At 63.9% G+C, this 57,371-nt stretch carries 51 protein-coding genes (2 of these 51 running past the window's edge); 17 read left to right on the plus strand and 34 right to left on the minus strand.

Annotation, left to right across the window (positions count from 1 at the left end; genetic code table 11):
- The 5 genes from EWM63_RS05345 to EWM63_RS05365 all read left to right on the plus strand — a co-directional run.
- Nucleotides 1-1,210: the 3' portion of a sulfate adenylyltransferase subunit 1 gene (locus tag EWM63_RS05345; RefSeq protein ID WP_130185608.1), read on the plus strand. It extends 110 nt beyond the left edge of the window; 1,210 of the gene's 1,320 nt are visible here — the last part of the coding sequence; its start codon lies off the left edge, out of view; it ends in the stop codon at nt 1,208-1,210.
- A 117-nt stretch (nt 1,211-1,327) separates the two neighbouring features.
- On the plus strand, nt 1,328-2,047 hold the full coding sequence (cobA, locus tag EWM63_RS05350) for a uroporphyrinogen-III C-methyltransferase (RefSeq protein ID WP_130185609.1): 720 nt from the start codon (nt 1,328-1,330) through the stop codon (nt 2,045-2,047).
- A gap of 113 nt (nt 2,048-2,160) precedes the next feature.
- On the plus strand, nt 2,161-2,652 hold the full coding sequence (locus EWM63_RS05355) for a DUF6328 family protein (protein ID WP_130185610.1): 492 nt from the start codon (nt 2,161-2,163) through the stop codon (nt 2,650-2,652).
- Between the two features lie 96 nt (nt 2,653-2,748).
- Nucleotides 2,749-3,495 (plus strand): hypothetical protein, encoded by a 747-nt coding sequence (locus EWM63_RS05360; protein WP_130185611.1) that lies wholly within the window; start codon nt 2,749-2,751, stop codon nt 3,493-3,495.
- Nucleotides 3,495-4,247, plus strand: coding sequence for a hypothetical protein (locus EWM63_RS05365; protein WP_130185612.1), 753 nt, complete (start codon nt 3,495-3,497; stop codon nt 4,245-4,247). Before EWM63_RS05360 ends, EWM63_RS05365 begins: the two co-directional genes overlap by 1 nt.
- Before the next feature lie 3 nt (nt 4,248-4,250).
- Here the strand turns inward: EWM63_RS05365 and EWM63_RS05370 are convergent, their stop codons facing one another.
- The 4 genes from EWM63_RS05370 to lptF are packed head-to-tail and all read right to left on the minus strand — an operon-like array spanning nt 4,251 to nt 7,657.
- Nucleotides 4,251-5,006 carry a carbon-nitrogen hydrolase family protein gene (locus EWM63_RS05370; RefSeq protein ID WP_130185613.1) on the minus strand — a complete coding sequence of 252 codons (756 nt, stop codon included), beginning with the start codon at nt 5,004-5,006 and terminating at the stop codon, nt 4,251-4,253.
- Nucleotides 4,996-5,376, minus strand: a complete 381-nt coding sequence (locus tag EWM63_RS05375; RefSeq protein WP_130185614.1) for a sirohydrochlorin chelatase — start codon at nt 5,374-5,376, stop codon at nt 4,996-4,998. Before EWM63_RS05375 ends, EWM63_RS05370 begins: the two co-directional genes overlap by 11 nt.
- Nucleotides 5,377-5,378: 2 nt before the next feature.
- A complete protein-coding gene (lptG, locus tag EWM63_RS05380; protein ID WP_130185615.1) occupies nt 5,379-6,542 on the minus strand; it encodes an LPS export ABC transporter permease LptG in 1,164 nt (387 codons plus the stop codon).
- Complete coding sequence (gene lptF, locus EWM63_RS05385; RefSeq protein ID WP_130185616.1) at nt 6,539-7,657, minus strand: LPS export ABC transporter permease LptF; 1,119 nt, start codon at nt 7,655-7,657, stop codon at nt 6,539-6,541. Before lptF ends, lptG begins: the two co-directional genes overlap by 4 nt.
- Before the next feature lie 189 nt (nt 7,658-7,846).
- On the opposite strand from lptF, the gene EWM63_RS05390 reads away from it, so the two are divergent.
- The gene (locus EWM63_RS05390) at nt 7,847-9,340 is read left to right on the plus strand and encodes a leucyl aminopeptidase (RefSeq protein WP_130185617.1); all 1,494 of its coding nucleotides are present in this window, start codon (nt 7,847-7,849) and stop codon (nt 9,338-9,340) included.
- Between the two features lie 274 nt (nt 9,341-9,614).
- Here EWM63_RS05390 and EWM63_RS32005 read toward each other — a convergent pair whose 3' ends face one another.
- On the minus strand, nt 9,615-10,280 hold the full coding sequence (locus EWM63_RS32005) for a hypothetical protein (RefSeq protein WP_207221247.1): 666 nt from the start codon (nt 10,278-10,280) through the stop codon (nt 9,615-9,617).
- A 7-nt stretch (nt 10,281-10,287) separates the two neighbouring features.
- Nucleotides 10,288-10,677 carry a phiTE_015 family protein gene (locus EWM63_RS05400; RefSeq protein ID WP_130185618.1) on the minus strand — a complete coding sequence of 130 codons (390 nt, stop codon included), beginning with the start codon at nt 10,675-10,677 and terminating at the stop codon, nt 10,288-10,290.
- Between the two features lie 411 nt (nt 10,678-11,088).
- On the opposite strand from EWM63_RS05400, the gene EWM63_RS05405 reads away from it, so the two are divergent.
- Complete coding sequence (locus tag EWM63_RS05405) at nt 11,089-11,853, plus strand: exodeoxyribonuclease III (RefSeq protein WP_130185619.1); 765 nt, start codon at nt 11,089-11,091, stop codon at nt 11,851-11,853.
- Here the strand turns inward: EWM63_RS05405 and EWM63_RS05410 are convergent.
- The 5 genes from EWM63_RS05410 to prpB all read right to left on the minus strand — a co-directional run bounded on the left by EWM63_RS05410 (nt 11,823) and on the right by prpB (nt 20,793).
- Complete coding sequence (locus tag EWM63_RS05410; protein WP_130185620.1) at nt 11,823-14,768, minus strand: bifunctional diguanylate cyclase/phosphodiesterase; 2,946 nt, start codon at nt 14,766-14,768, stop codon at nt 11,823-11,825. The two genes, EWM63_RS05405 and EWM63_RS05410, sit on opposite strands and share 31 nt — an antisense overlap.
- Nucleotides 14,769-14,925: 157 nt before the next feature.
- Nucleotides 14,926-16,113 (minus strand): 2-methylaconitate cis-trans isomerase PrpF, encoded by a 1,188-nt coding sequence (gene prpF, locus EWM63_RS05415; RefSeq protein WP_130190199.1) that lies wholly within the window; start codon nt 16,111-16,113, stop codon nt 14,926-14,928.
- A complete protein-coding gene (gene acnD, locus EWM63_RS05420; RefSeq protein WP_130190200.1) occupies nt 16,113-18,725 on the minus strand; it encodes a Fe/S-dependent 2-methylisocitrate dehydratase AcnD in 2,613 nt (870 codons plus the stop codon). Before acnD ends, prpF begins: the two co-directional genes overlap by 1 nt.
- Before the next feature lie 21 nt (nt 18,726-18,746).
- The gene (gene prpC, locus EWM63_RS05425; protein ID WP_130185621.1) at nt 18,747-19,892 is read right to left on the minus strand and encodes a bifunctional 2-methylcitrate synthase/citrate synthase; all 1,146 of its coding nucleotides are present in this window, start codon (nt 19,890-19,892) and stop codon (nt 18,747-18,749) included.
- A 13-nt stretch (nt 19,893-19,905) separates the two neighbouring features.
- Nucleotides 19,906-20,793, minus strand: coding sequence for a methylisocitrate lyase (gene prpB, locus EWM63_RS05430; RefSeq protein WP_130185622.1), 888 nt, complete (start codon nt 20,791-20,793; stop codon nt 19,906-19,908).
- 166 nt (nt 20,794-20,959) lie between these two features.
- Between prpB and prpR the strand changes: the two genes are divergently transcribed.
- From prpR to EWM63_RS05450, 4 genes are all read left to right on the plus strand, one after another.
- Nucleotides 20,960-22,573, plus strand: coding sequence for a propionate catabolism operon regulatory protein PrpR (gene prpR / locus EWM63_RS05435; protein ID WP_130185623.1), 1,614 nt, complete (start codon nt 20,960-20,962; stop codon nt 22,571-22,573).
- Nucleotides 22,574-22,651: 78 nt separating this feature from the next.
- A complete protein-coding gene (locus EWM63_RS05440; RefSeq protein WP_229487739.1) occupies nt 22,652-23,542 on the plus strand; it encodes an alpha/beta fold hydrolase in 891 nt (296 codons plus the stop codon).
- Complete coding sequence (locus EWM63_RS05445; protein WP_229487740.1) at nt 23,539-24,630, plus strand: sensor histidine kinase; 1,092 nt, start codon at nt 23,539-23,541, stop codon at nt 24,628-24,630. Before EWM63_RS05440 ends, EWM63_RS05445 begins: the two co-directional genes overlap by 4 nt.
- Entirely contained in the window at nt 24,627-25,355 is a 729-nt protein-coding gene (locus EWM63_RS05450; protein WP_229487741.1) for a LytR/AlgR family response regulator transcription factor, read from the plus strand. The genes EWM63_RS05445 and EWM63_RS05450 overlap by 4 nt, the downstream gene beginning before the upstream one ends.
- Nucleotides 25,356-25,362: 7 nt before the next feature.
- Here EWM63_RS05450 and EWM63_RS05455 read toward each other — a convergent pair whose 3' ends face one another.
- Entirely contained in the window at nt 25,363-28,722 is a 3,360-nt protein-coding gene (locus tag EWM63_RS05455) for a S41 family peptidase (protein ID WP_130185624.1), read from the minus strand.
- A 273-nt stretch (nt 28,723-28,995) separates the two neighbouring features.
- Here EWM63_RS05455 and EWM63_RS32275 point away from each other — a divergent pair, with 273 nt between their 5' ends.
- Nucleotides 28,996-29,700, plus strand: coding sequence for a PEP-CTERM sorting domain-containing protein (locus EWM63_RS32275; RefSeq protein ID WP_229487742.1), 705 nt, complete (start codon nt 28,996-28,998; stop codon nt 29,698-29,700).
- Between the two features lie 69 nt (nt 29,701-29,769).
- Here the strand turns inward: EWM63_RS32275 and clpA are convergent, their stop codons facing one another.
- Together clpA and clpS are read right to left on the minus strand one after the other, a co-directional pair.
- Nucleotides 29,770-32,070 carry an ATP-dependent Clp protease ATP-binding subunit ClpA gene (gene clpA, locus EWM63_RS05465; protein ID WP_130185625.1) on the minus strand — a complete coding sequence of 767 codons (2,301 nt, stop codon included), beginning with the start codon at nt 32,068-32,070 and terminating at the stop codon, nt 29,770-29,772.
- Entirely contained in the window at nt 32,067-32,369 is a 303-nt protein-coding gene (gene clpS, locus EWM63_RS05470) for an ATP-dependent Clp protease adapter ClpS (RefSeq protein ID WP_130185626.1), read from the minus strand. Before clpS ends, clpA begins: the two co-directional genes overlap by 4 nt.
- A 328-nt stretch (nt 32,370-32,697) precedes the next feature.
- Here clpS and cspE point away from each other — a divergent pair, with 328 nt between their 5' ends.
- Both cspE and EWM63_RS05480 read left to right on the plus strand, forming a co-directional pair.
- Nucleotides 32,698-32,901 (plus strand): transcription antiterminator/RNA stability regulator CspE, encoded by a 204-nt coding sequence (cspE, locus tag EWM63_RS05475; RefSeq protein ID WP_107141363.1) that lies wholly within the window; start codon nt 32,698-32,700, stop codon nt 32,899-32,901.
- A 140-nt stretch (nt 32,902-33,041) separates the two neighbouring features.
- A complete protein-coding gene (locus EWM63_RS05480) occupies nt 33,042-33,716 on the plus strand; it encodes a PEP-CTERM sorting domain-containing protein (RefSeq protein WP_165390754.1) in 675 nt (224 codons plus the stop codon).
- A gap of 66 nt (nt 33,717-33,782) precedes the next feature.
- Here the strand turns inward: EWM63_RS05480 and icd are convergent, their stop codons facing one another.
- Complete coding sequence (gene icd / locus EWM63_RS05485) at nt 33,783-35,036, minus strand: NADP-dependent isocitrate dehydrogenase (RefSeq protein WP_130185628.1); 1,254 nt, start codon at nt 35,034-35,036, stop codon at nt 33,783-33,785.
- A gap of 138 nt (nt 35,037-35,174) precedes the next feature.
- Here icd and EWM63_RS05490 point away from each other — a divergent pair, with 138 nt between their 5' ends.
- Together EWM63_RS05490 and EWM63_RS05495 are read left to right on the plus strand one after the other, a co-directional pair.
- The gene (locus EWM63_RS05490) at nt 35,175-35,732 is read left to right on the plus strand and encodes a pseudouridine synthase (RefSeq protein ID WP_130185629.1); all 558 of its coding nucleotides are present in this window, start codon (nt 35,175-35,177) and stop codon (nt 35,730-35,732) included.
- A 93-nt stretch (nt 35,733-35,825) separates the two neighbouring features.
- On the plus strand, nt 35,826-36,275 hold the full coding sequence (locus tag EWM63_RS05495; RefSeq protein WP_371861192.1) for a DUF192 domain-containing protein: 450 nt from the start codon (nt 35,826-35,828) through the stop codon (nt 36,273-36,275).
- Between the two features lie 116 nt (nt 36,276-36,391).
- Here the strand turns inward: EWM63_RS05495 and rpsT are convergent, their stop codons facing one another.
- On the minus strand, nt 36,392-36,658 hold the full coding sequence (gene rpsT / locus EWM63_RS05500; protein WP_130185630.1) for a 30S ribosomal protein S20: 267 nt from the start codon (nt 36,656-36,658) through the stop codon (nt 36,392-36,394).
- Between the two features lie 271 nt (nt 36,659-36,929).
- On the opposite strand from rpsT, the gene murJ reads away from it, so the two are divergent.
- On the plus strand, nt 36,930-38,480 hold the full coding sequence (gene murJ / locus EWM63_RS05505; protein ID WP_130185631.1) for a murein biosynthesis integral membrane protein MurJ: 1,551 nt from the start codon (nt 36,930-36,932) through the stop codon (nt 38,478-38,480).
- Nucleotides 38,481-38,840: 360 nt separating this feature from the next.
- Here the strand turns inward: murJ and EWM63_RS05510 are convergent, their stop codons facing one another.
- The 18 genes from EWM63_RS05510 to EWM63_RS05595 all read right to left on the minus strand — a co-directional run.
- Nucleotides 38,841-39,314 carry an FxDxF family PEP-CTERM protein gene (locus EWM63_RS05510; protein WP_130185632.1) on the minus strand — a complete coding sequence of 158 codons (474 nt, stop codon included), beginning with the start codon at nt 39,312-39,314 and terminating at the stop codon, nt 38,841-38,843.
- Between the two features lie 265 nt (nt 39,315-39,579).
- On the minus strand, nt 39,580-40,440 hold the full coding sequence (locus EWM63_RS05515) for a type II secretion system protein (RefSeq protein ID WP_130185633.1): 861 nt from the start codon (nt 40,438-40,440) through the stop codon (nt 39,580-39,582).
- Nucleotides 40,406-40,786: a type II secretion system protein gene (locus EWM63_RS05520; protein ID WP_130185634.1), complete on the minus strand. Its 381-nt coding sequence runs from the start codon at nt 40,784-40,786 to the stop codon at nt 40,406-40,408. Before EWM63_RS05520 ends, EWM63_RS05515 begins: the two co-directional genes overlap by 35 nt.
- Nucleotides 40,787-40,801: 15 nt before the next feature.
- A complete protein-coding gene (locus EWM63_RS05525) occupies nt 40,802-41,278 on the minus strand; it encodes a type II secretion system protein (protein WP_130190205.1) in 477 nt (158 codons plus the stop codon).
- An 8-nt stretch (nt 41,279-41,286) separates the two neighbouring features.
- Nucleotides 41,287-43,341, minus strand: coding sequence for a secretin GspD/PilQ domain-containing protein (locus EWM63_RS05530; protein WP_307720827.1), 2,055 nt, complete (start codon nt 43,339-43,341; stop codon nt 41,287-41,289).
- Nucleotides 43,338-43,895, minus strand: coding sequence for a hypothetical protein (locus EWM63_RS05535; protein WP_130185635.1), 558 nt, complete (start codon nt 43,893-43,895; stop codon nt 43,338-43,340). Before EWM63_RS05535 ends, EWM63_RS05530 begins: the two co-directional genes overlap by 4 nt.
- Nucleotides 43,892-44,455 carry a hypothetical protein gene (locus tag EWM63_RS05540; RefSeq protein WP_229487743.1) on the minus strand — a complete coding sequence of 188 codons (564 nt, stop codon included), beginning with the start codon at nt 44,453-44,455 and terminating at the stop codon, nt 43,892-43,894. Before EWM63_RS05540 ends, EWM63_RS05535 begins: the two co-directional genes overlap by 4 nt.
- Entirely contained in the window at nt 44,452-44,988 is a 537-nt protein-coding gene (locus tag EWM63_RS05545) for a hypothetical protein (RefSeq protein ID WP_307720866.1), read from the minus strand. The genes EWM63_RS05540 and EWM63_RS05545 overlap by 4 nt, the downstream gene beginning before the upstream one ends.
- Nucleotides 44,989-44,993: 5 nt before the next feature.
- Complete coding sequence (locus EWM63_RS05550; protein WP_130185637.1) at nt 44,994-45,803, minus strand: hypothetical protein; 810 nt, start codon at nt 45,801-45,803, stop codon at nt 44,994-44,996.
- Nucleotides 45,796-47,502 carry a GspE/PulE family protein gene (locus EWM63_RS05555; RefSeq protein WP_207221248.1) on the minus strand — a complete coding sequence of 569 codons (1,707 nt, stop codon included), beginning with the start codon at nt 47,500-47,502 and terminating at the stop codon, nt 45,796-45,798. The genes EWM63_RS05550 and EWM63_RS05555 overlap by 8 nt, the downstream gene beginning before the upstream one ends.
- The gene (locus EWM63_RS05560) at nt 47,499-48,683 is read right to left on the minus strand and encodes a type II secretion system F family protein (RefSeq protein ID WP_130185638.1); all 1,185 of its coding nucleotides are present in this window, start codon (nt 48,681-48,683) and stop codon (nt 47,499-47,501) included. Before EWM63_RS05560 ends, EWM63_RS05555 begins: the two co-directional genes overlap by 4 nt.
- Nucleotides 48,684-48,704: 21 nt before the next feature.
- Nucleotides 48,705-49,160, minus strand: a complete 456-nt coding sequence (gspG, locus tag EWM63_RS05565) for a type II secretion system major pseudopilin GspG (protein WP_130185639.1) — start codon at nt 49,158-49,160, stop codon at nt 48,705-48,707.
- A 251-nt stretch (nt 49,161-49,411) separates the two neighbouring features.
- A complete protein-coding gene (locus EWM63_RS05570) occupies nt 49,412-50,425 on the minus strand; it encodes an acyltransferase (protein WP_130185640.1) in 1,014 nt (337 codons plus the stop codon).
- Between the two features lie 387 nt (nt 50,426-50,812).
- Nucleotides 50,813-51,907: a non-hydrolyzing UDP-N-acetylglucosamine 2-epimerase gene (gene wecB, locus EWM63_RS05575; RefSeq protein ID WP_130185641.1), complete on the minus strand. Its 1,095-nt coding sequence runs from the start codon at nt 51,905-51,907 to the stop codon at nt 50,813-50,815.
- A 180-nt stretch (nt 51,908-52,087) separates the two neighbouring features.
- The gene (locus EWM63_RS05580) at nt 52,088-52,738 is read right to left on the minus strand and encodes an NF038129 family PEP-CTERM protein (RefSeq protein ID WP_130185642.1); all 651 of its coding nucleotides are present in this window, start codon (nt 52,736-52,738) and stop codon (nt 52,088-52,090) included.
- A gap of 8 nt (nt 52,739-52,746) precedes the next feature.
- The gene (locus tag EWM63_RS05585) at nt 52,747-55,728 is read right to left on the minus strand and encodes an ExeM/NucH family extracellular endonuclease (protein ID WP_130185643.1); all 2,982 of its coding nucleotides are present in this window, start codon (nt 55,726-55,728) and stop codon (nt 52,747-52,749) included.
- Nucleotides 55,729-55,886: 158 nt separating this feature from the next.
- Nucleotides 55,887-56,885 carry a TIGR03790 family protein gene (locus tag EWM63_RS05590; RefSeq protein ID WP_130185644.1) on the minus strand — a complete coding sequence of 333 codons (999 nt, stop codon included), beginning with the start codon at nt 56,883-56,885 and terminating at the stop codon, nt 55,887-55,889.
- Between the two features lie 232 nt (nt 56,886-57,117).
- Nucleotides 57,118-57,371 carry the 3' portion of a serine O-acetyltransferase gene (locus EWM63_RS05595; protein ID WP_130185645.1) on the minus strand. It continues 172 nt past the right edge of the window, so the window shows 254 of its 426 coding nt (coding positions 173-426); the start codon falls outside the window, past its right edge — the gene reads right to left on this strand; it ends in the stop codon at nt 57,118-57,120.

A 57,371-nucleotide genomic window follows, 5' to 3' on the forward strand; every position in this document is an offset into this window, starting at 1 on the left:
CCGCCTGCTGTTCGACAGCAAGGGCATCTTCGCCGACCAGCTGGCGGCCGTCTCGCGCGCCAAGCACAAGCGCACCGTGGGCGATACGATCGACCTGTCGCTGCTGACCGATGGCCTGGAAGCGGAGCGTGAACAGGGCATCACGATCGACGTGGCCTACCGCTATTTCGCCACGCCGAAGCGCAAGTTCATCATCGCCGACACCCCGGGCCACGAGCAGTACACCCGCAACATGGTGACCGGCGCGTCGACCGCCGATGCGGTGATCATCCTGATCGACGTGTCGAAGGTGAAGTTGCGCGAAGATGGCGGCGTGGACCTGCTGATCCAGACCAAGCGCCACTCGACGATCGCGCACCTGCTGCAGATCGAGCACGTGGTGGTGGCCGTCAACAAGATGGACCTGGTGAACTATGACCAGGAAGTGTACGACCGCATCGTCAAGGCCTACGCCGAGTTCGCGCAGACGCTGGGCCTGAAGGACATCACGCCGATCCCGCTGTCGGCGCTGACCGGCGACAACGTGGTCGACAAGAGCGCCAACATGGCCTGGTACGAAGGGCCGACGCTCATCGAGCTGCTCGAATCGCTGTCCGTATACGACGAATCGCACGCATCGCCATTCCGCTTCCCGGTGCAGCTGGTGGCGCGCCACAATGGCCATGAAGCCAACGACTTCCGCGGCTACATGGGCCGCATCGAAGCCGGCAAGGTCAGCGTGGGCGACAAGCTGGTGGTGCAGCCTTCGGGCCATAGCGCCACGGTGAAGGAGATCGTCACGTTCGACGGCGTGCTGGAGTCGGCGACCGCCGGCCAGTCGGTGACGATCGTGCTGAACGAGTACGTGGACGTGTCGCGCGGCGACGTGCTGGCATCCGCCGAACAACCGGCCACGCTGCTCAAGCAGGTCAACGCGGACGTGTGCTGGCTGTCCGAAGAGCCGCTGGACCTGCGCCGCAAGTACTGGCTGAAGCACGGTACCAAGCAGACCGCCGCGAAGATCACAAAGATCGACTCGATCCTTGACATCAACACGCAGCAGCGTCACGATGCCGAGGCGCTGAAGCTGAACGACGTGGCCCGCATCGGCCTGACCGTACAGCAGCCGCTGGCCGCCGATGCCTATGCCGACATCCGCGCGACGGGCGCCTTCATACTGATCGATGAAGTCACGCACCAGACCGTGGCAGCCGGCATGATCAGGCTGTAATTCGCGGCCTTGATCCGCGGCGTCGATCCGCAACATGATCTGCGCCGCGGTGAACAAGCATCACCTGGGCAGTACATAGCAGCTTCGATCCTTCACCAGCCAGCACGGGAGTCAGGTTTGCCAGCAGTCGGAAAAGTTTATTTGGTGGGTGCCGGTCCCGGTGCCGCGGACCTGATCACGGTGCGCGGCGCCCGCCTGCTGGCCGAAGCGGAAGTGGTGCTGTACGACGCGCTGGTTACGCCGGAAATGCTGGCACTCTGCCCGCAGGCCGACCTGGTGTCGGTCGGCAAGCGCGCCGGCCAGCGTTCGGCGGCGCAGGAATTCATCAACCAGCAGCTGATCGAAAGCGCCCGCAAATATGCGCGCGTGGTGCGCCTGAAAGGTGGCGACCCGATGCTGTTCGGCCGCGCCGACGAGGAATTGACGGCGCTCGAAGCGGAAGGCATCGAAGTCGAAGTGGTGCCGGGCATTACCACGGCCGTTGCCGCGGCGGCGGCGGCCAAGCAGCCGCTGACGAAACGGGGCGTGGCCCGCAGCGTGGCCTTCTTCACGTCGAGCACGGCGCCGGACCAGGACGACCTGTCCGGCATCCCGTCGACCGACACGCTGGTGCAGTACATGGGTGGCCGCGAAGCCATCGCCACCGCCCAGCGCCTGCTGCAGCAGGGCCGCCGTCCCGATACGCCGGTGCTGGTGCTGGAAAACGTGAGCCGCCCCGATCAGCGCATCGAGCGCATCACGCTGGACAAGCTGGCGCACGGCCTCGGTTCGCCGCACGGCCCCGTGCTGGTCATGGTTGGCGACGCGATGGAAGCCCGACCGCTGCAGTCACGCTGATACCGCTACCGCACTGCGCTATCGCGCTGTGCTATCGCGCCGTCACATTACTGCTGGGTAGCGGGCGCCCTGCCCGCGGGGTTCTCCCTATAATGGGAAAAAAGCCCCACGATATGAAAGTCGACCCCCAACAGCCCAACAAGGGCAACGTCCCCGACGACGCCGACCTGCCCGAAGACGGCGACTTCTCCGACATGCTGAGCGAGATGCGCATCGTGCTGCCCGGTGCGCAAACGCTGGCCGCCTTCCTGATCATCCTGCCGTTCAACGGCGGGTTCCGGAATATCGTTCAGTCGGAAAAATACGTGTTCCTCGCCACGCTGTTCTTTGCGCTTTCGAGCCTGATCCTGCTGTCGGGCCCTGCGGTGCAGCATCGCGTGATGCGGCCATTGATGAATCGCGAACGCTTCAAGCGGTATGCGACGCGGCAGATCGTGGCCGGCTCGGTGGCCCTTGGCATCGCGCTCGTGCTGGGCACCAATCTCGTGGTGTCCGAAGTGTTCGGCCACCGGATTGGCCTGGCCGTGGCTGTCGCAATCGGCATCATTGTCAGCTCGGTCTGGTGGCTGCTGCCGCTCTGGCTCAAGAATAAAAAGCGTCTCTAGCGCAGGTTCTGCTTGCCAGGCGGCTCGCATGCGGTTCATGCTGCGCTATGCACCACACTGCTAAAATACCGCCTTTTGCACAGATCGGGAGGCAGCATGGGACAAGCACACGACGTACTGGAACGGGCGCGCGCAGCGCGGCTGGAAGGCCGGTACGAGGATGCGCTGCGCGACCACCTGTGGTTCCATGAAAACGCGCTGGCCGTCGAGCCGGGTCTGGCGGGCGTGCGCCTGTCGTTCGCGCTGCGCGACTGGATCTACCTTGCCGAGCAGTTTCCCCTGGCACGCCGCGCGCTGCAGGGCCTGCGCGACCGCGATACGGCCCGCATGCTGACCGGTGGTGAATCGCGCGACCTGTTCCGCGACATCGTCGCCATCAACAGCGCACTGGGCGAAGAGCGGGCCACGCAAGACCTGTTCGTGCGCCTCGATATCCAGTCGCCCGAACTGGCGGTGCAGTGTGCCGACTTCGCGCTGCCGGCCCTCGTGGCCGCCGAGGATTTCATGCTGGCGCGGCGTTACCTGGGCGACCCGGCCGCGCGCGTGCAGGCGCTGGCCGCCAACCTTAACGCCTACACGGGAGAACTGGTGAAGACAGGCGGCACGTCGTCCGCGCCCGCCCTGCTCTCGTTCGTGCTGAACTACGCGAAGGAAGTGCGCCTCGTGGTCGAGGTGCTGCGGCGCCAGGATGAAGAGGAACTCGCGGAACAGGTATCGCGGATGGCGCTGGATGAGTTGAAATCCGATGCGCTGCGCGATGCCGTCGAGCGGGAGTTCGAAACGCCGGGCGTCACGATCAAGGCCATGGTGGCGCATGCCCGCGCCAACGTGACGGAGCATTGATGGACGCCGTGCGGCTGGCGATCGCACGACGCGAAGCAGGTGATTTCGATGGCGCGCTGGCCATCCTGCGCGGCATTGCCGATGACCTGCGCCGCAACGATCCCGCACTGCCGCCACTGCCGTTCATCGTGATGTTCGAGTGGAGCGTGCTGATGGAGCTCCATCCTCCGGCACGCGATGCGCTGGTGGCGCTGCGCGACGAGCATGTGCAGCGTCTGTTGCACGGCGACGTCGACAGTGCCCACCAGGAATTCGACGGCAGCCCGCATTCCCGGTTCTGGGACATCGCGTGGTTCAACGACACGCTGAAGGATTGGCGTTCGAACCATGAACTGTTCGTTCACCTCGAACAGACCGCCCCCGAAGTGGCGCGGCGCTATGCATGGCGCGCGTTGCCCGCCATCGTGGCCCAGGGCGACTTTGCCCTTGGCGCACGCTACATGCCCGATCCGCTGGAAGAATTGGTCGGCCTGAATGGCGCCGCCACGTTCCGGCCACTCTTCCCGCCTGGCAGGCAGGCGCCCCTGCTGTCGGCGCTGCTGTCCGGCTATTGCCGTGATGTCGGGTTACGCTGCGCCATACTCACGGGCCTGGGCCGGGAAGCCGAGGCACTGGCCTTCAGGGCGCAGGCACTGGCCGGCATCACGTCCGCCAGCCTGCGTGACATGGCCGAGCGGGAACTCGCGCATCCGGGTTCGATGGGCCAGCTGATGGGCGAACACGAGGCAAGGAAACCGCCACCGTTCGACTGAACATCAGGCGGGCGTATCGATCATGCGCGCGTGCCACCCGGCGCCATCCCGTCGAGCCAGCAGCAGGCACTCACCGCTGCCCGGCGCGGCGATGACGGCAGTGCCATTCTCATCCCACAGTGCACTGCGCCCTGCACTGGCCCAGCCGCCTGTCGGCCCGCCGTGGTTTGCCATTGCTACCGGCATCCGGTATTCGCGCGCGTAAGCACGCAGCAGCGCGGCATCGTTCTCATAACCATGTTCCGACACCAGCATGCTGGCGGCATACAGGTGCGCGCCCCAGCGCGATGCCGCAGCGGGGTGCTCCGCGTGCGCGACATCGGCGCAGACCGCCAGCGCGACACTCGCACCGTCCAGTTGCAAAGCCGGGCCGCCATCCCCCGCCGCAAACGCGGCGTCCTCACCCGGGTGCAGGTGCTGCTTCGTGTACACCTTCACGGTGCCATCCGGCAGGAACGACAGCGCGGCGATACGCGGCGGGCCGGCCGACTTCAGCGGTGCGCCCGTCACGAGCACGATGCCGTACCGCATCGCGGCTTCGCGCAGCGGCGTCAATCGCGCATCGTCGACGTTCAGCGCAAGCCCGGCCGCCAGCGCCGGTTCGTAGCCCGTCAACGCCAGTTCGGGAAACAGCACGAGGCGCGCGCCCTCGTCCGCCGCGGCTTGTGCCAGTGCGACGTGCCGGGCGACGTTGACATCAATATCGCCCTTGGCGACGACCGTCTGGGCAATCGCAAAGGGGCCGATATCAACGGCCATCGGCCAGCGCACCGATGCAGTAATCGGCAATCGCCTGCAGCACGGCGGCATTCTCGCCTGCCGCCTCGGCGACGCGTACTGCCAGTTGCGGATGCTCGGCGCGCAACTCGTCGATCATCAGCGGCAGGTCGCGCAGGACATGGCCGCCCTGGCCCAGGAATACCGGCACCACGGTCAGGTCGGTGATGCCTTGCGCCACCAGTTCAGTGGCCCGTTCCGGCAAGCGCGGCGACATCAGCTCCAGGAAGGCCAGCGACACATCGGCATCGGGCTGGCGCGCGGCCACCAGGTCGCGCAGCCGCTCGAATGGCGCGGCCCAGCTGGCGGCACGGGCGCCATGGGCAAACAGGATCAGTGCTCGTTTTGTCATATCTAGTGTCGCTCCACCCAGTAAAGTGCCCCCACCGCGAGGGCCAGGAAAATCAGGCTCGGCATCACCGCGATCACGTACGCCGGCAGCGTGGACAAGGCGCCCACATGCGAGAACAGCGTGTTCACGAGCAGGAAGCTTACGCCGATCATGATGCCGATGAAGATCTTCAGGCTCACGCCGCCGCTGCGTGTATGCAGGTAGCCGAACGGCAGCGCCAGCGCCATCAGCACGAAGATCGCCAGCGGATCGATCAGCTTTTTCCAGAACGCGATCTTGAAGCGCTCCGTCTGCTGGCGGTTTTCCTGCAGGTGACGCGTGTAGACGGCCAGTTCGTTGGCAGACATGCGTTCCGGATCCGAGGCGGCCACGGAAAGAATCTTCGGCGTGATCTCGGAAACGAGGTCCTTGGTCGCATGCTTGCGCGTTTCGATCGCGCTGGTCTCCTGCGCGAAGTTGTTTTGCGCCGTGGCCTCGCCCTTCAGCAATGCCGGATTCGTGAAGTGGTTTTCCGTCACGTCCTGCAGGCGCCACACGTTATTGCCCTGGTAGGTGCCGCTTTTCGCCACCGTCAGCGTGCGCAGGCGGTAGCTGTTGTCGAATTCATAGAGCTTCACGTCGACCAGGCTGCTGTCCGGGCGCACCTGGCGCACGTTGAAGAACCGCGAGCCTTGCACGGTCCCGGTCAGGCCTTCGCTCTTGACGATGTCCTTCGTCCACAGGCCGGAGCGGAATTCGGAAGATACCGTGGTGCCGCGGCCCGTCAGGTGCAGGCGCTCGGCCATCAGCGCCGTGCGCGGGGCGATCAGCTCGCCGAAGATGAACGTGAGGACGACAAAGAGGATGCCGGTCTTGAACAGCATCCAGCCGGCCATCCGCGTCGACATGCCGGCGGCGCGCATGATCGTGAACTCGGATGACGATGCGAACTGCGCCATCGTGTAGATCGTGCCGATCAGTGCGGCGACCGGCATCACTTCGTACACGTGCTGCGGGATCATCACCAGTACATACAGCAGCGCATCCTTGAGCGAGTAGCCATTGCGGCCCACGGACGACAGCTCATTGGTCAGGTCCATGAACGCGGTCAGGCCCAGGAATGCCAGCAGCACCATCACGACGGCCTTCGTGATGGAAACGGTGAAGTAGCGTTGCAGGACACTCATGCCGCCCCCTTGCCGCGCTTGCGCGCCGCGAGCAGGGCCTGCGGATGCCAGCGGCTGTTCACGTTCAGGCGCCACAGGAACAGCAGCACCACCGTCAGCAGCGCCGCCACGTGCAGCGGCCACCATCCCATCGTGAAGCTGAACCTGCCTTGCTCGACGCCTTTCCTGAACAGTTCTGTCATGTTGTAGTAGGTGAAGAAGATCAGGATCGCGATGATGAGGTTCGTCGAACTGCCGGCACGGGGATTGACGAAGCCGAGCGGAATCGCCAGCAGCATCAGCACCAGGCAGGTGATCGGCGCGGAAATGCGCCACAACAGTTCCGCACGGGCCTGGTTGGTGGGGATCTTGACCAGCGTCGTCGTCGGGACGGCATTCATCTTCTGGATCGTCTCGAGCTTCGTGGCCTGCTGCGCCACGCGCATCTTGTAGCTGTCGAATTCCATTGTCTGGAAGTCCGCCTGGCCAGGCTCGCCCTGGTAACGGCGGCCATTCTTCAGCACCAGGTAGCGCTGGCCGTTATCGCCCGTTTCGATCACGCCTTCCTTGGCGACGATGACCGAGGTGCCGCGCGCATCGATCTGGTTGACGAAGACGTTCTGCACCGACGACGTTTCGCCGGACGTGCCTTCGACGAAGAAGATGCGGTTGGTGGAACCGGATTCCTTGAACTGGCCGGGCGACACCTTCTGCAGGTCTTCGCGCTTGGCGAAGCGTTCCACGTATTCCGCATACTGCTGCTTGGCCCAGGGGCCCGCATAGAACGCGAGTACCGCGGTGACCACGATGATCGGCGCGCCGAACGTGAGCACGGGCCGGATCCATGCGGTCAGGCTCTGGCCGGACGCGAACCACACCACCATTTCGGAATCGCGATAGGTTCGGGTGACCACCAGCAGGACGGCGATGAAACTGGTCAGCGCCAGGATCAGCGGCAGGTAGTTCAGCGACGTGAACGCGATCAGGGCGATGACGTCGGACGATGCGACCTTGCCGCCGGCGGCCTGGCCAAGGATCCTGATCAGGGTCCACGTGAGGATGATGGTGAACAGCACCATGAAGGTAGCCCCGGCGGAGCTGAGCAGCTCACGCCTGAGGGCGCGTTGAAAAATCATTCGAAGCTTATAATTCGATAAGTGAGGTTATGTGACCGGCGCATTTGTGCGGCTCGTTCGGGCCGTCAAGTGCGCGGCTCATGCAGCCGGCTCCTGCCGCCGAATCACGTAACTGGGTTAAGCTACCGCGCCTTGGCGTTCGTCCACGAGACGAACGGACAAACTAACGCGCACCTACGGAGAACAAAAATGGACTTTAGCATAAAAGCATTCGACACCAAGAACACCATCGCGTCGGCCAAGACCGGCTGTGTCGCAGTGGGCGTATACGAAAACAGGAAGCTTTCGCAGGACGCCCAGGCGCTCGACACCGCCGGGCACATCACGCAAGCGCTGAAGTCCGGCGACATCACCGGCAAACCCGGCTCCACCCTGCTGCTGCGCGGACTGGCTGGCGTGGCGGCCGAGCGCGTGCTGCTGGTTGGACTGGGCAATGCGGACGGCGTGACCGAGAAAGCGTTCACGAGCGGCGTACAAGCCGCGCTGAAGGTGTTTGCCACGCTGGGCGCGGCGGATGCCATTATCGCACTGCCGCTGGCCGAACTGAAAGAGCGCGACGTGAACTGGGCGATCCGCGCCGTGGTCGTGGCCGCGCGCGAAAGCATCTATCGCACCGACGCGCAAAAGTCGAAGAAGGACCCGGCCCCCGCCGGCGTGAAGAAGATCGCGCTGGCAGTGGTGAACAACGCAGGCACCAAGCTGGCACTGGCGCAGGCGATCGCCGTGGCCAACGGCATGCAGTTGACGAAAGACCTGGCCAACCTGTCGGCCAACATCTGCACGCCAACCTACCTGGCCGAGACGGCCAAGAGCCTGGGCAAGGAATTCAAGTTCAACGTCGAGGTCCTCGAGCGCAAGCAGCTCGAGGCGCTGAAGATGGGCAGCTTCCTGTCCGTGACGAACGGCAGCGAGCAGCCGCCAAAGTTCATCGTCATGAAGCACATGGGCGGCAAGCCGAAGGATGCGCCGGTGGTACTGGTCGGCAAGGGCATCACGTTCGACACGGGCGGCATCTCGATCAAGCCGGGCCCCGGCATGGATGAAATGAAGTACGACATGGGCGGCGCCGCTTCGGTGCTGGGCACGTTCCGGGCGATCGGCGAGATGAACCTGAAGCTGAATGTGATCGGCATCGTGCCGGCGTGCGAGAACATGCCTTCCGGCCGCGCCACGAAGCCGGGCGACATTGTCACGTCGATGAACGGCCTGACGATCGAAGTGCTGAACACGGACGCCGAAGGCCGCCTGATCCTGTGCGACGCGCTGACCTATGCCGAGCGCTTCAACCCGGCCGCCGTGATTGACGTGGCCACGCTGACCGGCGCGTGCATCGTGGCGCTGGGCCACCACCACAGCGGCCTGTTCACGCGCGACGACGACGAGCACAACGCGCTGGCCGAGGAAATCGCCGCGGCCGGCCGTGCGACCGGCGATACCGTGTGGCGCCTGCCGATCGGCGAGCAGTACAACGATCAGCTCAAGTCGAATTTTGCCGACCTGGCCAATATCGGCTCGCCGGGCGGCGCCTCGTGCACCGCCGCCGCCTTCCTGGAAAACTTCACGCGCAAGTATCCGTGGGCGCACGTGGACATTGCCGGTACCGCCTGGAAATCCGGCGCCGCCAAGGGCGCGACGGGCCGGCCGGTACCGCTGCTGACGAATTTCCTGATTAACAGGGTTTGAAGCGACAATAAGGTTTGAAGCAACAACAGCGCTTGAGGCAAGAACACGGTTTGAGGCAACGATAGGGCCCGAAGCAATGATAGGGCTCGAAGCATCGATACGGTTCAAAGCAATCAGGGCCTGAAGCAGAGCGCCTTACAGATGAACGCCGCCAGGGGTAACCCGGGCGGCGTTTTAATTCATCTGGCAAATGCGTGTCAGGCCTTCGCCGCTCATCATCCAGCTGACGTCGCCCCGGCGATGCCGCGCCACGGTGAATGCGCCGTGCGGACAGTCAGTAAATGGTGGAGCCGCCGGGCGGCTGTGGTGGCTGCGGCGGTGGTGCGGGTGGCTTGGGATCCGGTTTCGGCTCGGGTTTCGGCTTGGGCGGGGGCGCGGCCGGCGGTGCAGGCGGCGGCGGGGCAACGCGCTTGAGCAGCACGGTCAAGGTGCTGGGATAGTCGAAGCCGGCGCCGGTCTGGCGGTCGACGAACTGGCCGGTGCCGGCCGTGAGCAGGATATTGCCCCAGCGCGAGCTGTTCTGCTTTGGACTGATCTGGTCGTAGACGTACACGTCATTGAGCCGGCAATCGACGGTCAGCGGCTGCGTGCTTTTCCGCACGCGAACGCGGCCGGGCGACGTGACGAACCATCGCCCGATGTCGTTGCTTAACACGCAGCCGATCCCGGCCACCTGCTGGTGGTCGAGCACGGTTTGCACCATCACATACTGTTCGGTCGATTCGGTCAGCGTGGCACAACCCGCCAGTGCCGCGACGAGCGCGGAACCGGGCAGTAAGCTGCCAGCGGCTGCTGACACGGACACGAGCAGCAGGCGCAAGCGCGCGTGCCACGGCAACCGTGGGGGTTGCCGTGCAAACGGCTCGCGCGGCCCGGCCGAGACCACCCCGGCACCGTGCTTGCGCACCATGCCGGTCAACGTGGTCTGCCGAGTTGGCATCGAGCGGTCAGTCGCCGTTCTTGCCGGCCTGCTGCTTCTGCTTCAGCCCCTGGATGACATGCATGATGTCGTCCATTGCCGTGTTGTCCTTGCTTTTCAGTGCCGAGAAAGCATCCAGCACTTCGTTCAGCACCTGGTTGCGCACCTCCGCTTCATCCGAGGCAATCACTTGCGGCCGGGTTGCAGTTGCAGTGGCGGTTGCGGTGCGGGCGCTGCCCTTGTCGACAGAATCCTTGGCGGCCTTGCGACCGCCGGGAGTCTTGCCGTGTTCCAGCGCTGCTTGCCAGATCAGCCAGCGGCGCTGCGTTTCATACACCAGATATTCTTCTGGCTTGTCTTCGCGGCGACGGACGATGTGCCCGTCCTTCTGAGCCCATGTTTCGAATGCAGATCGCATTTTCTTCCTTTACAAATGCTTTGCACGTTTAACCAAAGTTTCTCAATAGTACCACCCATTGACGCAAGACAACACTCAAGATGTAGCAATTTGCAGTGTCAAAGCGCCAAAAAGCTTGTCGAACCAAGCCGGGCGGAAGCCGTTCGATGACGAACAAACTCCAGTATATTGCCCTTTTACGGCTTCGCTAAGCGAATTTTAGTACTATTTTGATAACTGTGAGGCAAAAACAGCAATAATTTTTCAAAGTGGTCGCATTTTGCAACGAAGTTGCGTCTGAGAGTAGTCTTATTGTCTTCAATTGCTGACGCAGCGCAATTGAACTTCCGTACATTGTATTAGGTTTTTGCAACTCGTGGAGTACTCATTGCGGTAATATGCCGCCCAAAATGAATCACCGCAAGGAATACTATGCAACTCGTCACATGGAACGTCAATTCCCTGAATGTCCGTCTGCCTCATCTTTTGCAATGGCTGGCAGAAAATCCGGTCGACATAATCTGCATACAGGAAACGAAGCTTACTGATGAAAAATTCCCGGTCGCGGCAATTGAAGCGGCCGGATATGCGGTCGAATTTTCAGGGCAAAAGACTTATAACGGCGTCGCCATCCTGTCGCGCCTGCCAATGACCGATATCGTCCGCAACAATCCGCTGTATCCGGACGAACAGCAGCGTATCCTCGCCGCGACGATCGGCGGCGTGCGGGTCGTTTGCGCTTATGTACCGAACGGCCAGGCCGTCGATTCCGACAAATACGTGTACAAGCTGGGCTGGATGGCGGCATTGCGCGACTGGCTGGCGAGTGAACTGGCGCGCAACCCGAACCTTGCCGTGCTGGGCGACTACAACGTGGCGCCGGAAGACCGCGACGTGCACGATCCCGCTGCCTGGGAAGGGGAAGTGCATGTATCGCCGCGGGAGCGTGCGGCGTTCCAGGCATTGCTCGATGTGGGCCTGACCGATGCCTACCGGCTTTTCGCGCAACCGGAAAAGGCATACAGCTGGTGGGATTACCGGATGCTGCGCTTCCAGAAGAACCAGGGCTTGCGGATCGACCACATCCTGCTGTCGGCACCGCTGGCGGCGCGCTGCACCGGCTGCACGATCGACCGCGCGCCACGCAAATGGCAACAGCCCTCCGATCACACGCCCGTGATCGCCACCCTGGACTGAACGCAGTCCAGGCGTTCCAGCAGGTTGCCCGCGTTCGCGCGCGGCACCGGCTGCGAGAACAGGTAGCCCTGGGCAAACTGGCAACCCTGCTGCTGCAGCAGGGCGTAATGCCCTTCCGTTTCGACGCCTTCCGCCACCACCGACAGTTGCAGGCTGTCCGACAAGGCGATGATCGCCGCCACGATCGCCCTGTCCTCGGCGCTCTTTTCAAGGTCCTTGATGAATGCGCGGTCGATCTTGATCTTCTTGACCGGGAAGCGTTTCAGGTAAGCGAGGCTCGAGTAGCCGGTACCGAAATCGTCGATCGACAGGCGAATGCCCATCGCGTTGATCTGGCCGAGAATATCGAGCGTCTGCTCGCCGTGCTGCATCAGCGCGGTTTCCGTGATCTCGAATTCCAGCAATGCCGGATCGATGCCCGTTTCATCGAGGATGCGGCGGATCGCCGGCATCAGGCCCCTGTGCATGAACTGGCGCGGCGACAGGTTCACGGCCAGCGGCACCGGCTGCAGGCCCTGCCGCTTCCATTCCATGCTTTGCTCGCACGCGCGCCGGATGACCCATTCGCCGACCGGCACGATCAGGCCATTTTCTTCGAGGATGGGAATGAACTTGTCGGGACCTACCAGGCCACTGCCCGGCCGGCGCCAGCGCAGCAGCACTTCCAGCGAATGCAGGCGGCGCGAGCCGATGTCGATGATCGGCTGGAAATGCAGCTCGAACTGGTCCTGCGCCAGCGCGCTGCGCAGGCTGCTTTCCAGCTCGAAGAACGTCGCCGCCGAATTCATCTTTTGCGTGAAGAACTGGTAATTGTTGCGGCCGGCCGCCTTGGCGTGGTACATCGCCGCGTCGGCATGGCGCATCAGGGTTTCCACGTCCTGCCCGTCGTCCGGGCAGATGCAGATGCCGATCGACGGCGTGATATGCAGTGTATGCCCGTCAAGCGGGAATGGCGGCGCCAGCGCGTCGATGATCTTTTCGGCCACCTGGGCCGCTTCCTCGCTGTCGCGGATATGCGGCGCGAGCACCACGAATTCGTCGCCGCCCAGCCGCGCCACCGTATCGCTGGCACGCACCGCCCGGCACAGCCGGCCCGCCACTTCCTTCAGCAGCGCGTCACCGGTCAGGTGGCCCAGTGAATCGTTGATGGTCTTGAACCGGTCCAGGTCGAGGAACATCACGGCCAGCGAGCGCCCGGTGCGCTGCGCATTGAGCACGGCGCGCTCGACACGGTCTGTCAGCAGCGCGCGGTTCGGCAGGCCGGTCAGGCTGTCGTGGTACGCCATATGGTGCACCCTTGCCTCGGCCTGCCGGCGCTCGACGATCTCGCCCTGCAGCATCGTGTTCGCGCCGGCCAGTTCGGCGGTACGCTCCAGCACGCGGATCTCCAGCTCGTCGCGCGCGCGGCGCACCGAGTCCGCCGCCTGGCGCAACGATTCCTCCGCGGCCTTGTGCTCCGTGCGGTCCTCGGCGATCCAGATCGTGCCCTGCTCCGGCGCATCGGGATTGACCACATAGGCGATCAGCTGGGCCCAGAACGTGCTGCCATCCTTGCGCCGCAGTTCGATCTCGGTCTGGAACGGCCGGGCAGCGGCCAGCAGCGGGCCGGCCTGCGCGCTGAGCGCCTCGTAGGCGGCCACCGAAGGATAGAGCGCCTCGCATGACATGCCGTTCGCCTCTTCGCTGCCGTAGCGGAACATCTCGGCAAAGCCGCGATTGTGGCGCGTGATCGTGCGCTCGCGCGTGAACAGTATGCTGATCGACGCATTGTTCATCAACGCTTCGGATTCCATCTGGTTCTGCCGCGACAGCGTCACGTCTTCCAGGATCCAGATCGTGCCGCCGTCGTTTTGCTCCTGGTCCACCGCCTTGGCCCGCACGCGGCACCAGAACAGCGAACCATCCTTGCGCTGGAAGCGGAATTCCTTCTTTTCAAATGGCCGGCCGTGGGCCAGCAGGGGGCCGGCCTCGGCGCCGAACTCGCGATACACCTGCTCCGACGGGAACACGGCGCCCGCATGCATGCCGATCATCTCGTCCGGCGCATACCCGAACATCGCGGCAATGCGTGGATTGCAGCTCAACATGTGCTGGTTCTTCGTGAACAGGATACCCACCGATGCGTTATCGAGGATCGCCTTCTGTTCCAGCAGTATCTTGCGGGTGGCTTCGCTGGCGGCGCGCTGCTCGCTGATGTCTTCGACGATCCACACCATGCCCGCCTGCCGGTCGGAAGGGTCGACCGCGCGGCCATGCGCGCGGCACCAGAACAGCGCGCCGTCGCCCCGCTTCATCGGCGTTTCCAGCGTGACCGATTGGCCCTCGTGCAACACCGGCATCCAGCGTTCGCGCATCGTGTCGAATTGCTCGACATCCGGGTACAGCATCAGGCTCGGCTTGCCTTCCATCTCGTGGCGGGCATAGCCGAACATTTCCGCCGCGCGCATATTGCATTCCTGGACATGGTCGTGCTTGCTGAAGATGATGCCGACCGCGGCGTTCTCCAGGATCGCGCGCTGTTCCAGCAAGGCCTTGCGCAGCGCCTGCTGGTCGCGCTGGACGGCGCCGATGTCGTGCAACAGGATCGTGGCACCGCGCCGCCCCAGCGCGGCGGGAAACGGCTTGACCGTGACTTGCACGGCCACGTACCGCCCCGCGGCGGCGATCACGCAGCTGTCCCACGCGGCCGTATCGCCACCGGCCAGCGCCGCTTCGAGTGCCGCGCAGCCGTCGCCGCGCATGTGCCGCGCAAACAGGTCCACCATGGCCATCCCGCGCGGATCGCGCGCCAGCAGTGCATCGAACTCCGCGTTCGATGCCACCACGATGCCGCCGCCATCGCAGGCGCAGGCCGGCATGCCGATCAGCTGTAGTGCGTCGGTGACGGGGTCGGCAATGGCGGGAGCATCGTTCATGGCATATTGTCACGCAAGAATAGCTGCCATACGGCAACTCGGCTTCAAATCATAAACCAGCCGCTCCGCAATAGCCATGCGCAATGCAAGAAGCCCTGCAATGCCGGGCTTCGATACAACAGTTGGTTACCCCATTGCCTTCGATGCAAGCGCGGCGTTATGGTTGAAGTGGCACGCGCACATGGCCTTCCATCAACACGCGCGCACTGCGGCTCATGACCGCTTTCGTCACGAGCCACTGGCCATCCGCTTCGAGCGCTTCGGCGCCCACGCGCAGCGTGCCGGACGGGTGACCGAACGTCACCGCCGTGCGCACGCCGCCACCAGCGGCAAGGTTGACCAGCGTGCCCGGAATCGCCGCAGCCGTACCGATCGCCACGGCGGCGGTGCCCATCATCGCGTGGTGCAGCTTGCCCATCGACAGTGCGCGCACCAGCAGGTCGACCTCCCCGGCGTGCACGGTCTTGCCCGACGAAGCGCCATAGGTGGCCGGCGGCGCCACGAACGCCACCTTCGGCGTGTGCTGCCGCCTTGCCGCCTCGTCCACGTGCGCGATCAACCCCATGCGCACCGCACCGTGGGCCCGGATCGTTTCAAACATCGCCAGCGCTTTCGCATCGCCATTGATGGCTTCCTGCAGCTCGCTGCCGGTATAGCCGATGCTGGCCGCGTCGACAAAGATCGTGGGGATGCCGGCGTTGATCATCGTCGCGCGCAGCGTGCCCACGCCGGGCACGTCGAGATCGTCGACCACGCGGCCGGTCGGGAACATCGCGCCGCCGGCACCCTCCTCGTCGGCCGCCGGGTCCATGAATTCGAGCTGCACCTCGGCGGCGAGGAACGTCACCCCGTCGAGCTCGAAGTCGCCCGTCTCCTGCACTTCGCCGTTCGTTACCGGCACGTGGGCGATGATCGTCTTGCCGATATTGGCTTGCCAGATGCGCACCACGGCCAGGCCGTTGCGCGGCACGCGGGCCGGGTCGACCATGCCGTTGGCGATGGCGAACGGTCCCACGGCGGCCGACAGGTTGCCGCAATTGCCGCTCCAGTCGACGAACGGCTTGTCGATCGACACCTGGCCGAACAGGTAATCGACATCGTGGTCCGGCCGCGTGCTCCGCGACAGCAGCACCGTCTTGCTGGTGCTCGACGTGGCGCCGCCCATGCCGTCGATCTGTTTGCCATACGGATCGGGGCTGCCGATCACGCGCAGGAGCAGCGCGTCGCGCGCCGGCCCCGGCACGCGCGCCGCCTCGGGCAAGTCTTCGACCTTGAAGAATACGCCCTTGCTGGTGCCGCCGCGCATATAGGTTGCGGCGATCCTCGTTTGTGGTGGCGGCGTCATCATGCCGCCTCGCTATTGGCAGGCACGCTGGTGGCAGCGAGGAAATCCTGGGCAAAGCGCTGCAGCACGCCGCCCGCTTCGTAGATCGCCACTTCTTCCGCCGTGTCGAGGCGGCACTGCACCGGCACCGTGACGTTCTCCCCATTGCTTCGATGGATGACCAGCGTCAGCGTGGCGCGTGGCTTGCGCTCGCCCACCACGTCGAACGTTTCCGTACCGTCGATGCCGAGCGTGAGCCGGTTGATGCCGCCGGTGAACTCGAGCGGCAGCACGCCCATGCCGACGAGATTCGTGCGGTGGATGCGCTCGAAGCCTTCGGCCACGATCGCTTCCACGCCCGCCAGCCGCACGCCTTTCGCGGCCCAGTCGCGCGACGAACCCTGGCCATAGTCGGCGCCGGCGATCACGACCAGCGGCTGCCGGCGCGCCATGTAAGTTTCGATCGCTTCCCACATGCGCGTGACCGTGCCTTCCGGTTCGATGCGCGCCAGCGAGCCCGCCCTGACCTGGCCGTCGGCCACGACCATCTCGTTCTTCAAGGTGGGATTTGCGAACGTGGCGCGTTGCGCGGTCAGGTGGTCGCCGCGGTGCGTCGCGTACGAGTTGAAGTCCTCTTCCGGCAGGCCCATCTTCGCCAGGTATTCGCCGGCCGCGCTGTCGGCCAGGATCGCATTCGACGGCGACAGGTGATCCGTCGTGATGTTGTCGCCGAGGACTGCCAGCGGCCGCATGCCGGTCAGCGTGCGTTCGCCGGCCAGCGCGCCCTCCCAGTAAGGCGGGCGGCGAATATACGTGCTTTGCGGCCGCCACTCATACAGCGGACTGACGCTGCCGACCGCCGCTTCCTGCCGTGCGAACATGGGAATGTAGACCTTGCGGAAGTGCTCCGGCTTCACGCTGGCCGCCACGATGGCATCGATCTCCTCGTCGCTCGGCCACAGGTCCTGCAAGGTGACGGGATTGCCCTGGTCGTCATGACCCAGTGCATCCTTCTCGATGTCGAAGCGGATCGTACCGGCGATCGCATACGCCACCACCAGCGGTGGCGAAGCCAGGAAGGCCTGCTGCGCGTAGGGGTGGATACGGCCGTCGAAGTTGCGGTTGCCGGACAAAACCGCCGTCGCATACAGGTTGCGTTCGACGATCTCCTGCTGGATGACCGGGTCGAGCGCGCCGGACATGCCATTGCACGACGTGCAGGCATAGGCGACGACGCCGAAGCCCAGCTGCTCGAGCTCCGGCAGGAGCCCGGCCTCTTCCAGGTACAGGGTGACGGCTTTCGATCCCGGCGCCAGCGAGCTCTTGACCCACGGTTTGCGCAACAGGCCGTACCGGTTGGCATTGCGAGCCAGCAGGCCGGCGGCGATCATGTTGCGCGGGTTGTTCGTGTTGGTGCAGCTGGTGATCGCGGCGATGATCACGGCGCCGTCGGGCATGCGGCCCGGCTCGTTCTCGACGACGCCGGCGATGCCGCGGGCGGCCAGTTCGGACGTCGGCACGCGTTTGTGGGGGTTCGACGGGCCGGCGATGTTGCGCACCACCGTGCCCAGGTCGAAGCGCAGCACGCGTTCGTATTCGGCATTCACGAGGCTGTCGGCCCACAGGCCCGCATGCCGCGCATACAGTTCGACCAGCGCCACCTGGTCATCCTCGCGACCGGTCAGGCGCAAATATTTGATGGTTTGCTCGTCGATGGAGAACATCGCGGCGGTGGCGCCGAATTCCGGCGCCATGTTGGCGATGGTGGCGCGGTCGCCCAGCGTCAGCGCGGCCGTGCCCTCGCCATGGAACTCGAGCCAGGCCGACACCACTTTTTCCTTGCGCAGGAATTCGGTCAGCGCCAGCACGATGTCGGTGGCGGTGATGCCCTCCCGTGGCCGCCCCGTCAGCTCGACGCCGACGATGTCCGGCAGGCGCATCCATGAAGCACGGCCCAGCATCACGGTTTCCGCTTCCAGCCCGCCGACGCCGACCGCGATTACGCCTAGCGCATCGACCATCGGCGTGTGCGAATCCGTGCCGACCAGCGTATCCGGATAGGCGACGCCATCGCTCACCTGCACGACCGGCGACATGCGCTCCAGGTTGATCTGGTGCAGGATGCCGTTCCCCGGCGGGATCACGTCGACGTTGCGGAATGCCCGCTTGGTCCATTCGATGAAATGAAAACGGTCTTCATTGCGGCGATCCTCGATGGCGCGATTCTTTGCAAACGCATCGGGGTCGAAGCCGCCGCATTCGACCGCCAGCGAATGGTCGACCACGAGCTGCGTGGGCACCACGGGATTGACGAGCGCCGGGTCGCCGCCCTGCTCCGCGATGGCATCGCGCAGCCCGGCCAGGTCGACCAGCGCGGTCTGGCCGAGGATGTCGTGGCACACGACCCGTGCCGGGAACCACGGAAAGTCCAGGTCGCTCTTGCGGTAGACGAGCTGCTGCAGCGACGCGGTCAGCTGCGTGGCGTCGCAGCGGCGGCACAGGTTCTCGGCCAGCACGCGCGACGTGTACGGCAGCTTGTCATAGGCGCCCGCTTCGATCGCTTCAACGGCGGCGCGCGCATCGAAGTAATCCAGGCTCGTACCGGGAAGATTCTTCCGGTACGCGGTGTTCATTGGCGTAGTCACGTTGTTTCCTTACTTGCGATCCGAAATGGGCACGAACGCCAGGTCTTCAGGCCCCACGTAGTTCGCGCTTGGGCGGATGATCTTGTTGTCGATGCGCTGCTCGATGATATGCGCGGCCCAGCCGGAAGTGCGGGAAATGACGAACAGCGGCGTGAACATCGCCGTCGGCACGCCCATCATGTGGTACGACACCGCGGAGAACCAGTCCAGGTTCGGGAACATCTTCTTCACTTCCCACATCACCGACTCGAGGCGCTCGGCGATGTCGAACATCTTCATGGAACCGGCTTCCTGCGACAGCTCGCGCGCCACCTCCTTGATCACCTTGTTGCGCGGGTCGGACACCGTGTAGACGGGGTGGCCGAAGCCGATCACCACTTCCCTGTTGGCCACGCGCGCGCGGATGTCGCTTTCCGCTTCGTCGGCGTTCTCGTAGCGCTTCTGGATATCGAGCGCCACTTCGTTGGCGCCGCCATGCTTCGGCCCGCGTAGCGCGCCGATCGCGCCCGTGATGGCCGAGTAGATGTCGGAACCCGTCCCGGCGACCACGCGCGCCGTAAACGTGGAGGCATTGAATTCATGCTCGGCATACAGGATCAGCGAGGTGTGCATCGCCTTGACCCAGGCATCGGATGGCTTTTCGCCATGCAGCAGGTGCAGGAAATGGCCGCCGATCGAATCGTCGTCCGTTTCCACGTCGATGCGCCGGCCGGCGTGGCTGTAGTGGTACCAGTACAGCAGGATCGAACCGAACGAGGCCATCAGGCGGTCGGCGATGTCGCGCGCGCCGGCCAGGTTGTGGTCTTCCTTCTCGGGCAGCACGCAGCCGAGCACGGAGGCGCCGGTGCGCATCACGTCCATCGGATGGGCGCCGGCCGGCAGCGCTTCCAGTGCCAGCTTCACCGCCTGCGGCAAGCCGCGCAGCGACTTCAGCTTGGCCTTGTAGCCCTTCAGTTCACCGGCGGTCGGCAACTTGCCGTGCACCAGCAGGTAGGCGATTTCCTCGAACTCGCAGGTATCGGCAACGTCGAGAATATCGTAGCCGCGGTAATGCAGGTCATTGCCGGTCTTGCCGACGGAGCACAGTGCCGTGTTGCCGGCCGTGACGCCGGAAAGTGCGACGGATTTCTTGGGCTTGAAGGTTGTTTCGGTCATTTGCTGGTCTCCTTTATTTTTTCTGTGCGGCAAACAGTGCATCGAGCTTCTGTTCGAAAACATGGTAGCCGATGCTGTCGTAGAGTTCCTCACGGGTCTGCATCGTGTCGAGCACGTTCTGTTGCGTGCCGTCGCGGCGGATGGCGCCATACACGTTCTCCGCGGCGCGGTTCGCGGCGCGGAACGCGGAGAGCGGGTACAGCACGATGTCCACGTCGACACTCTTCAGCTGCTCCAGCGTGAACAGCGGCGTGGAACCATACTCGGTGATATTGGCCAGCACCGGCACCTTGACAGCGTCCGCGAAACGCTTGTACATCGACAGTTCCGTCAGTGCTTCGGCAAAGATCATGTCGGCGCCGGCTTCCACGCACGCCACCGCGCGCTCGATGGCGGCGTCGAAGCCCTCGACGGCCAGCGCGTCGGTGCGCGCCATGATGACGAATTCCGCGTCGGTGCGGGCATCGACCGCGGCTTTTACACGGTCGACCATTTCACCCTGGCTGACGATTTCCTTGCCCGGCCGGTGGCCGCAGCGCTTGGCGCCCACCTGGTCCTCGATGTGCACGGCGGCGGCGCCGGACTTGATCATCGACTTCACGGTGCGGGCCACGTTGAAGGCCGAGGCGCCGAAACCCGTGTCGATATCGACCAGCAGCGGCAGGTCGCAGACGTCGGTGATGCGGCGCACGTCGGTCAGCACGTCGTCCAGGCTGGAAATGCCCAGGTCGGGCAAGCCCAGCGAACCGGCCGCGACGCCGCCGCCGGAAAGATAAATGGCGCGGAACCCGGCCCGTTTCGCCAGCAAGGCATGGTTGGCGTTGATCGCGCCCACGACCTGCAGGGGCGACTCTTCCCGGACGGCCTGGCGGAATGCTGCTCCAGCGGACTGAACACTCATGATGACCTTTCAAATGGCGTGATGGATACCAAACCAACCGCAAGGTATGTGCCAGACCGCTGCAGATAGATGAAAGTGCATTGAATCAATGACTTGGAACAAGGGCCTACTCCATAACGACGTTTCATCTGAAACGTATGAAACATCATTGAACTATAATTGAAACATGACTTACCTTACCGCCAGCGACCAGGACAAGCCCATCATCTGGACAGTGTCGATGTCCCGCCTTTCCGATCTCTTCCGCGACATCACGCCGGAATACGATGCACTCGCCACCATCGAGCCGATCCATCTCGGGTTCGACGACGCGGTGCGCCATATCCGCGAACGGCTGGCCACCGAGCGCTGTGACGCGGTGATTTCGGCCGGCTCGAATGCCGCTTACCTGAAGGGCCGCTTGCCGGTGCCGCTGGTGGTGGCCAAAGCCAGCGGCAGCGACATGATGCGAGCGCTGGCACGGGCGCGCCGCGTGTCGGCGCGGATCGCCGTCATCACCCACCAGCACCCGATGCCGGAGCTTGCCGAGTTCGCCGCCACGTTCGGCTTCGACGTGGCACAGCGCACATATGTGACCAGGGAAGATGCGCTGGGCCACGTGCGGGAACTGAAGGCGGCCGGTATCGAGGCGATCGTCGGCGCCGGCCTGATCACCGACCTGGCCGAGGATGCAGGGCTGACCGGGGTGTTCGTCTACTCGTCGGCGTCCATCCGGCAGGCGTTCGACGATGCGCTCGAGATCGCCCGGCTGGCGCAACTGGAAACGGGCGGTGCGCGCCGCCGCGGCCGCGGCGGCGCCGTGCAGGACACGCTGCGTGCCCGGCACGGCCTGGCCGACCTGCGCGGCGAATCGCCGGCGATGGAACAGGTACGCCAGGCGGTGGTGCTGTATGCGCGCTCCAACGCCACGGTGCTGATCGAGGGCGAGACGGGCAGCGGCAAGGAACTGGCCGCGCAGGCGATCCACCGCGCCGCGCCGCACGGCAGGGTCGATGAACTGCGCCGGCCTTTCCTGGCCGTCAACTGCGGGGCGATCGCCGAATCGCTGCTGGAAGCGGAACTGTTCGGGCACGAGGAAGGCGCCTTCACGGGCGCGCGGCGTGGCGGCCGGGCCGGCCTGTTCGAAGCGGCCAGCGGCGGCACGCTGTTCCTCGACGAGATCGGCGAAATGCCGCTGGCGCTGCAAACGCGCCTGCTGCGGGTGCTGGAAGAGCGCGAGGTGGTGCGCGTGGGCGGCACGCGGCCGGTGCCGGTCGATGTGCGAATCGTCAGCGCCACGCATTGCGACCTGGCGCAGCGCGTGCGCGACGGCCGCTTCCGCGCCGACCTGTATTACCGGCTGGCCGTACTGCGTCTGTCCCTGCCCCCGCTGCGCGAACGCACGGCCGACATCGTGCCGCTGGCCGAGTGGTTGCTGCGCAATGCGCTGGCTGCCCTGGGTGCGCGCGCGCATCCGAACCTGCAAGCCGAGCTGCAGGCATGCGCGCCGCTGCTGGCGCGGCATGCGTGGCCCGGCAACGTGCGCGAACTGCGCAACCTGTGCGAACGGCTCGCGCTGTTCCTGGCCGCGGAACCGCTGCAGGCGCTGACGCCGGCATTCGTGCTTGCCGTCGGCCCCGAGCTGGCGGCTGGCGCGGATGGCGCGGCGTCTCCGCCCAACGTGGAACGCGTGACCGATGTGCTGCGCCGCTTCGATGGCCGCCGCGACGCGGCCGCAGCCTACCTCGGCATCAGCCGCACCACGCTGTGGCGGCGCCTGCGCGAGGAAGCGCAAGGCTGATTCCGCGCCACCGCCACTCGTCCCTGGTTTGCGCCGTTCGTCACACCACCATGCCCGCCGCGCGGGCGCGGTGCGACGATGCGTTTCAAGGAGGAACACCATGAAACGTCAACTGATCGCCGCGGCCGCCGCCGCATCCCTTTCCGCTTTCCTGCTGGCCGCACTGCCCGCCCAGGCGGCCACCGCTTCAAGGCCGAAGTGTCCGGCGCGGGTCCCGCGGTCATCCTGATTCCTGGCCTCGCTTCATCCGGCGAGGTATGGCAAGGCACGGCGAAACACCTGTGCGGTCCGCGCCAGTGCCACGTGCTGACACTGGCGGGTTTCGCCGGACAGCCAGCCATCGAGGGCGTGCTGCTGCCGCAGGTCGAACGCCAGCTGGCCGACTACATCGCCGCCCACAAGCTCGGCAAGCCGGTCGTGATCGGCCATAGCCTGGGCGGCTTCGTGGCCATGCGTTTTGCCGCCACGCACCCGGATCTCGTGGACAAGCTCGTCATCGTGGACTCGTTGCCGGCGATGGGTGCGATCCAGGTACCGGGTGTTACGGCGGAACAGCTGAAGCAGATGGCCGACATGACGCGTGAACAGATGCTGGCCGCCGACGATGCAAGCTTTTCGGCCAACCAGCGCCGCACGGTGATGACGATGGCGAGCAAACCGGAAGACGTGGACCGCATCGTTGGCTGGGGCCGGCGCTCCGACCGCAAGGCCGTAGCCGGCGCCATGGCCGAACTGATCGCCGACGACCTGCGCGACGACGTGGCCCGCATCAAGGCGCCGACGCTGGTGCTCGGCACGTGGATCGCCTACAAGGACTATGCGCCCCGCGCGGCAACGGAACAGGTGTACCGCGCACAGTACGCGAAGCTGCCTGGCGTGCAAGTGGAGATCGCCGACACTGCGCGCCACTTCATCATGTACGACGACCCGGCCTGGATGTATGATCGCATCGACCGATTCCTGAAGTGAGCCCGATCGCCGTGACTTCGCCGTCCACCGCCCCGCACTCGCCGCGTCACCTGGCGTCGCATCGTCCGCCGGCTCGTCTTCCATTCATTGCGCGCCTGAACTGGTACTGGATCTGTCAGGCGGGGGGCTGGCTGCTGGTGGCGCTGTTCCAGGCCATTACTTACGCCGGCAGCAGGAACCTGGCACCGGTCGTGGCATGGACGCTGCTGTCCGCATTGTGCATCTCGGACCTGTGGCACCGGTTCATCAAGGCGCGCGGATGGGCCGCGCGTGGTCTCGACTGGCGCCTGCTGGCAGGTGCCGTGTTCCTGCTGGCGCCGGCGATGACCCTCAGCGTGGCCATTGCCATCCACCTGATGATGCGCCCGGTGGACAATGTCGCCTGGCTGCCCATGGCCCTGCTGTGGTGGGCCATCACCTTCGTGGCATGGAACCTGTGCTACGTGATGGCGCTGTCGCTGCGCCGGGCCAACCGGCTCGAGGCGGAAACGCTGCGCCTTGAATTGCATGCCAAGGACATCGAACTGCGCGCGCTGCAGGCGCAGGTGAACCCGCACTTCTTCTTCAACAGCCTCAATAGCGTGCGGGCGCTGATCTACGAAGAGCCTGGAGCGGCGGCCCGGATGATCGACCAGCTGGCCGGGCTGATGCGCTATGCGCTGCAATCGGGCCAGGCGGAAACGGTGCCGCTGGCGGCGGAGATGGAAGCGGTGGAGGCCTACCTGGCGATCGAAAAGATCCGCTTCGAGGAAAGGCTGCGCGTGCACATCGACATCGAAGCAGGCGTGGAGTGCGTGATGGTACCGCCGATGTCACTGCAAACGCTGGTCGAGAATGCCGTGAAGTACGGCGTGGAACTGAGCACGACCGGCAGCGACATCCGCATCCGCGCGTGGCGCGGCGAAGCGTGCACGGTGATCGAGATCGCCAATGCCGGCGCGATCCGCGGCATCGGCACTTCCACACAGGTGGGCCTTGCCAACGCGCGCAAACGGCTGGCGCTGGCGGTGGGAAGTGCCGCCAGCCTGGAGCTGGCCGAACGCGATGGCTGGGTATGCGCCACGCTGCGGTTACCGGCGGCCGCATGACGCCGCCACCCATGCGCGTGCTGATCGTCGACGACGAGCGCCTTGCCCGCGCCGAATTGCGCCGGCTGCTGGCCGCGCATGCCGACATCGAGATCGTCGGTGAAGCGGCCGATGCGGCGCAGGCGATCATGCAGGTGAAGGCCTTGCAGCCGGACCTGTTGCTGCTCGACGTGCAGATGCCGGGCGGCAGCGGCTTCGACCTGCTGCTGGCGCTCGACACGGCACCCGAAGTGATCTTCACGACCGCGTTCGACCAGTATGCGCTGCAGGCATTCGAAGTGAATGCGCTGGATTACCTGCAAAAGCCCATCCAGGCGGCGCGGCTGGCAAACGCCCTGCGGCGGGCTGCGCTGCGGCGCGGCATGGGGAACTTGCCAGCGCCGGCCGGCGTGCCGGCCGCGCCGCGCAAGCTGTTCATCCGCGATGGCGAACGCTGCTGGTTCGTGGCGCTGGACAACGTGCGCCTGTTCGAATCCGAAGGCAACTACACGCGCGTGTATTTCGACGACGCGCAGCCCCTGATGCTGCGCTCCCTCGCACAGCTGGAAGAGCAGCTGGACCGGGAGCGCTTCCTGCGCGCCAGCCGCCGGCACATCGTCAACCTGGCGTTCGTCGAGCGGATGACCGCCAACGACGCCGGCGGGCTGGACCTGCTGCTGCCAGGCGGGATGACCGTCGTGGTGTCGCGGCGGCGAGCCACGCAGTTGCGCAGCCTCGGCCTGTAAGCGAGCGTCAGTAGTTCAGCGCCGGAATCGCCTGCGGGCTGTAAGGCTTCACGGGCGATTCCTTGACTTTCTTCTGCAGCATCTCGATCGCCACTTCCAGCTGGCGGTCGCGGCCCGCAAACGTGGCGTGCGGCAGGTTGTCCACTTCCACATCGGGCATCACGCCCACGCCTTCGATTAGCCACTGGCCCTTGTCGCTGTCGAACTGCCCGAGCTCGGCCACGCGCACCATGCCATTGTCGGCCAGCCGGTTGCGGTCGCTGAGCCACACGCCCGCGCCCGCGGTGCGCTTGCCCACCAGCGGGCCGAGCCCCAGCGCCTTGACGCCGGCGGCGAAGGTTTCGCCATCCGAATACGTCAGTTCGTCGACCAGCACCACGATGTGGCCGCGGAACGTGTTCTGCATGTTCGGCGACGCCTGCCCGCTCGGGTTGGTCCAGAACGCCCAGGCCTTGCGCAGCAGCTTTTCGATGATCCAGCTGTCGATATTGCCGCCGCGGTTGCGCCGCACGTCGATGACCAGGCCATCGCGGTCCACGTTCGCATAGAAGTCGCGTGCGAAGGCGGCGATGTCGTCCGGCCCCATCGCCCGCAGGTGCAGGTAACCGATGCGGCCCGCCGACGCCTCGGCCACCTGGCGGGCACGGCCCTGCTCCCAGTCGCTGTATTGCAGCGCGTCTTCCTTCGCGGCCGGCACCGGCACGGCGATGACGGCGCGCGCCTTGCCTGCTCCTGCGTCGCCCTTGGGCTGCACGTTCAGCAGCACCTGGCGGCCAGCCTGGTTCAGCAGGAGGTCGGCAATATTGCGCGCCTCCAGCACGCTCTTGCCGTTGACGGCCGTGATGACATCGCCCTCCTTCACGTCGACGTCCGGCTGCGCCAGCGGTGCGCGCCCGGCCGGCAGCTCTTCTTCGGTGCGGTACACGCGGTCGACGCGGTAGCCATTCTGCACGCGCGTAAACACGGCGCCCAGGCCGGACGGCGTGCCCTCGGGCGCGGCCTTGCGGATATCGCCGGGCTGTACCTGCGAGTGCAATGCGCCCACCTCGGCCACCATCATGCCGAGGATGTCGTTCAGCTCCGCGCGGTCGGTCACGCGCTCGACCAGCGGCGCGTACTTGTCGCGCACGGCCATCCAGTTCACGCCGCGCATCTTCACGTCGTACAGGAAATCGCGGTGCATGCGCCACGCGTCATTGAACATCTGCTTCCATTCCTGCACGGGGTTCGAGACGATGCTCCAGTCCTCCACCCTGACACGCGCCTTGCTGATATCGGCCGGCTGCCTGGCGCCGGCGTCGACGATGATCATCTCGCCCGCGCCAGCCGGCGACAGCGTGCGGTAGTACACGTGCTTGCGGTCCGGTGCCAGGTCGAATTCGCGCACGTTCGGGGCAAAGGTATCGGGTTTCGGTTCGGTGCGCGCGATCGCCAGCGTCTTGAGCGCCGGCTTGTTGTCCGCGCCATCGGCATCGATGTAGTACAGGCGCTTGTCGTCCACCGCCAGGCGACGGTAATTGCCGGCGGCAAGCGGCACTTCGAACAGGCGCTGCGCCAGCCCCTTGAAGACGATTGCCGGCGATGCTGGCTTGGCGGGTTTCACGGGTTCCTTCGCCCCCTTGCCGTCCTTCGCCTGCACCAGCTTGTCGACCGCCTTTTCGACGGCCTTCTCGGCCGCTGTTTCCTCCACGGTTTCGGCCGGTGGCGGCGCGGTCTTCGACAGCTCGTCGTCCGGCTTGAACGGGAAGCGGTTGCCGGGCTGCAGTGCCAGCGCGTAGATGCCCACGCGCTTGTCGAACACGGGGCCCATGTTGCGGTCGCCCCATGGCGAACCGTTGGACAGCTTGAAGTTGCGGGCCGACAGGAAGTACAGCCACTGGCCATCCGGCGAGAATGCCGGGTCGGCGGACGTGTAGCGGTCGCTGGTCACGAAGGCCAGCTCGGTCGAGGCCAGGTTGTACAGGCCGATCTGGTCGCGCAGCTGGGTGCTGGCACTGCGCACGAAGGCGATGTTGCGGCTGTCGGGCGACCACACCACGTCGTCGTGCTGGTCGATGCCGGCCTTGCCGGCGTCATCGACCAGCGTCTGCTTGCGCGTGACCAGCTCCAGCAGCCAGCAACGGCCCTTCTTGTCGGTATGCGCGATCCATTTGCCATCGGGCGACGGATACAGCGCCCAGCGGTGGTTGTTGCCGTCGCGGGTCAATGGCTCGCCATGCCCGGAGCCATCCGCGGCAAAGCGCCAGATTTCGTTTTCGCCGGTGGTGTCGACGATCGCATAGACCCACTTCTCGTCGGCCGAGAACACCGCGTCGCGGGCCCTGGCGCCTTGCGGGATTGCGATTTCCACGCGGCGCTGGCTGCCCGTGCCGGCAATCGTCACGCGGCCGCGCGCCGTCAGCACCACCCGCTCTTCCTTCGCGGCCAGTTGCACGTTCGTCAGCGCTTCGAGCGGCGAACGGATCAGGCGCGTGCGCTGCTGGTCGAAGTCCGACACGAGGCTGACCGGCAGTTGCCGCGTGTCGCCACGTGTCAGATCGAGCAGGTGCAGGTCCGCGCCCAGCTGGTAGACGATGCGCCCACTGCCCAGCGCGGCGTTGCGCACATCCCAGTCCTTGTGCGACGTGAGCTGGCGGACATCGGCGCCGTCCGGTTCCGCGGACCACAGGTTGTCGGTGCCGCCGCGATCGCTGGTGAAATACAGCCTGCCCCGCCACCACATGGGCCGCTTGTCGTTGCCGGCACTGCCGGGGAAGACACGCCGAGCTTCCGCGCCACCCTCGAGATCGAAACGCCACAGCTGGGCGTGGGCGCCGCCGCGGTAGTGGCGCACGTTATCGCCCGTCATCACCAGGCCGTGCCGGGTGAAGTACAGCGTCTTGCCGGCGTCGTCGAGCACGGCGTCGTTTGCATCGGCCACGGGGAACACGCGGCGTTCCAGCGTGGCCGGCTGCACGGCCGCCACGATGCGGTGCGCGCCCGGGCCGACCGAGCGGAACGTGCTGACCAGGACTTCGCCCCGCGCCGTCCAGCCCAGCACGAGGACGCCGCCATTCTCGAACGTCAGCCGTTTCGGCAGGCCGCCGGCAAGCGGCATCACGTAGGCATCCTGCGCGCCTTCATAGCTGCCGGCAAACGCCACCCATTTGCCATCCGGAGAAATGGCCGCATGCGTTTCGGCGGCCGCATGCGTGGTCAGGCGCTGTGCCGGCCCGCCTTGCGCGGCAGTGCGCCACAGGTCGCCTTCCGCCGTGAACACGACAACATCGGCACCAATGGCGGGATAGCGCAGGTAGGGAGCAGCGGCAAGCGCCGCAATGGAAGTGCCAAGCAGGCCGGCGGCAAGGACAGAACGGAGCAGGAGCATTGCAGGGAGGCGGTAAAGGTGAAGCACCGATTCTGGCACAAATGCCGGCACGTAAATAGTCGTGCCGCCGTGGGCACCCGATGCCAGGAAAGCGCTGATTTATTGCTGGTGGAGATTACCGGGATCGCCGCCATGAATGCATCAGCCTCCCTAGCATAACGCGCTCCCGTTGGCAGAGACCGACGCACGGCACGCGCAATTGTAAATGTCATTGATGGGCTGGCCGGCCGGCTTTTACGATGGTCTTCATACCCACCACCAGGAGAAACGCCCATGAAGCGCCAGTCCCCCGTATCGTCCGCCCGCCTTGCCACCACCCGCCTGGCCACCGCTTGCGTGCTTGCCCTTGCCGCCGCCCTGCCCGCCCAAGCCGATTCCGTGACGGAAATCGCCCAGCTGCAGGGCTGGGTCAACAGCAATGGCGGCAGCAACGAAGCCACGCCGCTCGGCAACACCTACACGGGCAACGACACCGGCCTGCGCTTCAACAGCTGGGCGGCCTTCTTCATCCCGGCCGGCACCACATGGGCGTCGGCCACCTTGTCGCTGTCGCCCTCCGTGTATGGCGACGCGCCGCCCAGTGTCATCGGCCTGTTCGACGTCGACGGCGGCCTGCAACCGTTCCTGAACACCTTCCATCCCGGCACGGACGTGTTTGCCGACCTGGGCGGCGGCACGCAGTATGCCGCCGCCACGCTGCACGACAGCGCCGTCGATGTCACCCTGAACGGCGCGGCGCTGGCCGACATCAATGCAGCCGGCGGCTCGTATTTCGTGATCGGCTTCACGAACCAGACGCTCAACGCGGTGCCGGTCGAAATGGGTGACCAGGGCATCTACCTGGGCGGCATCCGCGCCGAGCCCTACCTGGAGCTGACGCTGTCTACCGTACCGGCCGTGCCGGAACCGGGAACGTATGCGATGCTGCTGGCGGGCCTGGCGGTGGCGGGCGTGGCCGCGCGGCGGCGGCGCATGTAATCCCCGGATCAATACGCCGGGCGTAAAAAAACCCGCTCTCGCGAGCGGGTTTTTTCGTTGCAAAGAGGATTACTCCACTTCGACCGTTTCCGGCGGCGGCAACGGGGCCGCATCCGGTTCCGGGAAGTCCAGCTTGATCTGGTCTTTCTCGTCCAGGTCCACCGTCACCCTGCCGCCGGTAACGAGGCGGCCGAACAGCAGCTCGTCGGCCAGCGCCTTGCGGATCATGTCCTGGATCAGGCGGGACATCGGACGGGCGCCCATCAGCGGATCGAAGCCCTTCTTCGCCAGGAACTTGCGCAAGTGCTCCGTGAAGATCGCTTCCACTTTCTTCTCGTGCAGCTGCTCTTCCAGCTGCATCAGGAACTTGTCCACCACGCGCAGGATGATTTCCTCGTCCAGCGCGCGGAAGCTGATGATCGCATCGATCCGGTTGCGGAATTCCGGCGTGAACATCCGCTTCAGGTCGGCCATTTCGTCGCCGGTTTCCTTGGTGTTCGTGAAACCGATCGGCGCACGCTGCAGCGCTTCCGCGCCCGCGTTGGTCGTCATGATGATGATCACGTTGCGGAAGTCCGCCTTGCGACCGTTGTTGTCCGTCAGCGTGCCATGGTCCATCACCTGCAGCAGGATGTTGAAGATATCCGGATGCGCCTTCTCGATCTCGTCGAGCAGCAGCACCGCATGCGGTTTCTTCGTGATCGCCTCGGTCAGCAGGCCGCCCTGGTCGAAACCAACGTAGCCCGGCGGCGCGCCGATCAGGCGCGATACCGCGTGACGCTCCATGTACTCGGACATGTCGAAGCGGATCAGCTCGATGCCGAGGATGAATGCCAGCTGCTTCGCCACTTCGGTCTTGCCGACTCCGGTCGGGCCGGAGAACAGGAACGAACCGATCGGTTTATCCTGCTTGCCCAGGCCGGCACGCGACATCTTGATGGCCGAGGCCAGCGCTTCGATGGCCGGGTCTTGCCCGAACACCGTGTTGCGCAGGTCGCGGTCGATCGTCTGCAGCTTGCTGCGGTCGTCCTGGTTGACGGTTTGCGGCGGGATCCGCGCGATCTTCGAGATGATCTCTTCGATCTCCGTCTTGCCGATGGTTTTCTTCTGCTTCGACTTCGGCAGGATGCGCTGGGCGGCACCGGCTTCGTCGATCACGTCGATGGCCTTGTCCGGCAGGTGGCGGTCATTGATGAAGCGGGCCGCCAGTTCGGCCGCCGTCGACAGCGCCGACGCCGAATATTTCACGCCGTGGTGCTCCTCGAAGCGCGACTTCAGGCCACGCAGGATCTGCACGGTTTGCTCGACGGTCGGCTCGTTCACGTCCACTTTCTGGAAGCGACGCGACAGTGCATGGTCTTTCTCGAACACGCCGCGGAATTCCGTGAACGTGGTCGCGCCCACGCATTTCAGCTGGCCATTGGCCAATGCCGGCTTGAGCAGGTTCGATGCGTCCAGCGTGCCGCCCGAGGCCGAACCCGCGCCGATGATCGTGTGGATCTCGTCGATGAACAGGATGCCGTTCGGGTTGTCCTTCAGTTGCTTCAGCACGGCCTTCAGGCGCTGCTCGAAGTCGCCACGGTACTTGGTACCGGCCAGCAGCGCGCCCATGTCCAGCGAATACACGACGGCATTCGACAGGATCTCGGGAACCTCGCCCTGCGTGATGCGGTACGCGAGCCCTTCGGCGATCGCGGTCTTGCCCACGCCGGCCTCGCCCACCAGCAGCGGGTTGTTCTTGCGGCGGCGGCACAGGATCTGGATCACGCGGTCCACTTCCTCTTCACGGCCGATCAGCGGATCGATCTTGCCTTCCGCGGCGGACTTGTTGAGGTTCTGCGTAAACTGGTCCAGCGGGCTTTCCTTGGCCTGGCCTTCGGTCTGCGCGCCTTCCTCGACACCCTCGGATGCCTTGGCCGCTTCGCCGGACTGGTCCTTTCGCACGCCGTGCGAAATGAAGTTGACGACGTCCAGTCGCGTTACGCCCTGCTGGTGCAGGTAGTAGACGGCATGCGAGTCCTTCTCGCCGAAGATGGCCACCAGCACGTTCGCGCCCGTGACTTCCTTCTTGCCGTTCGACGCCGACTGCACGTGCATGATGGCGCGCTGGATCACGCGCTGGAAGCCGAGGGTGGGTTGCGTGTCGACCTCGCCCGTGCCGGGTACGGTCGGGGTGTTGTCGCCGATGAAGTTGGTCAGTGTCTTGCGCAGGTCTTCGATATTGACCGCGCAGGCACGCAACACTTCGGCTGCCGAAGGATTGTCCAGCAGCGCCAGCAACAAATGCTCAACCGTGATGAATTCATGCCGTGCCTGCCGAGCCTCGACAAACGCCATGTGCAAACTTACTTCCAATTCCTGCGCAATCATACTTCCTCCATCACGCACTGCAGGGGATGCCCTGCCTTGCGCGCATGCGTTAAAACGAACTCCACCTTGGTTGATGCAATATCTTTTGAGAACACACCGCACACGCCTTTACCGTAGCGGTGCACACTCAGCATAATTTGCGTAGCCGTTTCCCGATCCTTGTTGAAATATTCCTGAATGATCGCGACCACGAATTCCATCGGGGTGTAGTCGTCGTTCAACAACGCCACCTGGTACATGGGAGGCGGCTTCAGCGTTTGCCGCTCCAGGACGGTCTCGGTGTCATGCTTGGTTGCCATACGCTTATATTCTAATGCTTTCGTGGTCGGTGCAACGCCCGTTTAGCTGGGCGTTTCCATTTGTCCTCAATCTTACGCGCTTTCCCAACTGTGCGCAGATGGCGACCCCCGGCGCAAAATCAAGTGCTTTCATCATTTCTCCTGTTGCAAAAATCGTACTATTGCCGCGACAAAGCGCTTGACACAAAAAATTGTTCCGCCAACAATGCCATATCGACTGGTGCAGAAATGTACATGTTGGTAAGAAGTGAGTTGTCGAGGAGGGGGCAGGAAGCTTCTTGCTTTTATGGCTCGTGTGATTCGTTATTATTTGAAAGTTCTTTTTATTATGGCAACTGGTACCGTTAAGTGGTTCAATGACTCCAAAGGTTTCGGCTTCATCACCCCTGATGATGGTGGCGAAGATTTGTTCGCGCACTTCTCCGCAATCAACATGAACGGCTTCAAGACCCTGAAAGAAGGTCAAAAGGTGCAGTTCGAAGTCACGCAAGGCCCTAAAGGCAAGCAAGCTTCCAACATCCAGGCTAGCTGATCAGCTTCCTCGACTGTAAAAGAACCCCGCAACCGCGGGGTTTTTTTTCGGCCGTTGCACCGCTAGCTTGCAAGTAACACAAGGCCTTGCATTAAGCATATTTGACCACTGTCATGTTTTTCAATCAACAGAGAGGAATCATGAAATTCGGACATATCATACTTGCGGCCACTGTGCTGGCTGCCACCGCCCAGGCCGGCGCAACCAACTATGGCGACCTTCGCCTCGAGCATCTTACCTTATCCAATATCAGATCTTCAGGGGATACGCCAGCGCAGCCAGTGGTCGTATCGACCGCGGGATTGACCACGCGCCTGTCGTTTGACGGGTGGGGAGACTACGTCCACGTCGACAGCAGCGCCGGCCCGACTTATCTGGACTCCTCCCTGGCAATGCTTGCCACGCCGGATCAGGGCTTCGCCGTGAAATCGCTCACCTTCAGTGCTCGCCTGGACGTCGACTTGCAAGGCCCGCCCCTGCTGGACTGGCAATATCCGAAGTACACGTTCTATTTCGAATCGCCCGGGCTGCTCGGCACGTCCCTGGGAATGGCCGAGACAGACTTTACTGAAAGCCACAAGTTTGGGCCGGAAATCGGCGTGGAACCGATGATCGACCCGTTCACGATTCGCGTGTACTCAGGTGCGGAAACGTTCGGCGGGCTGAGCGCGAGCCAGTACCAGTCGCTGAGCTTCCGCGACATTACGCTGGACATCGAACTGGTCCAGCTGCCCGTGCCAGAACCGTCGTCCTGGCTGATGATCACGACCGGCATGCTGGCCGTCGGCGTAGCCGCGCGCCGGCGCAAGACTTGAGATACTCGGCGCCTGAATGAAAAAACCCGCACGTCGTGCGGGTTTTGCTGATCGCGCCACTGACTCCTACATATTCTCGATCATCACTTCGCCGAAGCCCGAGCACGACACCTGCGTGGCGCCTTCCATCAGGCGGGCAAAATCATACGTGACCCGTTTCGACGTGATGGCTTTCTCCATCGATGCAATGATCAGGTTGGCCGCCTCGACCCAGCCCATGTGGCGTAGCATCATTTCGGCGGACAGGATCAGCGAACCCGGGTTGACGTAATCCTTGCCGGCATACTTGGGTGCGGTACCGTGCGTGGCTTCGAACATCGCCACCGAATCGGACATGTTCGCGCCCGGCGCGATGCCGATGCCGCCCACCTGGGCCGCCAGCGCGTCGGAAATATAGTCGCCGTTCAGGTTCAGCGTGGCGATCACGCTGTACTCGGCCGGGCGCAGCAGGATCTGCTGCAGGAAAGCGTCGGCGATCGAATCCTTGACGATGATGTCCTTGCCGGTTTTCGGGTTCTTCACCTTGCACCATGGCCCGCCATCGATCAGCTCGCCACCGAACTCCTTTTGCGCCAGCGCGTAGGCCCAGTCGCGGAAGCCACCCTCGGTGTACTTCATGATGTTGCCCTTGTGGACGATCGTGACAGATGGCTTGTCATTGTCGATCGCATACTGGATCGCCTTGCGCATCAGGCGCTCCGTGCCTTCGCGCGACACCGGCTTGATGCCGAGGCCGGAGGTTTCCGGGAAGCGGATCTTGCGCACGCCCAGCTCTTCCTGCAGGAAGCGGATCAGCTTTTTCGCCCCTTCCGAGCCTGCGGCATATTCGATGCCGGCATAGATGTCTTCCGAGTTTTCGCGGAAGATGACCATGTCCGTCTTGTGCGGTTCCTTGACCGGCGACGGCACGCCGGCAAACCAGCGCACGGGGCGCAGGCAGACATACAGGTCCAGCTCCTGGCGCAACGCCACGTTCAGCGAACGGATGCCGCCACCAACCGGGGTCGTCAACGGCCCCTTGATCGACACCACATAGTCCCTCACCACCTGCAGCGTTTCCTCGGGCAACCAGACATCGGGCCCGTAGACCTTGGTGGATTTCTCGCCGGCATAGATTTCCATCCAGCTGATGCGTCGCTCGCCGCCATAGGCTTTTGCCACGGCGGCATCGACCACCTTCAGCATCACGGGTGTGATGTCGACGCCGGTGCCGTCGCCCTCGATGAACGGAATAATCGGCTGGCTCGGCACGTTCAGCGAATAATCGGCGTTGACGGTAATCTTCTCGCCGTCGACCGGCACTTTGATATGTTGGTACATCGAGTTCTCCGAAGTGAAGCGACGCTGGCGGCGCCAATGACCTGTAGTTCACGCGTGTCTTCTATAAGATAAAAGACAACGGACGATTATGCATCAGTATTTTACTGGCTGCCATCCTTTAGTCGGTACAATCCCGCAATGCTGATCTTACTTAACAAGCCATTCGGCGTATTGTGCCAGTTTTCGCCGCAGCCCGAACGCCGGACGCTGGCTGACTGCGTGCCCGTACCGGGCGTTTACCCGGCCGGACGCCTCGATGCCGACAGCGAAGGCTTGCTGCTGCTGACGGACGACGGCAAGCTGCAGCATGCGATCGCCCACCCGGACCGCAAGGAAGCAAAAACCTACCTGGTGCAGGTGGACGGGATCGCCGATGCCGACGCGCTCGCGCGGCTGCAGGCACCGCTCGACCTGGGGGATTTCGTGACGAAACCCTGCCGCGCGGTACGTATCGCCGAGCCGGAGTGGCTGTGGCCGCGTGACCCGCCGATTCGCGCGCGGGTCGACAAGCCGACCTCGTGGCTGGCGATCACCCTGCAGGAAGGCAAGAACCGGCAAGTGCGGCGCATGACGGCCGCCGTCGGCCTGCCCACGCTGCGCCTGGTGCGCAGCGCGATCGGGGCGGTATCCCTTGCCAGCCATCCCCTGATGCCGGGCGAATGGATCGAGATCGACGCGGCGCAACTGAAGGCTTAAGGCTACCTTAGGAACAGCAGCGCATCGCGCCCGCACGGCTATCATTGCGCCTGCCAGCCATGAACTATTTGTTCGACCAACGTTACCCACGTCATGATGAAGACAATCTCCGCCCTCATAGCCCTCGTCGCCTTCGGCGCAGCGACGGGCAGTGCCGCCCAGGACGGGCGCTTCGGCACCACCACGCTGACCGCCGGCATGCACCTCATCAAGGCCGAGGTCGCGGCGACCGAAGCACAACGTGCGCAGGGCCTGATGCACCGCGAGTCGATGCCGGCCAACGCCGGGATGGTATTTGTTTTCGATGCGCCGGCCACCCAGTGCATGTGGATGAAGAACACGCTGTTGCCGTTATCGGTCGCTTTCATCGATGCCGGAGGCACGATCGTCAACATTCGCGACATGCAGCCGCAAACCCTTGACAGCCACTGCTCGACGAAAGGCGTGCCGGTGAAGTATGCGCTCGAGATGAACCGTGGCTGGTTCCAGCAAAAGCATATCAAGCCGGGCATGAAGATCGGCAATCTGCCGCCGCAACGCTAGGCTCGCCATCTCCAGCGCGAACGGGATCGCCGCGCAAAGCGAAAAACCCGCGATGGCAATGCCATGCGGGTTTTAAGTGTGCACCTGTCTGGCGGCCATTGCCGCCGCACGCGAACTTAGGCGGCCAGTGCCTTCAGGGCAGCTGCCAGGCGGCTCTTGTGGCGAGCGGCCTTGTTCTTGTGGATGATTTTCTTGTCAGCGATCGAGTCGATGGTCGACACGGAGGACTGGAAGATCTGCGTTGCGGCAGCCTTGTCGCCGGCCTGGATGGCCTTGCGGACAGCCTTGATCGCGGTACGCAGGGTCGAACGCTGTGCCGAGTTGTGCGCGTTTTGCTTGACTGCTTGACGAGCGCGTTTGCGCGCTTGTGCGGTATTTGCCATGGAATTTCCTAAATCGTTGTCAAAGTTCGTTTGCAAACAACAGCGTTTGCCAAACCGGTGCGTTCAGTCTGACCACGCAGGCCAACGCAGAGCTGGTCAACATCGATGTCTGCGTCACTGAATTCTGTACAGCCTTAAATTATAACGACCTTTTGATGCCGGAGCAATTCAAAAAGCGGGAAACTTGCCGGAATCTTGCCAAAACCATACACGCCGGGCTTCAGAAGATTGTAAGACTGGCATCGTGGAGGCACGGCTATAATCTCGGCCCATGAACCTGCTCAGAACCCTAGCCGCCGTCTCCAGCATGACCATGCTGTCGCGCGTTACAGGGCTGCTGCGCGAAAGCCTGTTCGCCCGGGCTTTCGGTGCCGGCGCCTATACCGACGCCTTCAATGTGGCCTTCCGTATCCCGAACCTGCTGCGCCGCCTGTTTGCCGAGGGCGCGTTTTCCCAAGCCTTCGTGCCCATCCTTGCCGAATACAAGAATCGCGAAGGACTCGAGGCAAGCAAGACCCTGTCCGACCATGTCGCCAATTGCCTGGTATGGGCCACGCTGCTCGTCAGCGCCGCCGGTATCCTCGGCGCCCCGCTCCTGCTGGCGGTGATCGCCGGGGGACTGAAGCAGGATAGCGGCGCATTCGATGCCGCTGTCTGGATGACAAGGCTGATGTTCCCGTACATTGCCTGCATGTCGTTCGTGGCCATGGCCGGCGGCATCCTGAACACGTGGCGCCAGTTCAAGATCCCCGCGTTCACGCCAGTGCTGCTGAACCTGTCGATGATCTCGGGCTCGCTGTTCCTGGCACCTTATCTCGAACAGCCGGTCTATGCGCAGGCCATCGCCGTGTTCGTGGGCGGCCTGCTCCAGGTGGCGATCCAGGTGCCGGCACTGGTGAATATCGGCATGCTGCCGCGCCTGTCGATCAATCCGCTCGCAGGACTGCGCGACGCCGGCGTGCGCCGCGTGCTGAAAAAGATGGGGCCGGCCGTGTTCGCCGTGGCCGCCGCCCAGATCAGCCTGATGATCAACACGGCCATCGCCTCGCACTTGCGCGAAGGCAGCATTTCCTGGCTCACCTATGCCGACCGCCTGATGGAGTTTCCGACCGCCCTGCTGGGCGTGGCGCTGGGCACGATCCTGCTGCCCAGCCTTTCCAAGGCCAACGTGGATGGCGATCCGCGGGAATATTCCGCACTGCTGGACTGGGGGCTGCGCCTGACGCTCCTGCTGGCGATCCCGGCCGCCGTCGGCCTGGCCGTGCTGGCCCTGCCGTTGATCGCCACGTTGTTCCACTACGGCCACTTCAGCGATGAAGCGGCTCGCATGTCGGCCCGGCCATTGGTCGCCTATGCAGTCGGGCTGATCGGCATCATCCTCGTCAAGACGCTGGCGCCGGCGTTCTATGCCAAGCAGGATATCCGCACGCCGGTGAAGATCGCGGTGGGCGTGCTGATTACCACCCAGTTGATGAACCTGGTGTTCGTGCCCTTCCTCGAGGTGGCCGGCCTGGCGCTGTCGATCGGCGTGGGCGCCTGCGTCAACGCGACCCTCCTGTTCACGGGGCTGCGCAAGCGCGACATTTACCGGCCACTGCCCGGCTGGGGCAAGTTTTTCATGAAGCTCGTTGTCGCCGTTATGCTGATGGGTGGCGTAGCATGGTTCGGTAGCCAGCAGTTCGACTGGCTGGGCCTGCGCGAAACGCCGTTCCTGCGTGCCGGTGCCCTGTTCCTCATCATTGGCGCCTGCGGCACCGTGTACTTCGGCGCCTTGCTTGCGCTGGGATTCCGCCTGCGCGATTTCAAACGCACGGGCAAGTAGCTGAACTTGATGCGCTGTTAACGTAAAGTGGTCATTGCTTAGCAACATGAAACTATGCGCGCCGTTGTCGCGGGTGCCACGATCACGCGAAGGCACTGGCCTGGTTGCACGACGTTGGCAGGAAAGGCTTGCAGAAGAGCGAGCTCATCGTAGGAAAGCTGGCGCTGCGCCAGCGCCTTGAACACCACTTGGAACTCCGCTGCGTCCATTGTGCCCTTCGTGTCAACACGAAGTACCTCAACAGAAGATCACACCGTGATTGCGCAGGAAAGCTTCCCAAGCTTACGCGCACGGCGCCAAAAGTAACCAGGCAAAAAAAAACCCGCTGCCACGGCAGCGGGTTTTTCGCATGAAACTGAATTACGCTTGCTTGGACTTGCGACGGGCCAGGAAGCCCATGATGCCCAGGCCGCCCAGCAGCATGCCGTAGGTGGTTGGTTCCGGTACAGCGGAAGTCACGGTAACTTCGCCACTGTACTTCGCGCCGGCCAGCGCGGTGCCGTACAGGTTCAGCACGAACGGGCCTTGGTCGGTCACTTCCACTTCGAAGAATTTTGCCTTGTTACCGAAGATTTCGCCGGTGGTACCGTTCAGGTTGCTATTGGCGCCGAAGGTCAGGTTCTGGCCGCTGATCGATACCAGGATGTTGTAGAAGCCAGCTTCCAGGCCGTTGAACGTAATCACATCGTGACCGCCGTACAGTGCGCCATTGACAGCGTTCGAGGTGTTGAAGAAGTTGTCGGCCCCGACGTTCAACGTGACGGTCTGGTTGTCTGCGAACGCGCTCATCGAAGCGACGGCCAGTACGGAAGCTACGGCGAATTTGAGTTTCATGAAATTATCCTTGTGAGAGTAGTAGTAGTAGTACGTCGCTGGTCAGTACATTGCTGAACTGCTGAGATAGATCATAACATAATGGCACTAAAAAATAACACAATGAAATTGTAAATTTTTTAGTGCAAGTATTTTTTACGCAACATTCATTGCAGCGGCGTCTACTCTACAGGAAATTCCTTCTCGTGTGTTTCTTTTAGTAACTAAGTGTTGCTTTATGAAATTGAAATATGTGTACCTCCAACAACACCGCGGTCGCGTATGGTCAGGAATCGGTGTTCGCTGGTATCGGCGCTGGAGATTCGACCGGAGCGTCTGTTGCGGGCTCGACCGGCGTCACCGGTTCGGCTTGCTCAGGCTCGGTCGGTTCGACAGGCTCGGCCGGAGCATCAGCGGCATTGTCTGCCGGCTCTTCTGCCTCCGTTGGCTTCGGTGGCTCTTCCACAACAGTCACGGGATTGCCTGTGCTCGTGCCTGTGCCTGGAGCAGGAATAAACGTCGGTGCGCTGCCAGTCTGGGAACCGGACTGGCCTGGCTGGCCTGGTTGACCTGGCGCGCCCGGCTGGCCGGGCTTGGTTTGTCCAGGCTGGCCCGGCTCTCCTGGCTTGACCTGGCCCGGCGGCAGCGGTTCCTGACCATCGAAGGTAAATACCCATTCGGAGATCTTCTGCTTGCCGTTGAACGCCTGGAAGCGCGAGGGGAAATTGGCGACCTTGATCGGCGTGGCGGCCGAGAGGCTGTAGATACCCAGGATCCCACGGTTGTCGGCCAGATAGCGGATGCCCCACTCCGCCTTGCCCGTCATGGGATCGATGAAGATCTTGCGCAGGTGGCGGCGCGTCCCCGGGAAGCGTGGATCCTTCAGCAGTTCCTTCAGCGTGGGCGGCTGGGGTGGCTGGCCGGCCGGCGTGGCGGCGGCATAGCTCTTCAGCGCGTTGCTGAACTGCTCGCCGATGTGCAGGAGATCGCGTTCGGCCTGCGCGCGCTGCAGCGTAACGCCAACGCGCACGGTGGTGGCGGCAACGAGCCCGATGATGGCAACCAGGATGATAAGCCCCACATACGTGAAGCCACCGGCCGCGCGCGGCCGCTTACCACTCCGAATATGGCTTGCCGCTGCGGTCATTGCCCGGTGCTCCGCTCTTGATGTCGGCGATGCCGCCCTGCGCCGGGTCTTCCGGCGGCAGCAGTTGCCAGCTGTCGGCCGTTTCCGTGATGGGGTCGATGGGCAGCGCGCGCAGGTATTTTTTCTCGACCAGCTGTTCCAGCGATTCGGGATAACGGCCGGTATCGCCATAGAACTGGTCGATGACCAAGCGCGTGCTGCGCAGGTTATCGGCGAGGATGGTTTCCTTGGCCTTGTCGACGCTGGGGAAATAACGGGGCACGGCCAGCGTCAATAGCAGCGCCACGATGCCCAGCACCACCAGCAACTCGATCAGCGTGAATCCCTTGGACAGCTTGTTTACCATGTGCCTGCCATTTGCTTACCATTTTCGATAGGGGATGCCGTTCAGCCCTATCTTGTCGGAATTCGAATACACGTCATAGACATCCTCGCCTTCGCGCGGTTCCTCGGCCTCGCTGGCGTAACTGCGCTTGCCCCAGGTCTGCGCGGCCGAAAGCTCGCTGTCGGTCGAGAACGGGTCGCGCGGCACGCGGCGCAGGAAAAAGATCTTGCCCCGCTTCGGGTCGCGCAAGTCCGTCACGCCCTCGGCCAGCGTCTCCAGGTTTTTTGGATAACCGGTGCCGCCGATGGTCTTTTCGATCCGCCCGTCATCATAGGCCTGCTTGTAGTCGTCGAGTCCCTTGCGAATCTGGTACAGCGCCGTGCGCAACTCGCCCTCGTTGCGGCGCTGCACAGTTACTTGCGCCGTCGGGATCACGAGCGCCGCCAGCAGGCCGAGGATGGCCACGGTGACGAGCAGCTCGATCAGCGTGAAGCCGCGCCGCCGGTGGAGCATGCCATTCATCACTGGTTCTGCGCGGGCGGCGGCGCGGTGGTCGCCGGCGGCGGCACGGTGGTCTGGGGCGGCGGCGCGACCGGCAATACCTGCACCGGCTGCTGCGTCACGCTCGATGCCGGACCTGGTTGCGACGTCGACAGCGGCACACCTGCCGGCGTGCCGGACTCCTGGGGTGTTGCCTGCACGGCTGGCGCACCACTCGCTGGCGCCCCATCGGCCGGCGTGCCCGGTACTGGTGCGCCACGCTGCGGCAACAGCACCGGGGTGCGTGCCGACAGTTCGGGCTTGCGGCGGAAGTTCGCTTCCGTGCCGGCCGAGAACTCGGTGGCATCGGCGGGCGGGCGCTGCAGGTTGCGCACCAGGCGTGGCGTAATCGACAGCACGATCTCTGTTTTCTGGGAGTCGTCTGAATGCGTGCCGAACAGCCGGCCGACGATCGGCAGGTCACCCAGGCCCGGCACCCGGTTGCCGCCCTTGCGTTCCTCGTTGTTGATCAGGCCGGCCAGCACCTGGTTCTCGCCATCCTTCAGTTGCAACATCGTGGAGGCCTGGCGGGTACCGATCTGGTAAGCCGTGGTGCCGGAATTGGTCTTGATCGTGCTGACCAGGTTCGACACCTCGAGCGAAATGCGGATGGCCACCTCGTTGTTCAGGTAGATGGTCGGCTCCGCATTCAATGTCAGGCCCACGTCGACGTAGCTGACGCTTTCCTGCGCAAAACCGGCGGTGCCGGGCGAAACCGTGGTGGTGATGACCGGGACCTTGTCGCCAATCAGGATCTTGGCTTTTTCCTTGTTGCGCACGCGGATGCGCGGATTGGCCAGCAAGTTCGAATCCGACGCATTGCGGTTCGCCGTCGCCGTGGCACTGATCCCGGTGATGCTGAGGGTGCGCCGGTTCAGGTTGTCGAGATCGTTCAGCGTGATTTTCGAGCCTTCGCCGGTGACCAGCGGCGCCAGCGTCACGCTGGTGGGCCAGGCCACGCCCAGCTGCATCAGGCTGCTGCGCTTGACTTCGAGGATCTCCACTTCCAGCATCACTTCCGGCTCGGCCATGTCCTGCACCGCCACGATCTTCTCGGCCAGCCGTACGGCATCGGCATTGTCGCGCATGATGACGAGGTTCAGCTTTTCGTCGGCCACCACGTCGCGCGACTTCAGGATCGTCTTCAGCGTGTTGGCGACCAGCTTGGCTTCGGCGTTGGCGAGATAGAAGGTCTTGACGACGGTTTCCTGGTATTCCTTCAGCTTGGCGGCGATGTTCGGGTAGATCAGGATCGTGTTCGCATCCATCACCTGCTGTTCCAGCTGGTTCGTCATCAGCAGGTAGTACACGGCCGATTCGACGGTGCTGTTCCTCAGCATGATGGTGGTGCGGGTATCGGCCTTCACGTCCTTGTCGAAGACGAAATTGAGGCCGGAGCGCCGCGAGATGACATCGAACACCTGTTTCAGCGGCGCCTCGCGGAACTCGATCGTGATGGGCTGCTTGTAGGCCTTCGCCAGCGCGTTCTCGCCGCCGTTCGGCGGATTCTTCTCGGCGATCTCGCGCTGCAGCGCCCTCGCGCGCGGCTGGTCGGGCTTCTCGGACAGCACTGCCTCGAGCTTGGCCCTGGCGCCATCGAATTCCTTCTTGTCGGCCAGCGCGGCGGCATCGGCGAGCAGCCTGTCATGGCGTTCGCCCATATCGAGTGCGCGCAGCGCCATGCGCGCGCGTTCGTTCTGCGGATTGAGCGCCAGCACGCGCTGGATATTCTGCAATGCGAGTTCGCGCTGGCCTTCCGCCGTCAGCCGCTCGGCCTGGTCCAGGTAGCGCATGATGGCGCGGTCGCGCGCCTGCAGGTACGTGGCGCGGTATTGCGCGTTGCCGGGATCCTGCGCGATCGCTTCCTGCAGCTTCAGCAGGCCTGCCTCGACCTGATCCTTTTCCACCAGCGCGGTACCGTCGCGATAGGCCATCTGCCCGGCGCAACCCGCCAATGCCAGGGCCAGCGCGGACAGCGTCAGCACCCGGCACACCCGGCCACCACGTACCCAGCCTCGATTCGCGTGCTTGTTCAATCCATGACTCCAATATTTAGCTGTTGCACCTGGTTCAGGGGCAGGTAAGTCACCGTCAGTGTCGGCGGCGCGATGGTATCGATGCGGTACATGCCGTCGATCACGGTGCCGACCCGCGCGATATAGGTGCGGTCGGGGCGGGCCAGGTAGACTTCCCAGGCACCATCCGCCACCCCCTTGCCCAATACCGTGAATGGCAGCGGCGGCGCGGTCGGTGCGGGCGGCGGTGGCGGCGGCCCCCTTGGCGCCTCGGGAGGCGGTGGTGGCGGATTCAGGTTCTGGCCGGCGAACACGCCATCGCCGCCCTTGAATGCGCCCTCCCCCGTTGCGCCGATCAGTTCCGCGCGCGGTATCAGGCGGAGGATTGCACCACTTGCCGGCGGCGTGGCACCCTCCCGCGCGGCGGTGCGCGGCGCGCGAACCTGCTGCGCCGCCGGCACCTGCGCCCGCTCGACCGGTTCGGCCACATCATTCTCGGGTGCGTTATCGCCGAACACCGCGAGGCCGACGGCAACCACCAGGGCCGCTCCCATCAGGACGTGCCGGGACTTCACGGCGCCTCCTTCAGGAACAGCGTGATGCGCAACCGCGCTTCCACGGCGGGGTCCGCGATCGTATCGCGCCGGAAGCTTACTTCGTCGAGCGATGCGAATGGCACGGCGGCCAGCGCCTCCAGCGCGAACTGCCAGATGTTGCGGTAAGTGCCCTTCACGGGCAGTGCGACCTGGTACGTGGTCACACCGCTGGCCTTGTCGAACGCGAACTTGTATTCGCCCTGATTGAGCGCAAGGTTGGACTTGCCGGCCAGGTCGAACAGCGTCTTGACCTGCTGCTCGGCATGGCGCTTTTCGCCCAGCGTGGCGTAGAACAGCGACAGGTTTTCATTCGCGGTTGGCGGCAGCGGCGCTTCCGCCAGCGCGGATGCCGTGGGCAGCGGCCGCGCCAGCTCTTCGCGCAACGCAGCCTGCTGCGGCAACAGCCACGCCCAGGTGGCCACGCCGGCCACCAGCAGCGCCACCGCCAGGCATGCGGCCCCACCAGTGCGCATCGCAAACAGGCGCAGCGCCAGCATCAGCGGCGCCAGCTGGATCTCCTTCATCGCGCTGTCCTTCATCGTGCCCTCCACTGCACTTCGACCTGAAAGCGGATCGGATGGTTCGGATCCTGCTCGCCGATCTCATGGCGCACCAGCGCCGCGGCGGTGAAGAACTCCTGCTGCTTCAGCACTTGTACATAGCCCACCATGTCGTCGCTGTTGCGCGCCTCGGCCGTGATCTTCAGCAGCTGCTTCTTCGGATCGGGATCGAGTGCCAGCAGCGCGATGTTGGCCGGGGTCGCGCTGCCGATTGCATCCTCGAGCGCGCGCCACGGCACGTTCAGTCGCAGGATCGCCGTGTTGACGGCATTGGCCTGCGCTTCCGGAATCGCCACCTCGGCCATGCGCGCCGGCCGGTTCGACAGTGCGGCCTGGCTGGCCCGCAACCGTTCGACCTGTTCTTCGCGCGCGGCACGCTGCTCCGCCATATGCATGGAGAACCAGATGCCGCCGGCGCACAGTGCGATGCCCGCCAGTCCGGCCGCCAGGAACGCCGGATGCAGCCGGTACAGTGCGCGCCGCCAGGTTGCCTGGGCAAAGTCGATCCGCATGGGCTTCACGATGCGCTCCCGGAAAAGGCAAGGCGGCCGGCGGCGGACAGGTCGTCTCCCTGCCCTGCGTCGAGCCGCGTGGTGGTCACCTGTCCTGCGCCAGCCGGCTTGTCCAGCGCGGCGGGCAACGCACCGCACAATTGCAATTGTGCCGGCATGTCGAGGCCCAGCAGCAGCGCCTCGCGGCCCACCATCTGCGTCAGCCAGTAATGGTCGGCTCCCGGCGGCACCTGCAGTGCCCGCACGGCGCGCAGCTGCCGCCCCTCGATCGCGGCCACGGTCAGCAGGCCGTCGTGCAACTGGCCGAACCATGCACCGGGCCGGATCGCGCGGCACCAGCGGTTCCACGCTGTGACGAAGTGCGGCACGACCTGTACCACGTGCAGCCGGTTCTCAAGCGCCACGGCATCGACCAGCGCCAGCAGCGCGCGCGGCACGGCGGCGGCGAAGAACGGCTCGGTGGAGTGCCAGTCCGCCGTGACGTGCCAGGCAGCCGGCCCTTCGCCGTACAGCGCATGGAAGCGCAGCGCGGCGGCAGCTTCGATGTCCGGCAGCCGCGCGGCGCCCGGCGGCGGCGCCACCTGCCACAGGCGGCACAATTCATCCGTCAGCACCACCGTTACCGGCCAGCCGGCCACGTCCTGCCCGGCGAGCAGCGCGCGCAAGGCCCCGCCCAGCGCTTCGATGCCGGGGCCCGGCACCGGCTGCTCGGCCAGCACGTTCACCTTGTCATGACGCCAGCGCGAGCCGGCCAGCAGGCTGACGGCACCCGTTGCCACGCCGAGGCGCAATACCTGTCCGATGGCCCTACGCATGCAGGGTCACCCGCTTGATCTCGGCAAGCGTGGTGCCGCCGCGCTTGACCAGTTCGAGCGCCGCATGGCGCAGGCTGCGCGTGCCGTTCGCATACGCGGCCTGCTTGACCTGGCGGATTGGCCGCTTCTCGACGATCAGCTCGCGGATCTCGTCGTTCAGCGTGAGGATTTCGGCGATCGAGCGCCGGCCCTTGTAGCCGGTGCCGCGGCAGTCGCCGCAGCCTTTGCCGGCCTTGAACTGGTAATCGAACACGTCGGCGCGGGACAGGCCGACGCTGGCCAGCTCGTCGTCGTCCGGCGTGTACTCGGCCGCGCAGTGCGGGCAGTTGATGCGCACCAGGCGCTGTGCCCAGATGCCGTTCAGCGCCGACACGAACGCATAGGGATCGATGCCCATGTGCGTGAAGCGGCCGAACACGTCGAACACGTTGTTGGCGTGCACCGTGGTCAGCACCAGGTGGCCCGTGAGCGCCGACTGCACGGCGATCTCCGCCGTTTCGCGGTCGCGGATCTCGCCGACCATGATCTTGTCCGGGTCGTGCCGCAGGATTGAGCGCAGGCCCTTGGCGAACGTGAGACCCTTTTTCTCGTTGACGGGAATCTGCAGGATGCCGGGCAGCTGGTACTCGACCGGGTCCTCGATCGTGATGATCTTTTCGCGGCCGTTATGGATCTCGGTCAGCGCTGCGTACAGCGTGGTGGTCTTGCCGGAACCGGTCGGCCCCGTGACCAGCAGCATGCCGTAGGCTTCCTGTGCCAGCGTGCGCAGCGTGGCCAGCGAGGGCGCATCGAAGCCCAGCGATTCGAGCGACAGCGAACCATACGCTTCGATCATGGCCCGCTTGTCGAGCACGCGAATGACGGCATCCTCGCCGTGGATGCTGGGCATGATGGACACGCGCAGGTCGATCTCGCGGCCGGCCGATTCGACACGGAAGCTGCCGTCCTGCGGCACGCGCCGCTCGGCGATGTCCAGTTCGGCCAGCACCTTCAGGCGCGAGATGATCTGCTCGGCGACCTCGATGCCGCCCACGGCCGTCGCATGATCGAGCACGCCGTCGACCCGGTACTTCACGGCCAGGCCGCCCGCCGTGCTTTCCAGGTGGATGTCGGAAGCGCCGGCCTTGAGCGCGTCGTACAGCGTGGAATTCACCAGCCGCACCGCCGGGCTGGCCGCCTCGGAGACCGAGGCAAACGACAGCACGGCCGCGGTCTTGCCATCGCGCCGGCCATTCTCGGTACCGGGCAACAGGGAATCGGTGGCACGCGCGCCCTCTTCCTGTTTCGACAGGTAGGCGGCGATGTCGGACTGCAGCGCCAGGCGCACCTGCAGCGGCGCGTGCGGCGTTGCACGCGCCTGCGCCGACAGCCATGTTTGCAGGTCGAGGTCGAACGGATCGGCGATCACGCCGGTCACCATACCTTCATGCGTGCGCAGCAGCACGCACTTCTTCGCCATCGCCTGCGACAGCGGCAACAGGTCGAATGCCGGCGTGAACGCCAGCATCTCGACGGTTTCCAGCACGGCGAGCCCGAACGGCAATGCCAGCGCGCGCACCACGAGGCGCGGCTCCATGCCGGTCAGGGATTCCAGTTCTTCCACCAGCGTGCGCTTGGACACGGCCTGGGCGGCGCGCGCCCGCGCCAGCAGCGCATGATCGAGCGAAACGATGGCGCTCTGTATGGCCGGATTGTTCACGACATTTCTCCGGCAAGGTCAAAAATGGGCATGTACAGCAGTACCACGATGGCGCCCACGATCAAGCCGATGCCCGCCATCAGCAGCGGCTCGAAGGTGCGCGTGAAACGGTCGATCCAGCGGGTGATTTCGCCGTCGTAGAAGGCGGCCGACTGCGTCAGCATCGGCCCGAGGTCGCCGGTGCGTTCGCCCACCCGGAGCATGCGCAGCGAAATCGGCGTGGTGAGCCCGTTGGCTTCAAATGCGGTAGACAGGGGCAAGCCCGATTCCACGGCGCTCTTCGCCAGTTGCAGGCCGCTTTTCACATTGGCCGACACCATGCCTTGCACCGTCTCGATCGCCTGCACGATCGTGATGCCGCCTTCGTTGAGCATGCCCAGCGTGAGATACAGCCGCGACAGTTCATAGATCTTGACCCGTTCGCCGATGGCGGGCAGCCGTGCCAGCAGGCGCACCATGCCGCCGCTTGCCATCAGCCGGCGCACGGTCATGATGACTGCTGCCAGCACGAGCACAAGGCCGGCCAGCAGCGCGCCCGTGTGCGCACCCGCGAACTGGCCCCAGGACAGCATGACCTGCGACAGCCACGGCAGGTTGCGGCCCGCACCCTGGTACACCTCGGCAAACCGCGGCACTACATAGCCGATCAGGAACATGGAAACGCCGCCGCCCACCAGCAGCAGGATCGATGGATAGATGGCGGCCGACACGATCTTGGCGCGCACGATGTCGATGCGCTGCTGGTAATCGATATAGCGTTCGAGCGAACGCGGCAGGTCACTGGTGCCTTCGGCGGCACGCACGATGCCCACGTACAGCGGCGGGAACAATTGCGGCTGCTCGGCCAGCACGGTGGAAAAACGCTGGCCTTCGCGCAAGCCGCCCAGCAGGCGCTCAAGCACGCCGCGCGTGGCAGGGCTGGTTTCTTTTTCCAGCAGCGCTTCGAGTGCCTCGACGATACCCAGGCCGGCCTTGAGCAGCGCCAGCAGTTCCTGGCTGAACAGCACCAGCGAGAGTGCCTTGACGCGGCTGGCACGCAGTGCGCCGCGCACCGGGTGGATGGCACTGACGAACAGGCCGCGCGCCTCGACCTGGCGCCGCGCGTCGGCCTCGTCGCGGCCGTCGACCACGAGGTGGCCGATCACCATTTCCGGCGACAAGGTACGGACGTCGAACTGCATGGAATCGCTGCCTGGAACCGGTTATTGCGAAATGATGTCGGCGTTGTCGGCGGTGCCGCCTGGCTGGCCGTCCTTGCCCAGGGAAATGATCTCGTAGTCGCCGCGCGTGCCAGGCGCCTTGTACTGGTACGGATGGCCCCAAGGATCGGGCGGTACGCCTTTCTTCAGGTACGGGCCGTTCCACTTGGCGCCCGCCGTGGCCGGTGCCGCCAGCAGCGCCCCGAGGCCTTCTTCCGTGGTCGGGTAGCGGCCGACATCGAGCCGATAGGTATCGAGCGACTTCTCGAATGCCTCGATCTGCGCCTTCGCGACCGTGACTTCCGACTTGCCCAGCTGCGAGAAATACTTGGGGCCGACATAGGCTGCCAGCAGGCCGATGATGACGATCACCACCAGGAGTTCGAGCAGCGTGAAACCACGCTCGCGCCGGCATGCGGCTGCGCCCTCATGCGCACCTTCGCGTGCATGCTGGTTCATGAATTGCGACTTGGACTTCGCTGCGTACATCCGAAACAACCTCCGATTGCCGAGTTGACGGTGAAGGCTACCACGTCATTTGTGGTTTGGACAATTTTTATTCGACATTCCGGCAAGCTGGGCGACTCGTTGTCAGACCGAATGGAACCAGCTTCGCGACGGGCCCGTGCGTGCGCGATTTTTTACACGCAAGTTCGCGACGCTATGCCGGGTTGGCAAATGACCGGATTTCGCCATACGGGAAGCCCCTCTTACAGTACGAATGCAACCCTCCGGCTCAAGGGGATCAGGGCTGCCGTGATGCCGATCGACACAACCATGACCAGCAAGGTCATCGCTGTCAGGCCGATGTCGACATGAGGCTGGAGCGTTTGCAGTACGAACATGTGTACCAGATAGATTCCGCTGGAATACGTGGCAATTCGTTTCTGGTTACTGTAAAGCTTGCAATTATGAACAGCGATGAATATTGCCGGACAAATCAGCAACAGTGCCGCCAGGTTATCATACCCCCCATCGCTACCCCGGATGAAATAATTCATGCTGGATTCGAAAAGCAATAGTGCGGCACCGATTGCAACAGCCAGCAAAATATGACCACTGGATAGTCTTTTCTGCAGCCCATACTTGTTTATCGCGAATCCGATGTAAAAAAACGGGAATCCCAGGAACAGGAAATTTCGGTACACCCAAAGCAGGTTGAAAATCCGGTCGAAGACCGTTCCAGAAAAAACGTGATAGTTTCCGGCATACTGGATAAAAACCCCCGTGCCATACAGTCCGAGCACAACGATAGCTGCCACGCGAGGTTTGCTGCTTCTGAAAACGATCACAAGCAGGGCAGCGCCGATCATGCCGCTGAGGTACCACAAATGAAAATAGCCGATGACGATCGTATGGAAAAACTTGGCGATCCCGAATAGCGAAGGCTCCAGTGGTGGAATCCAAAAATATCCATAGATCACCGTCCAGAACAGATAAAGCATCACAACGCGGGAAAACCAGCGTCTCGCTTCTCCTCTCTGCAGGATTGGAAAGAAGTAAAAACCGTTGATGATGAAGAAAATCGGTACTGCGATGCGAAATACACCATTCCCGAAAAGGTAGCCGATAAGTGGCGTAGTATCCTGCAGCAGACCTACATGCAGCCCAACCACCATGAAAGCAAGAACCAACTTCAATACATCGATCGAAACGTTCCGCTGCAAAGATGCGGGAGCACTTTTTAATGGGTTTGGCAAATCTGGGGAGGCTGAAGTTAGCATTTTTCGATAATATTTTAGGGCACAGACTTGGGAGCGTCGTGTCGACGTGCCTGGAGTGCATTCCCAAGCCCTTGCCACACCGGGAACTCGATAAGATTGTTGTGAAGGTTTCTAAGGCTATGAACGTGTTCAGGATCCAGCCAGGTCTGGTGCTCCTCCGGTGACGTATCAAGGAGGTGGAAATATCACAGAAAGCATGTGCCGGGCATGCAGAAAGTACGGCAAATCACACGGCGCAACGCGGGTCGGTGTCGTGGAACGCGGGCACGAAGCGGGAGCTGCTGCCATGGACAAGCTGGAGTCGAAGCCTGGCAGTTGCGCATGGCATCGCCAGTACGCTTGTCGAGACACGCCGCCGTGCAATACTCAGCCGATGGCGCGCCAGGGTCAGTTCAGAACCTGGTCAAGCACGGCCACGATGCGCTGCGCTGCCTTCCCATCCCATAAATGGGGTCGCCTGCCCTGCTTGCCTTCGCCGCGCAATACCTTGCGCGCTTCGTCGACAATACGCGCCGGATCGGTGCCAACCAGCAAATTGGTGCCTTCTTCGACAGTCACGGGACGCTCGGTATTTTCGCGAATCGTCAGGCATGGCACACCCAGGGCAGTGGTTTCCTCCTGCAGGCCACCACTGTCGGTCAGCACGACCGCTGCATCTTTCCACAGGTCGAGGAACGCCATGTAGGCCTGCGGCCCTACGAGGGTCACGTTCGGCCCCAGGTCGAGGCCGAACCGCTCCAGGTTCCCACGGGTGCGGGGGTGTACCGGAAATATCAGCGGCACCTCGCTGGCGATCTCCGTCAGCGCTGATCCGATCCGCCCCATCATCGCCGCATCATCGACATTGCTCGGCCGGTGCAGCGTAACGACGCCATAGCGCCGGCCAGCGAACTCGCGCTTCAACGATTGGGCCTGGAAGCCGCTGTCGGCCAGCTTGCCCGCCTGGTACAGCACGTTATCGACCATGACGTGGCCGACATAGTGAATGCTGGATTCAGGTTTACCCTCGCGCCGCAGATGTTCCACGGCGCTTGGCTCGGTGGCAAAGAACCAATCGCTGATACTGTCGGTGACCAGGCGATTGATTTCTTCGGGCATCGTCATGTCACCGCTGCGCAGTCCTGCTTCCACGTGCGCCACGGGAATGTTGAGCTTTTTCGCGACGATCGAGCAAGCCAGCGTGGAGTTGACGTCGCCTACTACGAGTACCGCGTCGGGACGCTGCTCCAGGCACAGCTTTTCGAAACCCAGCATGATCCTGGCAGTCTGGTCGGCATGACTGCCGCCGCCCGCTCCCATGAACACGTCCGGCGCCGGTATGCCGAGTTCCTCGAAGAACACATCGTTCATCTCCCGGTCATAGTGCTGACCCGTGTGGATGATCCGGTAAGCCAGCCGGGGATGGCCTACCATGGCGCGTACGATCGGCGCGATCTTCATGAAGTTCGGCCGTGCACCGGCCACCAGATAGACAGTTTTCATTCAGCGCTCTCCTGCTTCGGATTTGTTATTTTAGCAAATCGGCAAGTATTTGGCACTGATTGCATGGCGATGGGGCAGCCGCCAGACGCGTGCGCGCCTCCTGCCTGGCTGTCGATGCAGCCCGCCGGGTTCAGGAACCTCGGCGGGAAGCCACGTCGGTCGAGGACCGACATGCGCAGATCAGGCAGCGTTGGTGCGACGGTTACGGTAAGCAGCGCCGGCGACGAGCAGGCCGCCGATGCCCAGCATCAGCCACGACGAAGGCTCGGGTACCGCGGAAATCGATGCGGCGTCCGAGTAGCTAACCGCATTGAATGTCCCGCTGCCACCCGGCGCGGTGGCAGGCGCCCACGTGATGTCGAGCAGCCTGCCGTCGGCGGCGGATGACGCGCCCAGTGTTGCCGTGACATCGGCATCGTATGCCCAAACCCCGAAGAGCGACCCGTAGGCGCCGCCGGACAGATCGACATTGTCACCGGCGAAAGTGACGTCAAAGCTCAGCACCTGGCCGTAATTTACGGCATGGAACAGACTGTTGAAGGTCTCGCCATTGCCGATCACGTAGCCGGACGCCAGCGAGCCCGACACCTGGCTCGTGGTTTCCACCGCCGCGCCCGGGTCGAACCCCTGGAAACCGCTCAGGGTCACGGCGGTTGCGGGCGATACGCCCGGGATGGCCGGGTTGTACTGGAAGTCAATCCAACCGGTGTTGCCGAACATCGTGGTATCGATGCTGACGGCGAACGTGGTATCGGCCAGCGCCGCACTGCTGCCGAAAACCAGTGCCAGGGCGGCGACGGCCGTCCGCAATTTCAGAATAGTCGAAAGCATGTCGTTCCTTAGAAGTTACCGCTGAAAATTTTCGCCGTGTACGTGGCGTTGACCTTGGCAGGATTGCGCAGCGTGAGCGGCAGCGTGACCGATGCACCTGGTGCCAGCCCGCCCGCGACGCGGATGTACGGCGCCCCGTCGTGCATGCCGGTCGCGTTGACGACCGTGATCCCGGCGGGAAGGCCATCGAAACGCAGCGACAGCGGACCGGCCAACGCGGCGGACGAACGGTTGACCAGCGTGACCGAACCGGTGAACAGCTGCGTCACGCGGTTGAACCCCAAGCCCGTCGCATTGACCTGCACGCTCGCCGTGACCTCGCTGTACGCTGGCTGAAGCGCCAGGCTGATGACGACCGGGTCGTGGTCGGATGCGCGATAAGGCTGCGCGTCATACAGGTCCTGCGGCTTGCCGTTGGTGTTGTAGTCGATGACTTCCGGCTCGTCCGCGTTCGCATGCCATTCGGCGGCGCCGACGACCTGCGGGCTCAGCGAAGCACTGGCCAGTGCGTGGTCCAGGTAGCCCGCCTGGTGGCCGAAGACGTAGGAGTAAGGCAGCTCCACCGGGCGTACGAAGCGCTCCAGCTGGTTCACGTAGCCCCGTGCCGTGATGGCGGCGATCGGGTCTTCCATGCCATAGGCATTGAAGTCGCCGATCAGCAGCACGTCATTGTCGCCGGCGGCGGCCTGCACCTGGGGCACGAACGTGTTGACCAGCTGCTGCGCCTGGGCGACGCGGGTGGCGTTCCAGCAGCTCTGGCCATCGCCGTTGTCGGCTTCCGGACCCGTGCCCGACGGGCAGCTGCCCTTCGATTTCAGGTGGTTGACGACAACGGAGAATTTCTCGCCGTTCGCAGCGCGGAACGTTTGCGCCATCGGCGGCCGGTTGTTGACGCTGTTCGCATCGGCCAGCGCGCCACCGACCAGCGTGACGGCTGCCGGCTTGTAGATCATGGCCACGCGGATCGCATCCGTGCCGGTAGCGGCCGGCTTTGGCACGACCGCATACACCGGCGCGCCGTAGGCCGCGTTCAGGCTTTCCACCAGCAGGCCAACGGCCGTGTCACCGTTGTTCTGGATCTCCATCAGGCCGACGACGTCGGCATCGACATTCTTCAGCTGGTTGACGATCTTGTCGCGCTGGCGCACGTATTCGGCCAGGTTGTCGGCACCGCGGCAGTTACCCCGGGTGGTCGAGGAGCCAACCGTGCAGCCCTGGTTCGTCTGCCCGGTGGCCGTCGTGCCGTCGGTGAACGTGGTGAAGAAGTTCAGCACGTTGGCGCTGGCCACTTTCACGTTCCCGGCCGGCAGCGCCGGCGCCCCATCACGCGGGTTGTCGCGAGTGATGGCAGGGGCCACGGTCGGCTGCAGCTTGAAGCCGGCGCCGCCGGCGCCCAGCGCGCCATAATCGACGACACCGGTCAGGTCATGCACCAGGTCGCCGGCGCGCACGGTGCGGCCTTCGCCGATGTAGGGGATCGTCGTCGGCGTGGTGAAGATGCCATCGTCCAGCACGATCAGATTGGCCGCGTTGGACGCCGCCAGCGCGGCCGCTTCGGCGCTGCGCGGTGCATAGCGGTTGGTCGGGATTTCCAGGCGGCCGGAGGACAGCGACAGTTCGCCGCGGCTGCCCAGGTAATCGGTCTGCGAGATCGTCAGCGGGTTCGTGAAGCGCACCAGCATGCCTTCGACCTGGTCGAGGCGGGCATTCGGCAGCGCGACGTTGGTCGGCGCCACGCTGTGGCCCGACGACAGCACCGGCGCGAACGTGACATCCGTCATTTCCGTATACGAGCGGCTGGCGCCGTTCGGCGTGTATTCGGTGATCTTGCCGGTGACGCGCACGCGCTGGCCGACGGCCACGCCCTCGGCGGCCGCGGCGTTGTAGACGTACAGGCCGTCGGATGTGACCGGATCGCCATCGCCGTTTGCATCCTGCAGGAAGAAGCCGCCCGCAACTTTTGCGGTGACGATACCTTCGGTGGTCTGCACGCTGTTCGCATACGGGCTGGTGGCGCCACTGCCCTGGATCTCCGGAATCGTGTGCGTGATGGCTGCCAGCGTGCGCACGGCAACGTTGACCGTGCAACTGGCATCCTGCGCGTCGTCATTGGCGAAGCGGATCGTGACCGGGAAGTCGCCCAGCGGCACGTTGGCGGCCACTTCCAGGCGTCCGGCCGCGCTGCCGCCATCGACGGTCGCGGCGTCGAATGCCAACGTGATGCCCGGTACCGCGGCGGACGTGATCGCAGCGGCGTTGACGATGCTGTCGGCATCGCTGGCACGCAGTGACGTGATGCCAGCATAGCCCTGGGCGATGCCCAGGCTGGCCGGGCACTGCAGCACGATCGGCTTGTTGACCGGCACATTGCACGAGTGGGCGGGCGCGGCGGCATTGCGCGGCGCCGGCGTGGCCACGGTGAAGTCGGCGCCATTGTTGTCGGTATCGATGCAGCCGGCTTCATTGCGCAGCACGGCGGTGGCATTGCCCGTACCGCCGGCGGGCGCGGCACCCTCGAAGTGACCGGCACTGCCCCAGCCCACCAGGTCGACCAGCGCACCGCCGCTTGGCGTGGCACCGGCCAGCGCAGTGATCGAGCTCACCAGCGCCACCTTGCCGCCGCTGCCGCTCATCGCGATCGTGCCCGTGGTATCGGGCTCGAGGGCAACGCTGCCGCCGGTGCCGGTCGCCTGCTGCACCAGGTAGTACTTGCCCGGCGCGATCGTGACGGCGGGCAGTCGCGTTACCTGCCAGGTGCCGCCGCCAGCGCTGGCGTATTGCACGCTCCAGTCCGACAATGTGACCGCCGCATCGCTCCGGTTGAACAGTTCAATGAAATCGGACTTCAGCGTGGCGCCGCTGTTGCCGCCACCGCCGTAGACCTGGCTGATGACGATATCGGAAGCGGCAAAGGCCGGCGTGGCCAGGGCGGCAGCCAGGGCCGCCGCCAACGCGGTCTTGCGGCCCAGGATCGGAGCGTGTGGTGTCATGTTATTCCTGCGGTATTGAAGGAGTGAATCGAATATTGCTAATAGCATATTAGCTAAACGGTATGACTCCTTAATGACAGCGAGCTGATCCGTTCAGACTGACATATGTCATAGCATGCAGAAGTAACAATAACACCGGCGCAGCCAGCGCGGAACGGTCAGCGCCGATATGGTGCGGCCAATGGCTCGCCGATGAAGACCCCCTGGGCAGGCCAGGCCACGCTGCGCCAGTACGCTTCGATTGCCGTACTGCCGCCAACGTAGTGACGCAGCAGCACGGCCGGGTTCGAGAACTTTTGCCAGAAATTGCAGGGTTCACTCACGGTGCCGTAGCTTGCAGTGGCGCCTGACTGCAACCAGCGCAGACTACTCATCTGTGCATTACCGAGCAGGTCGCCACCGACCGACGTCAGGTGGTCAGCCAGCGCACCCGGCAGGAACTGCAATGTATCGAGCTTTTCCACACGCGCCTTGCCGGTCTGATAGAACATGATGTCTTTTCTGCCCTCAAGGGCGTCATCGCGCAGCGTGTGGATCGTCAGCTTGCGTTGCGGGATTGCGCCAGCCTTCGGAAAGAACGGTGCACGGCTGTTACGCGGTTTTTCGCTCGTGACGAGATAATAAGCGCCGGCATTGGGGATGCGGAATCCGCTGGCCTTGCCGCGATCGATCAATGCCTTGCCTTCCTCCACCGACTCAGTCGGTAACAGCATCGCCAGCCGCATGCCCTGTTGCGTCGCGCCTGGCAGTGCGGTGGCGTTGAAATAAGGGCTGGGCTTGCCGGGTGCACAGGTCTTGCTGCACTGTTCGGCATCGAAGCCGAGCGCATAGGCGGCCGTGATGCCGTTGCATTCCACTGCATAGGGCGCCGTCCATACCATCAGCACCGCCTGCACTTCGGGTTTCAGCCTGCCGTCAATCTCCGCCTTCAGGCTCGCGAACTGGTCAGCGGTGAGCGTGCGTGGCTTCCCCGGAATGCGCACGTGTACGACATTCGCGTCCGGTATGCCGCGTGCGGTACGGTAGTACTCACCCAGCGCGACGCTGTTGGGCTCTTCGTCATTGATGATAATGGCCAGCTGGGCAGGCTGCAACGCGGGCGCTGCCGTTGCGGCAGACGCGGCCAGCAAGACTGGCAGGATGAAGGATTGTCGCAATGTATTGGTTCCGTACGAACGAACTGCGGAGAAAAAAAAACGGAGGCTCAGCCTCCGTTTTGATTATAGCGCGCTGTCTTGGCACGGCGATGCATTGCCTGACCAGAACGGTGGGTCGATATCTGTTGGCAAAGAATCCCATACGGAAGAAGCATGGCAACTACAGTTTTTGTTCATTAACACCAAAGAAATAGAAAATATCGCGTGGCTGCGAACTGATCCGGATTACTGATCAACTGGATCCCGATGTTTTTTGCCTCACCACGGCCGGGACGCCTGTCGCCACGGCGCCTTCGGGGATATCGTGCAGCACGACCGCGCCGGCGCCGACACGCGCATTGCGTCCGATGACGATGGGACCCAGGACACATGCGCCCGTGCCGATTTCTGCTCCGTCTTCGATCACCGGAACGTCGTGCAAACCAGATCGGCCACCGATGGTCACGTTCTGCGAGATCTTGACGTCATTGCCGATCCGCGCACGTG

This window comes from Pseudoduganella lutea (assembly GCF_004209755.1).
Taxonomy (GTDB): Bacteria; Pseudomonadota; Gammaproteobacteria; order Burkholderiales; family Burkholderiaceae_D; genus Rugamonas; species Rugamonas lutea.

Excerpts from the sequence above, each read along its gene's own strand:
- EWM63_RS05355 (WP_130185610.1), top strand. The coding sequence starts at position 2,161 with ATGAAAGTCGACCCCCAACAGCCCAACAAGGGCAACGTCCCCGACGAC.
- EWM63_RS05360 (WP_130185611.1), top strand. The coding sequence starts at position 2,749 with ATGGGACAAGCACACGACGTACTGGAACGGGCGCGCGCAGCGCGGCTG.
- EWM63_RS05365 (WP_130185612.1), top strand. The coding sequence starts at position 3,495 with ATGGACGCCGTGCGGCTGGCGATCGCACGACGCGAAGCAGGTGATTTC.
- EWM63_RS05370 (WP_130185613.1), bottom strand. The coding sequence starts at position 5,006 with ATGGCCGTTGATATCGGCCCCTTTGCGATTGCCCAGACGGTCGTCGCC.
- EWM63_RS05375 (WP_130185614.1), bottom strand. The coding sequence starts at position 5,376 with ATGACAAAACGAGCACTGATCCTGTTTGCCCATGGCGCCCGTGCCGCC.
- lptG (WP_130185615.1), bottom strand. The coding sequence starts at position 6,542 with ATGAGTGTCCTGCAACGCTACTTCACCGTTTCCATCACGAAGGCCGTC.
- lptF (WP_130185616.1), bottom strand. The coding sequence starts at position 7,657 with ATGATTTTTCAACGCGCCCTCAGGCGTGAGCTGCTCAGCTCCGCCGGG.
- EWM63_RS05390 (WP_130185617.1), top strand. The coding sequence starts at position 7,847 with ATGGACTTTAGCATAAAAGCATTCGACACCAAGAACACCATCGCGTCG.
- EWM63_RS32005 (WP_207221247.1), bottom strand. The coding sequence starts at position 10,280 with ATGCCAACTCGGCAGACCACGTTGACCGGCATGGTGCGCAAGCACGGT.
- EWM63_RS05400 (WP_130185618.1), bottom strand. The coding sequence starts at position 10,677 with ATGCGATCTGCATTCGAAACATGGGCTCAGAAGGACGGGCACATCGTC.
- EWM63_RS05405 (WP_130185619.1), top strand. The coding sequence starts at position 11,089 with ATGCAACTCGTCACATGGAACGTCAATTCCCTGAATGTCCGTCTGCCT.
- EWM63_RS05410 (WP_130185620.1), bottom strand. The coding sequence starts at position 14,768 with ATGAACGATGCTCCCGCCATTGCCGACCCCGTCACCGACGCACTACAG.
- prpF (WP_130190199.1), bottom strand. The coding sequence starts at position 16,113 with ATGACGCCGCCACCACAAACGAGGATCGCCGCAACCTATATGCGCGGC.
- acnD (WP_130190200.1), bottom strand. The coding sequence starts at position 18,725 with ATGAACACCGCGTACCGGAAGAATCTTCCCGGTACGAGCCTGGATTAC.
- prpC (WP_130185621.1), bottom strand. The coding sequence starts at position 19,892 with ATGACCGAAACAACCTTCAAGCCCAAGAAATCCGTCGCACTTTCCGGC.
- prpB (WP_130185622.1), bottom strand. The coding sequence starts at position 20,793 with ATGAGTGTTCAGTCCGCTGGAGCAGCATTCCGCCAGGCCGTCCGGGAA.
- prpR (WP_130185623.1), top strand. The coding sequence starts at position 20,960 with ATGACTTACCTTACCGCCAGCGACCAGGACAAGCCCATCATCTGGACA.
- EWM63_RS05440 (WP_229487739.1), top strand. The coding sequence starts at position 22,652 with ATGCGTTTCAAGGAGGAACACCATGAAACGTCAACTGATCGCCGCGGC.
- EWM63_RS05450 (WP_229487741.1), top strand. The coding sequence starts at position 24,627 with ATGACGCCGCCACCCATGCGCGTGCTGATCGTCGACGACGAGCGCCTT.
- EWM63_RS05455 (WP_130185624.1), bottom strand. The coding sequence starts at position 28,722 with ATGCTCCTGCTCCGTTCTGTCCTTGCCGCCGGCCTGCTTGGCACTTCC.
- EWM63_RS32275 (WP_229487742.1), top strand. The coding sequence starts at position 28,996 with ATGAAGCGCCAGTCCCCCGTATCGTCCGCCCGCCTTGCCACCACCCGC.
- clpA (WP_130185625.1), bottom strand. The coding sequence starts at position 32,070 with ATGATTGCGCAGGAATTGGAAGTAAGTTTGCACATGGCGTTTGTCGAG.
- clpS (WP_130185626.1), bottom strand. The coding sequence starts at position 32,369 with ATGGCAACCAAGCATGACACCGAGACCGTCCTGGAGCGGCAAACGCTG.
- cspE (WP_107141363.1), top strand. The coding sequence starts at position 32,698 with ATGGCAACTGGTACCGTTAAGTGGTTCAATGACTCCAAAGGTTTCGGC.
- EWM63_RS05480 (WP_165390754.1), top strand. The coding sequence starts at position 33,042 with ATGAAATTCGGACATATCATACTTGCGGCCACTGTGCTGGCTGCCACC.
- icd (WP_130185628.1), bottom strand. The coding sequence starts at position 35,036 with ATGTACCAACATATCAAAGTGCCGGTCGACGGCGAGAAGATTACCGTC.
- EWM63_RS05490 (WP_130185629.1), top strand. The coding sequence starts at position 35,175 with ATGCTGATCTTACTTAACAAGCCATTCGGCGTATTGTGCCAGTTTTCG.
- EWM63_RS05495 (WP_371861192.1), top strand. The coding sequence starts at position 35,826 with ATGATGAAGACAATCTCCGCCCTCATAGCCCTCGTCGCCTTCGGCGCA.
- rpsT (WP_130185630.1), bottom strand. The coding sequence starts at position 36,658 with ATGGCAAATACCGCACAAGCGCGCAAACGCGCTCGTCAAGCAGTCAAG.
- murJ (WP_130185631.1), top strand. The coding sequence starts at position 36,930 with ATGAACCTGCTCAGAACCCTAGCCGCCGTCTCCAGCATGACCATGCTG.
- EWM63_RS05510 (WP_130185632.1), bottom strand. The coding sequence starts at position 39,314 with ATGAAACTCAAATTCGCCGTAGCTTCCGTACTGGCCGTCGCTTCGATG.
- EWM63_RS05515 (WP_130185633.1), bottom strand. The coding sequence starts at position 40,440 with ATGACCGCAGCGGCAAGCCATATTCGGAGTGGTAAGCGGCCGCGCGCG.
- EWM63_RS05520 (WP_130185634.1), bottom strand. The coding sequence starts at position 40,786 with ATGGTAAACAAGCTGTCCAAGGGATTCACGCTGATCGAGTTGCTGGTG.
- EWM63_RS05525 (WP_130190205.1), bottom strand. The coding sequence starts at position 41,278 with ATGCTCCACCGGCGGCGCGGCTTCACGCTGATCGAGCTGCTCGTCACC.
- EWM63_RS05540 (WP_229487743.1), bottom strand. The coding sequence starts at position 44,455 with ATGAAGGACAGCGCGATGAAGGAGATCCAGCTGGCGCCGCTGATGCTG.
- EWM63_RS05545 (WP_307720866.1), bottom strand. The coding sequence starts at position 44,988 with ATGCGGATCGACTTTGCCCAGGCAACCTGGCGGCGCGCACTGTACCGG.
- EWM63_RS05550 (WP_130185637.1), bottom strand. The coding sequence starts at position 45,803 with ATGCGTAGGGCCATCGGACAGGTATTGCGCCTCGGCGTGGCAACGGGT.
- EWM63_RS05560 (WP_130185638.1), bottom strand. The coding sequence starts at position 48,683 with ATGCAGTTCGACGTCCGTACCTTGTCGCCGGAAATGGTGATCGGCCAC.
- gspG (WP_130185639.1), bottom strand. The coding sequence starts at position 49,160 with ATGAACCAGCATGCACGCGAAGGTGCGCATGAGGGCGCAGCCGCATGC.
- EWM63_RS05570 (WP_130185640.1), bottom strand. The coding sequence starts at position 50,425 with ATGCTAACTTCAGCCTCCCCAGATTTGCCAAACCCATTAAAAAGTGCT.
- wecB (WP_130185641.1), bottom strand. The coding sequence starts at position 51,907 with ATGAAAACTGTCTATCTGGTGGCCGGTGCACGGCCGAACTTCATGAAG.
- EWM63_RS05580 (WP_130185642.1), bottom strand. The coding sequence starts at position 52,738 with ATGCTTTCGACTATTCTGAAATTGCGGACGGCCGTCGCCGCCCTGGCA.
- EWM63_RS05585 (WP_130185643.1), bottom strand. The coding sequence starts at position 55,728 with ATGACACCACACGCTCCGATCCTGGGCCGCAAGACCGCGTTGGCGGCG.